We start from the raw sequence: 57,671 nt of genomic DNA, 5'->3' as shown, positions 1-57,671 counted from the left end.
TTTTTCGTCGGACTATCTATTTTATCCAGCTTTTCTTTTAAATGCTCCATAGACTCTGTGCGTTTCTTTTCAAGTAAATGGATAAAAATATCCTCTTTACTTTCAAAGTAGTTATAGACAGAGCCTTTGCTCAGATTAGCGTAACGAACTATATCATCAACTGTTGATGCATAATATCCTTTGGAGGAGAAACATTCGAGTGCTGCTTCCAGCAAATGATCTCTCCTTGCTTTTTTTGCTTCCTCAGAAATTCGCGGCGCCATCTTTTCACCTTCTTTTCCGCACAGATAATAGACTGTTTTTAAACCTGCTAGGCAATTCCCGGAAGATAAACTGTCTATTTAATACGTCAGATTAGTTAATGAACATTTTATAACCTAAATTTGTCGGGTTAAAAGTCTGTTTATTAAAACTGACTGGTTAGTCTTTTTAGATGATATAGTATTCTATGCAGAATGACAAGTGTTTTGCTTGAAAAATATATGAAGGAATTGTGACGGTACAATTTTGAACAAGAAGACAAAAAAACAGGAGCTGTGTATGGCATACAGCTCCCTCAAGGCATGGGTTGTTGTGATGGTTTGAATCAATGACAACGTTGTCTAGATTCTAATATAGTTTATGCAATATAAAAATGGTTGTCTCGTCACTTATATCAATGCAAACATACATTTATTTAATTGTCTCGCCAATTAATTCCCTAATTTCAGTTTGTTTTTCTTCTGCGAATAAGTGGACAATCTTACTGCCGACAATAACACCATCACAATAAGCAGCTAGGTATTTTGCCTGGTCTGGATTAGAAATCCCGAAGCCGGCCAGAACAGGTACAGAGCTCAATTTAGTTAGTTTTTCCAAATAGTTAAGTGTGTTTTCTTCATGCTGTGCACGCTCGCCGGTAGTACCGCTGACAGAAACAGCGTATAAAAAGCCTTCTGACATTCCTGCGATTTTCTTCAGGCGTTCATCTGGACTTGTCATCGCAGCTAACCGGATAAAGGCGATACCATTAGCGGAAAGCTGTGCTGCAATATCTTCTTCCTCTTCCATTGGGATATCCGGGATAATAATGCCGTCTACTCCTGCAGCATCACAGTCTTTAGCAAATTGTTCATAGCCATAGTTCCAGATTGGATTAATATAGGTCATTAAAATAATTGGGATGCTCCGAGATTCTTTTTGCTTACGCACCTCATCCAGGACAAGCTTTAATGTCGTTCCATTCTGTAATGCACGCAGCCCGGCATCCTGAATGACAGGGCCATCTGCCACTGGATCGGAAAAAGGAATGCCCAGTTCAATCGCAGATGCACCACATTCTGCTAAGAAGTTAATGCGTTCATTGATTTGGTCAATGCCGCCGTCACCTGCCATCATATATGGAATGAAAAGAGGCTTTCCGGTTGCTTTTATCTGATTTAATGTATTTTCTAATTTATGCTTTCCCATTGGAATCCTCCTCCAGTTTTGCTTTGACTTGTTCTACATCCTTATCTCCGCGTCCGGACAGACAGATAACCAATGACTGGTCAGAGGACATTTCTCCAGCCAGCTTGCAGGCATAGGCAACTGCATGTGCACTTTCAAGAGCAGGGATAATTCCTTCTAATTTGGCAAGCAGCTGAAAGGCTTCTAATGCTTCTTCATCTGTAATGGAAGGATAGGTAACCCGGCCGGTATCATACAGGTGGCTGTGTTCTGGCCCAATACCAGGATAATCTAATCCGGCAGATATAGAGGCTGCTTCCTGGATCTGACCGGCTTCATCCTGCAGCAAATAAGTAAATGTACCGTGCAGCATCCCGGGAGACCCGCCAGTTAACGTGGCTGCATGTTCATTGGTGTCAACGCCTTTCCCTGCTGCTTCGACACCATATAAGGCAACTTCTTTATCCTCCACAAAAGGATAGAACATTCCCATTGCATTGCTTCCGCCGCCAACACAGGCTACGATAGCATCTGGCAGCTTCCCTTGCTTTTCCAGACTTTGCTGCTTTGTTTCGGAACCAATAACCGATTGAAAATCCCGGACAATGCGGGGGAAGGGATGAGGCCCGACAACAGAGCCGATGATATAATGGGTGTCGTGAACATTATTAACCCAATAGCGTAGAGCCTCGTTCACGGCGTCCTTTAATGTTGCGCTTCCTTGAGAGACACCGACAACCTTTGCTCCTAAAAGCTCCATTCGAAAGACGTTGAGCTTCTGCCTTCTAATATCCTCGTTGCCCATAAAAACGATACACTCTAAACCAAGCAGAGCGCAGACGGTTGCTGTAGCTACACCGTGCTGACCGGCTCCTGTTTCAGCGACAACTTTCTTTTTGCCCATCCGCAAAGTCAGAAGTGCCTGTCCGATGGTGTTATTAATTTTATGAGCCCCGGTATGATTGAGATCCTCCCGTTTTAAATAAATTTTTGGTCCGCTTAAATGCTTGCTTAATTGCTCTGCCTCATAAAACGGGGTCGTTCTGCCAATGTATTCTGTCAGATAGTTATTTAATTCCTCCTGAAAAGAAGGGTCTTTTTTTGCTGCTTCATATGCTTCTTCAAGCTCTAAGACAGCTGGCATAAGTAATTCGGGTATATATCTGCCGCCGAATTTGCCGTATTTTCCTGATTCATCTGGGAATGTGTATGTTTGCATATTATTGATTCCTTTCTACAGTTCTTTTTGCTGCGTGGATAAATGATTTTATTTTATCCAGATCTTTTTTTCCGTTTGTTTCTACACCGCTGGAAACATCCACACCAATCGGGTTCACCTGTTTAATGGCTTCAGCAACATTTTCCGGTGTCAGTCCTCCTGCTAAAATCAGTTTGTCAGAAAAGTCAATTCCATTTAAGATGGACCAGTTGAATGTAGTCCCGTTCCCTCCGTGTGCATGGGGCAGGGGAGGACTATCCATCAGCAGATAAGAAACAGCATCATATTGTGCCGTCTTCTTTAATCCTTCCTCTGTACCGGGAAGTGATTTAATGACCGGATATGTGAGCTGGGAGACGACTTGAGCAGATTCTTCTCCATGCAGCTGTATAAAATCAAGTCCTGCTTCCTGAGCGATTTCTTCTATTTCCTGTACATCTTTATTTACAAAAACACCAACGCTTTTTACATGGTCAGGCAACGTTGCAATAATTTCTCGTGCTTGATTTATAGAGACTTCACGCTTGCTTTTCGCAAAAACAAATCCTAAAAAATCTGCTCCAGCATGGACTGAGACCTGTGCAATTTCAGGAGATGTGATCCCGCAGATTTTAACAAGCATATCAGGAAGCCCCTTTCGCAGAGGAGAGTGGTACCTGCAGTGCCTGCATATCTTTTTCCACATTATCTGAACGCATCAGCGTTTCACCGACCAGAATGGTATTAGCACCGGCGTCTCTTGCCAGCTCTGCATCTTCTTTCGTGCGCATACCGCTTTCAGATATAATGGTAAGTCCCTTTTCATCTATTTGCTGAACAAGCTCTGCGATTGTTTGTAAATCCACTTCAAATGTTTTTAAATTGCGGTTATTAATACCGACGATTTTTGGACTGACTGATAGTGCATCTTTTAATTCATCCGCATTATGGACCTCACATAATACTTCGAGGCCCTGCTCTGTCGCATAGCTGTATAGACGCTGAAATCGTTCAAGCGGCAATGCAGCGAGGATTAACAGAATAATGGATGCCCCTGCATTTTTTGCATCATCGATTTGAATCTCATCAATAATAAAATCTTTGCACAGAACTGGCACGGAAACAGCTTCACTGACAGCCCTGAGATCTTCTAAGGAACCGTGAAAAAAGCTTTCATCCGTCAAAACAGAAATCGCAGCTGCGCCGGATTGTTCATATTGTTTTGCTTGCTCCAGTATATCTACGTCCATTTGAATCGGCCCTTTGGAAGGGGAGGCCCGTTTGATTTCTGAAATAATGGATATATGATCGGCTGCCTGGACTTTTTCATGCAATGAATAAATTGGATTTGTTCGAGTATAATTCCCGTCTACCTGTAATTTCCGCTGGGCGATCTCCTGTTTTTTCTTATCAATTATTTTTTCTAAAAAAGTCATTTAAACCACCTCACGTTTTATTTCCTGACTGTATTGAACTAATGCATTCAATCTTGCTTTTGCATTTCCGGAGAATACACTGTCTTTAGCAACTTCGACTCCATCTTTAATTGAATCGACATTCCCGGTGGCAAATAAAGCGATTGCTGCATTAAACAGAACTGTATCCAGGTATGCTCCAGGCTCCCCATTTAATACAGAGAGCAGAATTTTTGCATTGACCTTGGCATCGCCGCCTTCAATTTTCTGATTGTCATATACGGATAAACCAACTTCTTCTGGATGGAGAGATCCATCTTTTAATTCGTTGTCTTCCAGTAAAATAAATTTATTCTCACCCTGAAGAGAGGCTTCATCCATACCGCCTGCACCATGAATGACCAGTGCCCGTTTTCTGCCAAGCGTTTTTAAAGATTTTGCCACAATTGGCAATGCTTCATTGGAATAAACGCCTATCAGCTGTGAGCTTAAAGCAACAGGATTAGTTAAAGGACCCACTAAATTGAAAATGGTCGGTGTACGAAGCTTCTGACGTACGCCGGCAATTTGTTTCAGGGTTGGATGAACATGCTGTGCGAATAAAAAGGCAATTTGATTCTCCTTCAGCATATATTTGAGCTGTGATTTTGTCAGATTCAGAGAGACTCCCAGTTCTTCTAATACATCTGCACTCCCGGTCTGGCTGGAAATACGGCGGTTTCCATGCTTAGCAACAGTAATACCGGCACCTGCTAAAACAAATGCTGAACAAGTACTGATATTAAAGCTGTTAGAACGATCTCCGCCTGTTCCGCAGTTATCCATTGCTGGAATTCCCAATTCAAATTGGAAAGGGGAGCTGGTATGAATCACTTCCGCCAGACCGGCCAGCTCTTCAGCTGTCGGCTGCTTCATTTTTAAAGCAACTAAGATGGCAGCAAGCTCAGTATCTGAAACATCCTCCTGGAAACAGGCATTAAATAATGCCTTTGTTTCTTCAAATGATAAGTTATTTCCTTCGAGTAATTGACTAAAATGCGGTTTCATTGGGTTACTTCCTCCTTCTGCTTTATCACTTTCTCAACAAAATGAGAAATAATTCGTTTTCCATCCAGTGTTCCGATTGATTCAGGATGGAATTGCAATCCATAAACTGGGTACACTTGATGTGTTACACCCATAATTTCATCATCATCTAAAGCAGTTGCTGTAATACGTAGTTCAGATGGTACCGAGATTTGCTCCGCGGCAAGAGAGTGATAACGCATCACCTCAACTGGATTAGAGAGATCTTGGAACAGTCCAGAGCCATCATGCTGAATCAGCGATGTTTTTCCGTGCTTAATGGTAGAGGCCTGAATAACTCTTCCGCCCAGAGCTTCCATGATCACTTGATGGCCTAAGCAGATTCCAAGTATCGGCAGCTGTTTATAAAAGGACTGCACGATATCAATACAGTTTCCGGCATCCTTTGGAGAACCTGGTCCAGGTGAAATAATAATAGCTTCGGGCTCTAATGATTGGATTGTTTCCAGAGTGACTTCATCATTACGGATTACTTCAACATGTACGCCACATTCGGAAACATATTGATACAGGTTATATGTGAAAGAATCATAATTATCAATTAATAGAATCAAGTTCAGGCACCTCCATAAAAGATCTTCCTTTGTTAATGGTTTCCATATATTCATTGAACGGAACGGAGTCATATACGATACCGGCTCCAGATTGAAAATAAGCTTTGTTCCCCTTCATAACGATGGAGCGGATGGCAAGTGCAATATGCACATCATGTTCAAAGTTAATAAAGCCGATTCCACCGCCGTAAGGACCGCGTTTTATTGTTTCCAGGTCATTAATGATTTGCATCGCCCGAATTTTCGGTGCTCCTGATACTGTTCCAGCGGGGAGACAAGAGATAAGAGCATCAATCCCTGAATAATCGGAACGTAATTCCCCTGTAACCTCTGAAACAATATGCATCACATGCTGATAACGCTCAATTGTCATATAGACTGGAATTTCGATACTGCCTACCTCGCAAACGCGGCCTAAATCATTTCTGCTTAAATCAACAAGCATCCGATGCTCTGCCCGTTCTTTTTCATCGGCAAGCAGCTCTTCAGCGAGTGCCTGATCTTCCAGTTCGTTCTGTCCCCGTTTTCTTGTTCCTGCAATAGGATTGGTGACAACACGGCTTCCATTTGTTTCTATCAAACTTTCCGGGGAAGCACCGAGTACGGTATAGTCCAGAAAGTCAATATAGAACATATATGGGGAAGCGTTATATCTCCGTAATTGCTCGTAGAAGGAAAGTCCGAACTCTCTTTCATTTTCAATCTCTCTTGAAAAACGCTGGGATAAAACAACCTGAAAAATTTCACCTTTTTGTAAGTAATCCTTGGCAATCTGTACGTTCTCTTCGAATTTTCTCTGGTCTGTTTCCGGAGTGAAAGCATATTTTTGTGGTTCAGGAAGTACAGTATATTTGGCCCGCTCCACATATTGCTTCAGTTTTTGAATACGCTGCGCACGTTTTTCTTCTGCATCGCCGTTCCGGTCGATAGCGATAAAATGCAATTTATTTTCTTCATGGTCGAAAATAATCGTATCCTCAAAAAGCATCAAATGAATATCCGGCATATCCCGATCATCAAATGGAGATGGACCAATATCTTCAAAAGATTGAATGGTATCATAGCCGATATACCCGACTGCTCCGCCATAGAAGGGGAGGGGAAGAGATAATTTAATTTTCGGCATAATCTCCTGTAAGAAATGCAGCGCGTGCTGGTGTACAACAAGCGGTTCTACATGAGAATCGCTGATAAGCATAGTTTCTTTCCCACATCCGATAATTTCCTGATAAGGATGAAGACCAATAAAGGAATAGCGCCCTTTTTCTTCATGTGGAAAGCTGCTTTCCAGCAGGTATTTTTTTGCTTTTGGCAAGACTTGAAAAACTTGAATGGGAATTAATCCATCTATAGAACAGGTTTGATGTGTTATATGTGCAGTCATGATTATCTCTCCTTTATGTTTGAAGATTCTGTGATTAATATTTTGAAATAAAAAAAGCCCTCTATAAACACAGCTATGTGCTTATAGAGGACGATGGAGCCGCGGTGCCACCTCTGTTTAGAAAGAATACTCTTTCTATCTTTATTAGGTACTGAAAAAATTCAGATACCCTATCCGTATAACGTCGGAAATACGTTTTTTCCTACTCAGGTACAGATGCACCATTTAAGAAAAACACTCTGAAGTCCATTCAATAATCCCTGCATACTGATATTCCACCCAGTTATCAGCTCTCTGTTATGCAGTGCAGATTATTTACTACTCTTCATCATCGCTTATCATATAGGAGGTTCAAAAAGTCCAATAAAAATGACGCTGCTAGAAAAGAATCTTCTACTAAGAACGCCCACGTCGTGTGGGCAACGTAGAAGTTATCAAAGCTCGTTAGCTTGCTTTTCCGTGGCGCCATGTATCTAAAAATATACATTCCGCTACTCAAAACGGCGCTTCCTCGAACTTCTCGGTCTTTTTCATCGTACTTTTTGAACATTTATTTTTCCTGAAATCAAAAAGGCCCCTCATCCATATATAAAAAGGACGAGGGACCGTGGTACCACCTTTATTAGCTGACATGCAGCTCACTCTAAAAGAAGATTACTATCTTCTAAGTTTCCATAACGGGAAACCATTCCGCCAAAGCCTACTCCGATTATGTTTCGGTTTGGAGCTCCGAAGTCCATTCATTACAAGGATACTCACTGATTCACAGCGGCCATCAGCTCTCTTGAGAGTTCACCTGTAATTACTATTCTTCATCAACGCCACATCATTTAATTATTGAAATTAATACTAAACGAAGAGACGGGCACTTGTCAATAGATTTATAGAAAAAAATAAAATTATCTGATTTTATTATCTTTAAGTGTGTGTTCAGAAAGTCCGATAAATAGGATCAAGAAGTTCAAGGCGACGAGCTTTTTCCAAACGGAGCGTATGCTTTATAATACGTGAGTATTGGAAAAAGCTCGTCAACGTAGAAATTCGCCGTGTCATTTTTATTGGACTTTTTGAACATCCTCTTCAAATACTTCAAATTTATCTGCCAAAGGAATACGTTCTTTCTCCTCAGGTGTTTCATCAAAATAACCCATATGAATAAAAGCGGCGATTTTCTCATTGTCCTTCACATGGAGAATCTCTTTTACTTTCTCATCATAGATATGTGGATTCGTTTTCCAAACGATACCAAGCTTCTCTTCCCATGCCAATAGCCAAAAATTCTGAATCATGGCGGAGACAGCACCAAAGTTTTCATCCCATTGCTTTGGTATATCGGAAGTCTCCATGATGACAACAAGAATGGCATTTGGCTCATTTAAGTAATTTTCACGATTTTCTTGTCTTTCTTCAGGATATGTAGCAGCAACTTTTTTAGCAAAACCGGGAAGGTGATCTTTATCAACAAATACAAAGCGCCATGGCTGCCTCATCCCATGAGTGGGAGCCCAGATGGATTCCTCCAATAATTGCATCACAGTTTCTCTCGTTACTTTCTTATCATTGTATCCTTTTTTGATGGCGCGACGTTCGCGAATTAATTTTGCAAGCTCTGTTCGACTCATAAAATAAACCCCTATACAATTTAATTGATAACTATTATCAATTAAATTGTAACGAATTTATAAAATCTTTGCAAATGGATTTTAAAATTAAAATGACAAATCATAAAATATTATCTCGAAGGCAGGAGAATGTATTTTCTAATCTCCTTTTTTTCGATTTCGCCGTTTTTGCAAAAAAGAAAGTAAAGGGTCAACAAATAAGAAGAGAAGAAGCATATACATGATTGCTAATTCAGGAATTTCCATTACATATAAAGGATTCAGAGATCTAAAAGTGGGCATTTCATATCTATTCAAATAATCAATCCCTAAGGAAACGCCAGTTAGAATGATGAACATGAACAAACAAATACCAATGATTTTCACTTTATTACACTCTCCAATCAATATTTAAATATCTTTCCGTTAATATAGGCACTCTATTCTTTTTTTCTGTTTTTGATAAAGGCGATGATAAGCAGCAAAACAGGAAGAATAATTTGAAAAGGGAGCTGTGCATAGAGCGGAAATATCTTTAACCCTTCTTCAATATGCTCAGAGTAATTACTCGCAATAACCATGGATAAAAATAAAACTGTCATCCCCATCGGATAAGCCAGCTTAGAGGGTTTTTTAATATCAAACAAACTGGAAGCACCGATGACAGCACAGTATGTATATACTGTAACTTTAAAGAACCCCCCAATTACCAGAGCAAGAATAAAGATAACGTCCAGACGTTGTAAAAATCCGCCGACTTGAATAGACTGAATGGTTGTTAATAAGGGAAAAAGGGAGCGTTCAATAAGAGGTACACCGAGAACACTTATATTCAAAACCGTGGTGAAAGCGAGAGCGGCGCCGGTTATACTGATTGCCGCTACACCTGTTTTTCCCATTTTTTTTGCTTGATTTAAATAGGGGAAAATCATTGTAAATACGATGATTTCGCCAAAGGGAACATACAGAGTTTCTGTAAAGACAGTATTTAATACTTTTGATGAATCTTCAAAGGCCGGTCTTAAATTGGAGACATCAATCAAACCTGAGATAGCAATAAGGAGAAACAGAAAGAATGCAAGCATAATCATGATGACAAAAAGCATTTCCCCTGTTCTGGCAACTACTTCAATGCCTTTAAACACAGTGTAAATAACCACAAGGATCATCATAGCGCACGCAACGAATAGAGGGGTTTCCGGAAAGGCAAAAGACAGCAGCATAACACCAAATTCCCGCAATACTCTCGCAGCACAGTATAAAAAGAAGAGAATATATAAGAATGCCAGGATTCTTCCTAAAAACTTCCCAATCAGTTTCTCTGTATAGTCCGTCAGCAAGAGTGAAGGATAATACAGGTAAAGCGCCCGATAAATAAAAAATAAGAAGATGCTTACCACCGCCGCAATCAGAATTACTAACCAGCTGTCACGCCCCGCTTTCATTCCAAGAGGAATCAGCAGCGAATTGCTTAGCTGAAATAAAATCATAAGGATAAACAATTGACTTGTGCTGATTTTTGCCTTTTCCATACACGAATTCCCTCCTTTTTAGTCGCTTTTCTTGTTCAAATCAAAAAGATACGGGTTGTTTCTCATCCCTGTACGGCGAATAAAGGCTTCCACTGTCACATCGACATCCAATGCAGGAAAATAAACATCCTGCCATTCCTGCTCAAGTTTCTTCCAATTATCTGGTTCAGATTGATGCAGCTTTTCTCCGAAGCCAAAGATATCGGTTTTGGTTTTCTGTGCTTCCTGGATTGTTGCTTCTGCTTCATCCTTAATTTTCTCCTGCAATACTTTCTCAATCCGTAACAATACATGCGGGTCGGTCACATTAACTGGCACCTCTATCGCGCGAAGATCTCCTTCTGCACGAATTTTCACTGAAATTACTGGCTTACCGCCTTTTGTTTTTGCTTCTACATTTGTTTTTTGGCGTATGACTTTATAGGAGATGGCTTCTTTTTGTCCCTCCCAATCAATATCTACAGGTGCCTGCTGGATTTGGTCTAATACCCATAACGTTCCTTCACTCTTTTCGCCCTCAATCCAGTTTACCAGCTTCCCTTCTTTAAAAACGCCAATACCATTTACTTCAATTGTTGCTGCCCCTTCCGATGATTGAAGCTGTTCCATGGTTTTTGCTTTCTCGATATCTCCTGATACAATGAATCCGCTTACTAGCGGCTCTTTTCCTGTTGAAACAGCAGCCTTGATGAATTTCTGCAGATTGGTAGCTATATTTTCTCCGTACAGTTTTTCAGTGAAGTCTAAAGACTTAATTGCTTTTTCTGCAGGGACCTGATCAATAGCCGTTAAAACCTGAACGAAATCACCTGCTTTGATATCCCGGCTGATCACTATATTTGTTGTTGTCCGAAATTCAAGGCCGCGCTCCATTGCATCTAAAATAGAGGAAAGTCCCTCTTCCCTGGCAAGCTCTTCACTGATAACCAACAGGCTGGTATGTGCAAAATAGAGATCTCTTGAAACCTTTGTGGATGCATTATCAGCTACTTCCAGCGGATTTCCTCCTGTTGCAGTATAAGTGGCAATGCTTGGCTTTTGCCCGGATGCTCCCCCTTGAAGCGCCCCGGGCACGTTCATTGGATTGATTAATTGAAAAGTGCCGACATACGTACCGTCTTCCTTTTTATCAAGCGCATAGGCTGAGACAATTGCTAATTCTTTTAATTCGATACTGCTCCAGCACCCGGAAAGGAAAGGGAGACAGACTGCCACGAAAAAAGAAATTATCCATTTACGATTCATTTTTATCTCCTTCTTTCGTATCCGCTCTGACCATTCGCCGTTTTAAAGGCGGCAGAGGTTTTTGGTTCTTACCTTGGCGAACTGGATTTTGGGGATGAAGGGATTCTGGTCTTTCATTGAATGACCAGATTGGACCGCGAATAATGGTATCCTTTAAGCTTTTCCATTCCAATGGTGCCAATGGGGTCAGATAAGGAATCCCAAATGAACGCAAGCTGGCGAGATGGACAATCAGCATAATTAAGCCAAGGATGATACCGTAAAATCCGGCAATCGCTGCGCTTAGCATAAAAGCAAAGCGTAGCAGACGGGCAGAAATAGCGATGTCATAATTGGGAGTGGCCAGACTGGCAATCGCTGTAGTTGCAACGACAATAACCATTGCCGGAGAGACAATCCCGGCCTGAATAACCCCTTGCCCAATGACAAGCGCCCCAACAATCGAGATGGTCGCGCTGATTTTATTCGGCATCCTTAAACCGGCTTCCCGCAAAATCTCAAAAGTGACTTCCATAATCAGCGCTTCTACAATCGCTGGAAAAGGTACGGATTCGGTCTGTGAAGCAATAATAACGAGCAGGTCTGTTGGGATCATTTCCTGATGAAAGGTTGTAACTGCCACGTAAAAAGCAGGACCAATCAAAGAAATCAAAAACATGAAAACGCGCAGCATCCGAATCAAAGTACTAATCGGGAAGCGCACGTAATAGTCTTCCGGCGTTTGGAAGAATTGAATCATGACAGCAGGAACAATTAACACATGAGGAGTTCCGCTGACAAAAATAGCCACCCTGCCTTCCAGTAAATTGCCGGCAACCGCATCAGGCCGTTCAGTATGAGTGATTGTTGGAAACAGCCCGGAACTCTCATCTTCAATTACCTGTTCAATATAACCTGAATCCAGAATGGCATCGAGATTCACCCGTGCCAAGCGTTGGCGGACTTCTTTCACTATGTCGGTATCGACTATGCCATTGATATACATAATGGAAAGGTCTGTGTTCGTCTGTTTTCCGAGATTCATGGATTCTACCCATAAATTCGGATTTTTAATAATTCGGCGCACGAGTGCAGTATTAGTGTTAATGGATTCGGTAAACCCTTCTTTAGATCCGCGTAATGTTATTTCAGAATCAGACTGTTCAACGAGGCGTCTTTCTCCGCCTCGGGTACTTGCAATCAGTGCTTCATTTTTTCCATCTGCGAGAATAACGGTGTCCCCGGAAAGCAGAGCCAAGAATAAGGAATCCCAATCTTTCAGGGTTTCCAAGCTGCTGACGGCAACAACTTTTTCGGAAAAAACCTTGAAAAGATCTTTTTCCTCCAGTTTTTCTTGAACACTATCCTCCATGGATTGCACCAAAAATTCATTAATCGTTGGATTGTCTACCAGCCCGTCTACATGAACAATAGCAGTAGACACCTCGGGATCATGACTAAAAGTAAGCATGCGGATAATGATATCTGGACTATTTCCAGTTTTTTGTTTGATGATATTCAGATTTTCGGTAATCGAAGTGCCAATGCTTTTTTGTTCAACTTTTTCTAAATCTTTCCTTTGCTCTTTAGGTTTCATTTTTTTTAGAAATTTACGATAGGACATAACATCGGACACCTCGTTGTTTTGATTATCCCTAATTTGTTCAGAAAATAACTTTTTATGCACAATCTGGACTTTGTGATGTGGAAGAAAGTTACTTTTTTAGTTGGCTTGTTGAAAAGCCGAAAATACTTTGGAAGCTGTAATAAGTTTCAGCCAGACAGTATAATTTGATAAAATCCCTATAAGAGTGAAACCTTATAGGGAGAATTTTAGTATTAAATAATACCTTATCATTTGAATCTGTATGTAAGACAAACGTATTTAGATTTAAATAAAAGCAGTATATCAAAGGAGGTAAATCATGAAACAATTATATATAAAGCAAAAGGTATTCAGCTTCAATGAAAAGTTTACAGTGAAGGATCAACAGGAAAAAGATGTCTACTTTGTGGCAGGCAGCTTTATGCGAATTCCAAAGACGTTCTCTATTAAGGACGCAAGAGAGGAGGAAGTAGCACACATAACGAAAAAAACATTCAGCTTTTTGCCGAAGTTTTTTGTGGAGGTAAATGGGCAGGAAGTGTTAGCGATTAAGAAGGGAATTTCCTTCTTTAAAGCACGCTATTCAATTGATGCGGCAGGTATTGAGGTACGTGGTAACTGGTGGGATATGCGCTTTCAGGTGTATCAGCATGGCGAACTCGTCGGAGAAGTAAGTAAGGAGTGGTTTACCTGGGGAGACAGCTACAAGGTGCAGGTAGTGAATGAAGAGATGGAAACCACCATTATTGCACTTGTTGTCGCTATTGATTGTGTGAAGGCTGACGAGAAAGGGGCGGCTTCAGCAACAACGTTCACGAATTAAGCTGTGGATTTAATTCAATACATGAAATAAGCTCTCATCCGACTGATGATTATCATAGGGGATGGGAGCTTATAAAATATCCACTTATAGCTTAATATTTGTATGTTCTTCCTGCCTGATAAAGCTGACAACCGCATTTAGTGCTTCATCAAGATCATTGGCATGGATATGAATTTGTTTGTCCCCCGGATAATGATGGAGAGTGTGCTCATATCTTGGATCGTAATAATATTCCAGTAAAAGTGCTATAGCGGACGAGAAATTACCCTGCTCTATGTCATCGGCAATTTGTTTAGCTACAGGTGTGTGAATATGCTTTTGAATTCTTTGAAAAGCTTCTATTACTTGCGCTTGATGTTCTTCAGGATTGTACTCACGCAATATATTTTGAATTCTTTTTTCCAAAGGCAAATGGATAAACAGCTGCATGCTTGCTTCTTTTTCTTCATGTAAAAATAAAGGCAGTGTTGCCTTGCCAATACGCTTACTTTCTCCTTCGAGCAGAATAAAAGGCATTTGATTATAGCGTTCCATTTCCTGAACCAGTAAAGATTCAAAGGTTTTTTGATTATTCGGATTCAATCCGATTTGACCGAATATAGAGCCCCGATGCTTTGCCAACCCTTCTAAATCAAGGACAGGATAACCCAGTTGTTTTAACCGGTGTAACAAAATAGTTTTACCAGAGCCTGTATAGCCATTTAGCACGTACATTTTTGGAGAGAACTGCTTCTGCTCTAATTTGTTTACCACCCATTTTCTGTATGAGCGGATACCGCCATTCAATCTGGAAATCTGCTGTCCCATTAAATCGACTACTGTTGCCGCAGTTTTACTCCGCATCCCGCCGCGCCAGCAGTAGACAACCTTTTCTTTTCCAAGTGATTGAAACTCGGCAATAAACTGCGGCAGCTTTGCAGAAAAAATCTCTAGCCCTTTCTCCTTCGCCGCTTCTGGACTGATTTGTTTATAAATGGTGCCTACCTCTGCACGCTCTTCATTATTAAAGACAGGAATGTTTATGCTTCCCGGAATATGGAATTCAGCAAATTCCTGTGGAGAACGCACATCAACTAATGCAATGGAGCCTTCCTTTTGCCTCTTCAATAAATCATGTAACTCAATATCCTGAAACATATCTTCACGTCCTAACAAACGAATTATTCTTCCACAGTTATATGACCATTATTCCCATCTGCGACGCTGCCAATAATTGCAGCTTCAATGTTTTTATCACGAAGATCTGCAAGTAATTTTTCAGCATCTGCTTGTTTTACAGCTGCTAATAAACCTCCTGAGGTTACCGCATCACATAATATCCATTGATCAATTTGATTCAGCGGTTCCGCAAAAGTAACATCTTCTTTTAAGTAATTAAAATTATTCTTCGTACCGCCTGGTACAGCTCCGTTTTCAGCAAGCTCCTTCACTCTTGGCAAAACAGGCACCTGTTGATTCGAAATCCGGATTTCGGCATTGCTTCCTTTTGCCATTTCAGAGGCATGTCCAAGTAAACCAAATCCGGTAACATCCGTACAGGCATGTACTTCATAGTTATCCATCGTTTCTGCAGCCGTTTTATTCAGCGTCGCCATTACCTGTGTGACACGTTCTATTTCTGCTTCGTTTACCAGGCCTCTTTTAATAGATGTGGTCAGAATTCCAACGCCGATTGGTTTGGTTAAAATAAGAACATCACCTGGCTGTGCACCACTGTTTGTGCGAATTTTATCTGGATGGATTGTTCCGGTAACAGACAATCCAAATTTGGGTTCTTTATCATCGATGGAATGACCGCCGACCAAGGCTACGCCAGCTTCTTTCAGCTTGCTGTCTGCACCTTCTAAGATGCGGGAAAGAATCTGTTTATCTAAATCAGCAATTGGAAAAGCGACAATATTTAAAGCTGTAATCGGCTTTCCTCCCATTGCGTAGACATCACTGATTGCATTGGCAGCAGCAATTTGCCCAAAGGAGTAAGGGTCATCTACAATCGGTGTGAAGAAGTCGAGTGTCTGAACAATCGCCGTGTCATCATTTAATTTATAGACACCTGCATCATCACTGGTATCCAGACCAACTAATAAATTAGGGTTATCTGTTGCAGGAGAAAGGGACTGTAAAACCTGTCGTAAATCTGCCGGCCCGATTTTACAGCCGCATCCACCTTTGGAGGATAAAGCGGTTAGTTTAATAGACTCATTATTATTCATATGATCAACCCTTCTTAATTTAATTTTCAATATCAATTTTAACATATCTCCCGGAGAGGAAAGCCTTGTGGAGATTCTATATAAGTTTTACAGTATAAGAAAATACGCTGGAATGTACAAATATTCCACCGCATTTTCTCCATAAATCTATTTATCAAATTGCTCTATATACTCTTCGAAAGTAATGCCTTTTTCAGTTACATATTTTGCCGCTTTTTCGCCTACATAACGAACATGCCAAGGCTCATATTGATACCCGGTGATATCTTCTTTGCCTTCAGGGAATCGGATAATAAAACCAAATTCCGGTGCATTTTCAGCAAGCCATTTACCTTCCTCTGTTTCACCAAACTCTGTTACTAATTCTAAATTTACTTCTGCACTGGTTACATCCATAGCAAGCCCGGTCTGATGCTCGCTTTCCCCGGGACGTGCGCTGAATGTGTTTGCGTAATCCTCACCATGCTGCGAGGCATTGGCTGAAAATACCTCCACTTGCCGGTCATAAGAACGGTATCCGGATTGGGCAAACAATTCCAGCCCGGCATCTTCAGCAGCATCAAATAAATCTTCAAGTGCATGTGCTGCATTTTCGCGCATGTATTTTTTAGGTAAGTCCTCTGTGAAAGGGAATGGCACATCTGGCACCATCAAGTCTTCCGGGATATAATTCTCAGGAAGTGCAAAGCTTTTGTTTACCAATGCTAATTCATCATATGGGTTGCCGACAACTTCTGTCCCAGCTTCTGTAACTTCCGGTTCCTCAGGGGGATGAGCTAAACCCTCTCCAGGTTCAATATTTTTATCTTCCTTAAAATAAGACAGTAATTCTTCTTTCGTTGCTTCATCATAAATGCCTGAAATAGAAGCATTTTCAGATTGTATCTGGAAGTCTGTAACAGCCCAGGTAAGCTCTTCATCGTAAAAATCAGATAGCTCTAAATCATAGCCGATTTGGTTTAAAGCCGCTTTTAACAGCTGTACATTCTCGTCCTGGTCAAACTTCTGCAGATAGGCATCAGGAGGAGTTGTCTCTTCTTTGACATATGATTCTGCTTGCGTGATAAGCTGTTTAAAAGCTTTCGAATCTGTATTTTCTTTAAGGGATTCATGAGATGGACAGGTGATAAGCATTAAGCAGACGGCCGGGAAGATAATCCAGCTAAGTAATTGCATTGAGAAATCTCCTTACTTTAAATAAAGTTTTATAAACTGATAATTTATGTTTTTAACAGTGTTTTGTAGAATAAATTTACCACAGTATGAGTGTTCGTAAACCTCCAGCCAATAGAAGTTTTATTTTATATTTAGTATATGTAATTTTAGCGTAGAAAGAAAGTGAGAAAGAGATAATTTTTAATGGAAAAACCTGATAAAATCAACGAGCTGATTTTATCAGGTTTCTTTGGCAGGGAAAAGTGCATATTATTTTTCAGCTGCAAACAAACGGCTGATTTCCACAATTACTTTCGCTGCTTTTTCCATATTATTTATAGAAATATATTCAAACTTGCCATGGAAGTTCTCGCCTCCAGTAAACAGGTTTGGAGTCGGCAGTCCCATAAACGAGATTTGTGAGCCGTCAGTACCTCCGCGGACAGGCTGGATAACTGGTTCGATATCAAGATTTTTCATCGCTTGACCGGCAATATCCACAATATGCTTTACAGGCTCAATTTTTTCACGCATATTGTAATATTGATCATTCATTTCTAATTGAACTGACTCCTCGCCATATCCGCTTTTTATCTCTTCCACATACTGTGTAAGTGTTTGTTTACGGGCTTCGAACTTATCCCGGTCATGGTCCCGGATGATATAGTATACGGTTGTTTTTTCCACATCTCCTTCTACAGAGATCAGGTGATAGAAGCCTTCGTATTCTTCTGTGTGCTCCGGGGATTCTTCATCAGGAAATTTGCAAATAAATTGTGCAGCCATTTTGCCGGCGTTTACCATTTTATTTTTTGCTGTTCCCGGGTGTACGCTATTTCCATAAAAAGTTACTCTGGCAGCTGCCGCGTTAAAGCTTTCAAACTGCAGCTCGCCTAATGGTCCGCCGTCTACGGTATAGGCATAGTCACAGCCAAAGCGTTCTACATCAAATTTATGCGGACCGCGGCCGATTTCTTCATCTGGTGTAAAAGCAACACGAATTTTTCCGTGCTTGATTTCCGGATGATTTATCAAGTATTCCACTGCAGTCATAATTTCAGCAATACCCGCCTTGTCATCTGCACCAAGCAAAGTTGTTCCATCCGTAACCATCAATTGATGTCCTAGATAATTTGAAAGCTCTGGAAATTTATCCGGGGAAAGAATTACTTGTAAAGCTTCATTCAATACAATGTCCCCGCCTTCATAATTGATTACTTTTGGCGATACGCCTTTTCCGGTAAAGTCTGTTGCGGTATCGACATGTGCCAGGAATCCGATCGCTGGAATATCCTTATCTGTGTTAGCCGGAAGCGTAGCCATTAAATAACCATTTTCATCATAGGATACTTCTTCCAGTCCAACCTCCTTCAGTTCCTTTTCCAACAGTTTAATTAAATCCCATTGTCCCGGTGTAGAAGGCGTTGTTTCCGAGTTCATGTCCGATTGGGTATCTATTTTTGCATAGGTTTCCAGACGTTTGATTAGTTTTTCCTTCATTAAAAAGACTCCTTCTAAGTAAATTTTATTTCGTTAAAGTAGTTTTGACGTGAAAATGAATGCAATGCTCATTCCACGTTTCTTTGTATAGTTTACCATAGTCTAAATAAAAATCTGTATTGGAATATTTTTTAATGATTTCAAAAATTCCCTTATTTATAGATCATTGGATTGCCTGTTTTCAAAAGCTTTAATTCTTTCCTTTTCTTTTGTCACCTTCTCCTCTGCAAAACCACTAAATTCTTTTATATCCTGGTTTGCTAAGAATCTTGTATAGACTACTTTTTCTTTTCCTTTGATAATAAGAGGCGGTAAATTATTTTTTAAAAGCAAATAAGTCATCATTAATCGGTCTATCCGCCCATTTCCATCAGCAAAGGGATGAATACGTTCGAATTCAATATGACTCTCACAAATCACTGTAATCATTTCTTTTTGCGTCTTGGCTAATTCAAGCCTGAAATTTGTATTATCGACCCATTGCTTCATCAATAAAGGAGTATCAGCAGGGGAAGCTGTATCAAAATCAACGGCTAAAATAGCATTATATTGTGATTTAAACTTCCCTTTTCATGATGAAGTTTATCCATCAATATTTCATGCATCTTTAGCAATGTATCAATTGAAAATTTTTCTTCAAGTATATTGGCAGACAGTACATATTCCATAGCATATTGGTGGTTATCAATTTCATAAAATTCTCTTAATGAAACATTATTAGGGATAACGCTGTGTACAATGATAGATACTGTTTCTGGTAATGTAATGGTGTTATTTTCTATTGCATTGGAATAATGAGACATTCTTACAAGCAGATCTGCTATATATTTGTCAGGTAACATCAATGGAATAGCCCCTTCGTATATCAAATAAAGCATATTTTCAAAAACAGCTAAAGCATAACTCAACTTATAAAGGAAATTTAAAAAATCCTCACATGATAAGTGTCGAAGTAATGAGATTCTTGCTTTTAACTTGGCTTTCTTTGAATACGTACTTATCCGATTTCTGTTAAAATAAACAAGAAATGATATGATTAGTAAAAATAGAATTTGGGAGGGTATGATTTTGAAAAACATCATTAGCGTAGAAAGATTGAAGCATCGCTTAACGCAAAATAATATTGTTATTGTTGATGTGCGGTTTGATTTAATGGATGATGATGCTGGACGGAAGGCTTATTTACGAGGCCATTTACCCGGTGCTGTCTATATGGATCTAAATAGAGATTTGTCTGGCAAGGCGGGGAAGCATGGCGGAAATCACCCTTTACCCGAATGGGAGCTGTTTGCACATAAACTTGGGAAACTAGGTATCTCAAACGATACAACGGTTGTGGTATATGACCAGGGAAACGATATGTTTGCACCGCGTTTTTGGTGGCTGCTTGACTACTTAGGTCACGAGAAGGTGTATATTCTGGACGGCGGTTTAGACCGCTGGGTAGAAGAGGGGGGAGAGCTTACCACAGAAGTTCCGAATCTTCAGCCTAAAACCTTTCAGAGAAATGAGAAGAAAAATCGCTATGTTGATATGGAAGAAGTAAAGGAGAAGCTGACCTCTCCTGGGACAACAGTTATTGATTCGAGGGCAAGCGCCAGATATTTAGGAGATGAAGAGCCGATGTATTCCCGCGCGGGTCATATTCCAGGAGCAGTGAACTATTTTTGGAAGGGTGTTTTAAAAGAAGATGGCACCTGGAAAAATGAGAAGCAGCTGCAGGAGCATTTTTCTCAGTTGAATAAAGACGATGAGATTATTGTTTCCTGCGGGTCTGGTGTTTCGGCATGTCCGAATATCCTTGCGCTGGATAGTGTCGGATTTACTAATGTGAAGCTGTATCCAGGCAGCTTCAGTGACTGGATTTCTTATGAAAAAAATGAAGTAACTGTTGGTGAAGAGGATGAGTGAGGAACGCTGTGCCTGGGTGAGTGAGGAGCCTATTTATATTGCTTATCATGATGAAGAATGGGGAACTCCGGTCTTCGGCGACGACCGCTATCTATTTGAAATGCTGACCCTGGAAGGTGCGCAGGCGGGATTAAGCTGGATTACAATTCTAAAACGCCGGGAAAATTACCGCCGGGCTTTTGATAACTTTGAAGTAGATGTGATCGCTGCTTATTCAGATGAGAAAGTAGAAGCATTGATGCAGGATGAGGGAATTATCCGCAACAGACGAAAAATTGAATCTGTAATAAAAAATGCGAAGGCGTTCCAACAGGTTCAGGAAGAGTATGGCTCGTTCGATCAATATATATGGGGATTCGTCGATAGAAAGCCTATTGTAAATCAGTGGAAAAAGCATGAAGATGTGCCTGCTCAGACAGACTTGTCAAAGCAAATAAGCAAGGATTTGAAAAAGAGAGGGTTTTCCTTTGTCGGGCCGGTAATCTGTTACTCATTTATGCAGGCAACCGGCATGGTAAATGACCATACGACAAATTGTTTTTTAAGTGGTAAAAAATAATTTCACAGCTTGCGGATTTTCCATGCAATGAGGATATTCTTTAATAGTACTAAGCACTTTTCTTTGTTTTGTCTGTCTATTATTGTAAAATCAAAATGAATTACTTGAAAAAGACACAATCTAATAGTACCAAACAGAAATAAAATTACTTGCAGGAGGAGATTTGAGAATATGAAATACGTGACACTTAATAATGGAATGGAAATGCCGCAGCTTGGTTTTGGAGTCTGGAAAGTAGAAAATCAAGAAGCGATTCCTGCTGTGGAGCATGCGTTAAAGTCTGGTTACCGTTCGATCGATACAGCGAAGGTTTATGGAAATGAAGAAGGCGTTGGACAAGCAATTGCAAATAGCGGTGTAGCACGTGAAGAAATCTTCCTTACAACCAAAGTATGGAATGCAGACCATGGTTATGATGAAACCTTAAAAGCATTTGATGCAAGCTTAAAAAGACTTGGAACTGATTATGTAGATTTATATCTGATTCACTGGCCGACTCCAGAATATGACCAGTATATTGATACGTACAAAGCTTTGGAGAAAATATACAAGGATGGCAAGGCAAAAGCTATAGGTGTATGCAACTTTGAAGTGGAGCATTTACAACGCTTATTAGACGAATGTGAAGTTGTTCCTGCTGTGAACCAGGTGGAATGCCACCCATATCTTCAGCAAAAAGAATTGCGTGCATTTTGTAAAGAAAAAGGCATTCATGTAGAAGCTTACAGCCCGCTTATGAACGGCAGAGATGTTTTGGAGGATGAAGCTCTTAAGCAAATTGCTGAAGCAAAAGGGAAAACAATTGCGCAAGTGATTCTTCGCTGGCACCTGCAATCGGATTTGATTGTGATACCAAAATCAGTAACACCTTCTCGGATTGAAGAAAATCTGGACGTATTTGATTTTGAGTTAAGTGAAGAAGAACTGAAAACAATTGACGGTCTGGATCGCAATGTCCGAAGCGGAACACATCCAAATGAAATGAACAAACGCTAATCTCGAACGTTATATCTTAAAGAGTAAGAAAGTATAAAATGTTGAGGATAGCCGCTCCAACGGTTTTCATGGGGTGAGTAATCGCAACCCCAGAAATACACTACGCTTCTCGTAGGCCCCGAGCTTATCTCCTCGAAAAAAAGTGCTCTTCTTTCGAGGAGGCTGAGGCGTTGCCCGCGGAAAGCGACTTCCCGTAGCGGACATCTCCTTGGCAAGAACACCTTCTCGCTAAGTAAAAGCGAGAAGGTGTTTTCTAATCATTTGAAAAAACGCTTTACAGCCTGTTCAAACTCTTTAAAATAAGGAGGAATTTCATGAGGGGATAAGTGAGCATACATTTGTTTAGCGATTTCTTCATTATACCATTTTTGCTGACTATATCCGGCATTGAAGTTCTTCCAAATGTCATCACCAATCTCTTTATGCTCTTTCTCCAGTTCTAAGAGGTTATCCAGTTTATCCGCAATAATCAGATATTTCACTTCTTTTGGAGCATTCTTCAAATGGTCCACAGTTGCCTTTTTCCTCTCCCACCAGGATTTTGATTTATCCTCTGTATGTGAAGCAACAAGGTCCGCGACCTCTTTCCCAAATTGCTGTTCAATATCTTCAATACTGACTTTGGTATCCTCTACAACATCATGTAAATATCCTGCGCTGATTAAAGCATCTGAACAGCCTTCCTTTTCTAAGCGTTCTCCAACACGAATAGGGTGGGTGATGTATGGCTCGCTTGAATTTTTACGTACTTGCCCTTGATGAGCTTTTGTGGCAAAAGCTTTTGCGTGGTTTCTTTTCATTATTTCCTCCCAAAAACATAAATAAGTAGTATTATTATAACAGAAAACACGTGTATAATCTGAATATTATATGATAAAGTGCCTGAAATAAGAGCTGTTTAGAAATCTTTATATTTATTTTGTCAATATGCTGGACTAACGTCATTTATCTTTCATTTATTTCACGAAACAAGTACACTAGATATAATACTAAATTGAGATAAGCGAGGGACATTTATGGAAAAAGGAATTAACCAACGTAAAACAGAACATATCCGTCTTTGCCTTGAGGGAGAGGTAGAAGGTGTTAATAAATCAACTGGGCTGGAAGGAATTCATTTTCTCCATAATGCTTTGCCGGAGATTGACTTTGCCGAAATTTCACTTGCAACGTCATTCTTAAACAAAGCTTTACAGGCGCCATTTCTTGTCAGTTCCATGACAGGCGGTTCAGAGCTGGCGACAACCATCAATCAAAATTTAGCTTTGGCTGCGGAACAAAAAGGATGGGCTTTAGCAATCGGTTCAACAAGGGCGTTTCTAGAAAGTGATCAGCATAAAGAATCCTTCCTTATCCGTCAACAGGCTCCAACTGTGCCGTTAATTGTGAATATTGGAGCTGTTCAATTAAATTATGGCTACGGAGCAGAAGAATGTCAGCGTATTATAGATAAAACGGAGGCTGATTCTATTGTACTGCATTTAAATTCATTGCAGGAAGCAGTACAGGATGGCGGCGATTTAAATTTTAAAGATTTACTGCCAAAGATTGAACAGGTCTGTAAGCAGGTAAATGCACCGGTCGGCGTGAAAGAAGTTGGCTTTGGAATTGATGGAGAGGCAGCGGAAAGGCTTTATGATGCAGGAATATCCTATATCGATGTTGCCGGAGCCGGAGGAACATCTTGGAGTCAGGTTGAGAAGTTACGTTCTAAGGACCCATTGAAGAAAGCAGCTGCAGAAGCATTTAATAACTGGGGGAATCCAACGAAGGATTGTCTGGTGTCTGTACGCAGCCAGCTTCCTGATGCTCCGCTTGTTGCTAGCGGCGGTATGAAAACAGGGGTAGATGCTGCAAAGGCAATTACAATTGGTGCAGATGTCATCGGTTATGCAAGACATCTGCTTCAGGCAGCGACAGAATCAGCAGAAGCCGTTGTTCAAACAATGGAGCAATTGGAGTTAGAGCTGAAGATGACTATGTTCGGCATTGGAGCTGTCAATCTTGATGAATTGAAAAATACGAAGCGTGTCTCCATTAATGGAAGATCGCTATTAGATACGTAAAGAAGCGTGGGAGTAATCCCGCGTTTTTTTTATAATAGGAAAGTATATAGAAATTGCTTAAGAGTAACCGCTCCAACGGGTTTCATGGGGTGATTAACCGTAACCCTAGAAATACACTACGCTTTCCGTGGGTCCCGAGCTCATCTCCTCGAAAAAAAGAAGAGCACTTTTTACCTGCGGAGGCATATAGGACGTATGTCAGTTCGGTGCCTGAGACAGGACGTCGCGAACTTAACCGAACTTCCTTTCGTGTTGCGCATTCCCACAGGAGTCTCCGTGTATTTCTTTTGGGACTGCGATTACTCGTCCCATCGAAAACCGTCGCAGTGGACATCTTCTTGGAAAGAACACCAGTATTTTAAAGGCCAAGTGATTTTCTTGGTTTTTCTCATGAGTAAAGATGTTTTATGTAATTAGAAACGGGAAAACTCCATATAAAAAGGAGGAGTTCTTAATGGTCTGGACAATGAATGATTATCCAAGCTCCATGAAAAAACTTGAAAAACCTGTTCGTAAAAAAGCAATTGATATTGCTAATTCTATGCTTGATGACGGCTATCAGGAAGGAAGGGCTATTCCAATAGCTATTGAGCAGGCAAAAGAATGGTATGAAAATGCTGATAAAGAAGAGGTTCGCAGCTATGAAAAAAGCGGAAAGCCAACAAAACGCTCTAAAGAGGGGAAAGAAAAAACAAATAACCCGGAACGTCTGGAAGAGGGAGAAGTGGTCTATAGCCATGATGAAGGATGGGCTATAGCGTCTACAGGCTCCAGTCAGGCAAGTCAAATATTTAATACCAAAGATGAGGCTGTGAAAAGAGCTGCGGAAATCGCCAAAAACAAAGGGACATCCTTGACCATTTACCGGGCAGATGGGGCGATAGAAGATAAAAGAAATTATTGATGTTCTTTCATTATTACCCTGCTGTTTTGAGTGTGAATATACTCATTGACGAGAATGAATGCAGATTACTTTGTTCCCAGGTTTCCTTGTGCTAAAATAAGTGAGGAAATTGAGGTGAACATAAATGAAAGTTGAAATTTGGTCTGACTTTGTATGCCCATTTTGTTATATTGGAAAACGCCGGTTTGAACATGCTTTGAAGAAATTTTTACATCGTGATCAAGTAGCAGTGCAGTTTAGAAGCTATCAGCTTGACCCGACTGCGCAGCATATCCCGGATAAAAACTTTACTGAGACATTTTCTGAGCTGAAGGGTATTCCTTTAGAGCAGGTATCTGTAATGAATAAACAGGTAGCCGATCAAGCTGAAGAAGTTGGTTTAACTTACCATTTTGATACGATGAAGTATAGTAATACCTTTGACGCGCATCGAATTGCTAAGCTGGCTGCTGAAAATAATAAAGAAGCTGAACTGACAGAGCGTTTATTTCAGGCTTATTTCACAGATTCTGAGCTGCTGAGTGATAAAAATACACTGGTCCGCTTAGCAGAAGAAACTGGTTTGAATAAAGAGAATGCAGAAAATGTATTAGACAGCTGTAAATTTCGTAATAAAGTTAATGAAGATATAGATTTAGCAAAACAGCTTGGTGTCCAGGGAGTTCCGTTCTTCGTATTTAATGAAAAATACGCTGTTTCCGGTGCACAGCCGGAAAAGACTTTTACACAAGTACTTGAAAAAGTTTGGCAAGAGGAGCAGGAAAAGCCTGTTTTGCAATCATTAAACCCAAATGAGAATAAAACATCCTATTGTACTGGTGATGGATGTGAGAATAAATAAAGAAGAAACTATTATAAACACCCTTGTAAATTAAAGGGAACTTTCCTTTAATTAGTACCAACGACTATGAATATAACAAAAAATTGAACGAAGATCAGAAAAAACTGCCAATAGGGGCAGTTTTTTTTGTTATTCTCTAATTAATATTAATCTTCCATTGACGATGGCTGAAAATTTGATATACTAGGTATTGGTATCTAATTGATAATGAATATCATTATTATTTAGAATGATTGGAATTTGATAATGATTATTATCTGGATGAAGTTTGAATGAATTTTAAAAATAAGGAAGTTTGTTGAATTCATGCAGAGAAAGGCTTTGCATATATGGAAGATTTGGCATCTGGTTACATACTAATGCTTTTTCACTTACTTCTATTTTTTAGTTAATACTTAAAGAAAGTAGGGGCTGCGAGATGATCGAAATTAAAGGATTGACAAAGAGGTTTGGAAGTAAACCTATTATAAAAGATGTATCGGTTCAAATTAAGCCTAACAAAATTACGTCGTTTATTGGACCAAATGGTGCAGGGAAATCAACGTTGCTTTCCATGGTAAGCCGACTGCTTGATGCAGATACTGGAGATGTATTACTTGATAAAAATAATATAAAGAATATGAAATCTAATGAATTTGCCAAGCGTATTGCCATTTTAAGACAATCCAACTTTTTTAACGTAAAATTAACGATTCGGCAATTGGTATCGTTTGGCCGTTATCCTTACTCAAAAGGCCGTCTAAATGCTGAGGATAATCGGATTGTCGATCAGGCAATTGAATATCTGAACTTAACAGATATCCAGCATAAGTTCTTAGATGAGCTGTCCGGAGGTCAAAAGCAACGGGCATTTATTTCTATGGTTATTGCCCAAGACACAGAATATATATTACTGGATGAGCCATTAAATAATCTGGATATGAAGCATTCTGTACAAATCATGAAAATATTACGCAAGCTTGTTGATGAGCTGGGTAAAACAGTTGTAATTGTATTGCATGATATTAACTTTGCTTCTGTTTATTCGGATTACATTGTAGCTTTAAAAGATGGACAGCTAATAAAAGATGGTCCAACACACGAAATTATTAATTCAGAGGCTTTAAACGAAGTCTATGATATGCATATTCCAGTCCATATGCAAAACGGCTGCCGTTTTTGTGTATACTTTGATTCGCATATAAGTTAAATACAGCCAATCGTTCGGGGCATCTAAACGCCAACAAGTCGAGCAGATAGTTGTTTTCTTATAAATACGCAGACTGACATGGTTTCTCAATAAACACCTGGGAACTCATCTTCTTTGTGGCAGTTAACTGGCAATGATTAATCTAACTCATGCGTGCTTCTTTCATAGGGAGCACGCATGTCTATGATGTGAGGCACGTATTTTCCTAATCTGCTCATGATAAAACAAAAATAAGAAACGTTTGAATTGGTGATTTTTGTATTATATATAAATTTCAAAATACTGTTGACAACGCTTCTCAATTTGATATACTTTAAACAGACTAATTGAGATTGATTATCATTATCAAAAAATATGTGATAGCAAAAATAGAAATAATAATTATTATTTAAATCATGCGCTAAAATATAATGCAGAGTATTAATTTGATCAATTAAATAGTCTAATCATTAATAAAACATACATAAAGGAAGAGGTAGGAGAATGAGAAAATCAAAGTTTTTTAAGTCAACGTTTATTATAGCAATATTCGCAATCTTTGCATTGACACTGGCAGCTTGTTCAAATTCAAGTGATGAAAATGAAAATGCTGATGATCAGACAAGCGATTCTGCTGAAACAGATGAAGGAGCAGAGGATTCTGCCGAAGATGCAACTGTAGAAATTACGGATGCTCATGGAACTGTTACAGTACCGGTAAACCCGGAGAATGTAGTTTCTTTAGATAGTAGAACTTTTCAAACGTTATCTGACTGGGGCATTGAATTATCTGCTGCTCCAAGGGATTTAATACCTGAAAATATACCGTATGCAACTGATGAATCAATTGAAAACATAGGAAACCACCGTGAACCAAACCTTGAAATTATCGCAGCGGTAGACCCTGAGCTTGTCATTGTCGGTCAAAGATTTGGTAATTATTATGAAGATATAAAAGAATTAGTGCCAAATGCAGCTGTTATTGATCTTAACTTTGATGTTTCCGAAGAAGCTGACACACCTGGAGAAAATTTAGAAAATGGATTTAAGGACGTTACTAACTCTCTTGGACAAATTTTTGATAAAAATGAGGAAGCTGAACAATTGACAGCTGATTTTGATCAAGCGATTGAAGATGCTAAATCAGCTTATAATGGAACAGATACAATAATGAGTGTTATCGTATCTGGTGGAGACATTAATTTTGCAGCTCCTCATTCCGGTCGTGTTTGGGGCCCACTGTATGATATCTTTGATTGGACGCCGTCATTAGAAATTGATCAGTCTTCTTCAGACCACCAGGGTGATGATATTTCTGTTGAAGCTATTGCAGAAACGGATCCGGATTGGATTTTCGTAATGGATCGTGATGCTGCTGTATCATCTGAAGAGGAGGCAACCCCTGCTCAAGATGTAATTGATAATGCACCTGCTCTTCAAAACACAACTGCTGTTACTGAAGGACAGATAGTTTATGCACCAGCAGACACCTATACAAATGAATCCATACAAACATTTACTAAATTATTTGAAGACCTTGCAAATACTTTAGCTGAATAGTATAGAGGAGTATAACTATAGTGCTAAAAAATACAATACAAAAAATGTTCGGGGCTGGGAGTTCTCAGCCCCTGCATTCTAATCATCAAAAAATATGGACAAAGCCTTTTATATTAGCAGTCATCATTGTTATTATTCTAGGTGTTATTTCCATGCTTGTAGGAGTTTACGACATACGTGGACGAGAAGATGGAATGGATATGTTTTTCATTACTCGTATTCCAAGGACAGCTGCACTAATGCTTACCGGAGCCGCAATGGCGATGTCCGGGCTCGTCATGCAGCTTATTACACAGAATCGTTTAGTTGAACCTACCACAACAGGAACGATTGAATGGGCAGGCTTGGGATTAGTTGTTGTTTATTTATTATCTCCTGCGCCAACTTTATTCCAAAGAATGACCGGAGCAATCATTTTTTCCTTTATAGGAACGATGGTTTTCTTTTTGTTTTTAAGAAGAGTGAAGCTTCGATCGTCTTTAATTGTCCCGATTATCGGGATCATGCTTGGAGCGGTTATTTCTGCAGTTTCCACGTTTGTTGGGCTTGTTTTTCAAATGTCGCAAAGTGTTGAAACTTGGTTTGTAGGCTCTTTTGCATCGATTCAGGTCGGAAGATATGAATATCTATGGCTGATTGTTGCCATTACTTTTCTCATTTTTATCTACGCTAATAGACTGACATTAGCTGGACTAGGGGAGGAAGTTACAAAAAGTCTTGGCGTGAGTTATAATCAGATCGTTCTTATTGGTACTGCGCTTATTGCTGTCGCAGTTGGTATTGTTGCGGCTGTGATTGGAAACTTGCCGTTTTTAGGTTTGATTGTCCCAAATATTGTTTCCATGTTTAGAGGAGATGATCTCAGGAGTAATCTGCCTTGGGTTTGTGTGTCCGGAATGGCTGCCTTGACCGCTGCTGATATCATATCCCGGACAGTTATTATGCCATTTGAGGTACCTGTTTCTTTAATACTTGGAACAGTGGGGGCAGTCGTATTTATTGTTATTTTGTTAAGAAGAAGGAGGCTAGGATAACAAATTGGAATATACTAATGAAAAAAAAGTCAAAATGGATTCCAGCCTTCCTAATAAAGATAAACCTTCTAAAGCTTTCCGTTCCAAAAAGGAGGAAAGACGTTATTGGATATTATTGATAACGCTGATTGGTTTGGGTATTCTTTCTTCATATGGACTTTTAGTTTATAATAATCCAGTTCCAGTAGACTCCCCATCCTTTATCCCAGTTGCTAAAAGAAGAATGGTGGCTATTGTTTCCATGATTATTGCCGCAGTATGTCAAAGCTTGGCGACGGTTGCTTTCCAATCGGTTACAAATAATCGGGTTATAACTCCTTCGCTTTTAGGGTTTGAAGCACTTTATTCCACGATTCATACGAGCACCATGTTTTTCTTTGGTGCCACTGCGTTTATAGGTTATATGGGTACTGGATCATTTTTATTTCAAGTGGCTATTATGGTCGCGATGTGTTTAATCCTTTATGGATGGTTACTTTCTGGAAAGTATGGAAATTTACAGCTTATGCTTTTAGTTGGAATCATTATCGGAACGGGACTAAGATCTTTGTCAACTTTTATGAGAAAACTGCTTGCACCTTCTGAGTTTGATATTTTACAGGCAAAGCTGTTTGGATCTGTCAATAATGCAGATGTAGAATATTTTCCTATTGCAATTCCAATAGTAATCGTTGTAGCATTCCTCCTCTTTGCTTATGCGAAGAAATTAAATGTATTGTCACTCGGGAAAGAGATTTCCAGTTCTTTAGGGGTTAATCATAAGTTTAGTATCATTTATGTTCTTGTATTAGTTTCTATTTTGATGTCAATATCAACAGCTTTAGTTGGTCCGCTGACTTTCTTTGGCTTTTTGGTTGCAACGTTGAGTTATCAGCTGGCGCGAACCTATGATCACAGATATATTTTTCCAATGGCTCTTGCTATCGGATTCTTGATACTAACGGGTGCATATTTTATTATGAACCATATTTTTAACGCTCAAGGCGTCGTTTCAATTATTATTGAAATCGTTGGTGGAGTAACATTCTTAATTATAATCTTAAAGAGGAAGACTTTATGATAATTCAAGTTTATCAATATTTTTATATCCTCAAAACTGTTAAAAGTCATGTGTGATTGCTTTCAACAGTTTTGAGGATATTTTTTGTTTTCTGTCTTATGAAATTAACAACATGGAGCCCTTATCTCCCTAAAGTAAAAGAAAATACCTCGAAAGAACCGTTTAAATAATTAATGGAGCTTCAAAGGATGTATTTCATAATTTAATTTTAAGTCATGAGTTTTTTGTTTATGAAAGTGGGGAAGGATATATGGAAGGTCATGTTATCTGTTAAAAATAAATTGCTCGAAAACTTGAAACAAGATAACCATGTATGATTGAATGGAACATGACAAATTTTTAAAGTGAGGGATGTTTAAATGAAGAAATTTACATTAACGATAATGATGATTATAACCATGCTATTAGCAGCATGTGGAAACGATGATAACAATGCAGAAAAAAAGGAAGGAGATCAGCAGCAAGAAAACGCTGGAGAACAACAAGAAGGCGCCCCAGAGCAACAAGAGCAGGCAACACCGGAATTTGAAGATGATGAGTTTCTTGACGAAAAAGAACCTGTTGTTTCTGTAAATGGAGAAGAAGTTCAAGGGGATGCTTATAATAGAGCCTATCCTTTGGTTAAATCAGTAATGTTCCAATCAGGACAAGATGTAGAAGATACAGAGGCATTGCAGGATGAGACAATTCAATTCCTGGTAGAGCAGGAGCTTATTATGCAGGAAGCAACTGAAGCTGGTGTGGAAGTGACAGATGAAGAAGTTCAAACAGAGTTAGATGCAATGAAAGAAGCGGGTGAAGAACAATTTCAAACCACGCTCGATCAATTACATTTAAGCGAAGAACAGTATGCAGAACAATTAGAGTTTGACCTTGCAACCGCAAAATATATGGAAAATGAATTTGATATGGAAGTGACAGATGAAGAAGTTGAAGAGATGTATGATCAAATGGCAGAGCAGGCTGGTGATCAAGAGATAGGAGAGCTGAATGACGAAACCAGAGCTCAGCTTGAAGGAATGATTGTACAGAATAAACAACGGGAGCAATATGCAGAAAAAGTAAATGAACTGAAAGAATCTGCAGAAATTGAAGAGTTAATTTAATTAGAAGATGCAAAAAATCCAGTCATGCTAGCATGACTGGATTTTTTTAGCATCATTTTAATGGTTTATAAAAAGCTGTTAATTGCATCTACTAAGCTGTAAATACCAAGAAATGCTACTACAGCAGTAACCAACCATCCGATAATATTTAACCAGAGGGCATTAACGTACTTACCCATTGTATTTTTCTTATTAACAACAATCATAATCAAAATTGCAATAAGCGGCAGGATTAAACCATTTAATGCTTGTGCGATAAGCAGCACTTCCAGTGGTTCAAATCCAAGTCCTGAAGTGATGATACCGAAAATAATGACTAAAGCAAAGACGATTTTATATTTTTTATTGGAGAAGCCGCCTTCCCATCTCATAAAGCTGCTGACAGTAACAGCTGCTCCCATTGGGGAGGCGATAGCTGAAGAAAAACCGGCAGCGAATAAACCAACACTGACAAATATTGGGGCTAAATCTCCCATTAAAGGCTGTAATGGAGCTGCAAGCTCAACGATACTTGTCACCTCAGTGCCATGAATTAATGCACCAGCTGTGATTAGAATCGCAGCTGTAATAATACCACCGACAGTAATGGAAACAATAGTATCCCAACGCACTGCTTTTAAGTCATTAACGCTGTTCCATTTTTCTCCAACTGTTGAAGCGTGAATGAAGAAGTTATAAGGAACAACAGTAGTCCCGATTAAAGCAATAACGACTAGTATGGAGCCTTGTGGGATTGTCGGAATAAAAGCTCCTTTTAATACACCAAGAACGTCTGAAGTAGCCACAAACATCGTTGTGATAAAGGTAAGACTCATAATACCGATAAAGACAATCATCAGTTTTTCCATGAATTTGTAGCCGCCGGCGATACCGAGAATCAGGATAATTACACCAACAATTGGTGCTACATAGTTTTCAGGAATTCCAGTTAAATACGAAACACCTAGGGACGTCCCGATTAAATCACCACTTATGTATGCAGCACATCCTACACAGACAGCTATTAAAACAATCCATACTGTTGCAAATTTCAGAATTTGATTTTGAAATAGTTCCCTGATATTTTCTCCTAATCCCTGCTTTGTTACTATTCCTATTCTTGCAACCATCTCCTGTAGGATAATCGTGGCTACAATGGCAAAGATAACGGACCATAATAAAGCAAACCCAAATCCTGCTCCCGCCCGTGTTGCAGTTGTTACAGTACCTGGTCCGATAAAAGAAGCGGTAATGATTGCACCCGGTCCGATGGCTTTAAACTTTTCAACAAATTTTGACTGAGCCAAGTAAACTCCTCCTTTGTTTGTAATTAATAAGGAGAGTTCCCTTATTATTTATTCAGTAAACCGGAAAGTATAAAGCTTTCCGGTTTACTGAAATCCAACGTTTTTCGAGGGCAAGTAATTGCAGCCCCGGTTAAAGTATGTCTTTAAAAGCATAGAAAACGCCAAGTTTTCTATGCATGTCCGCCATGAACATGTCCTGCCAGCACATACAACACTGCTGTGGATACAAAGTGTGATGAATTTTGATTGAAATCCTGCTGAGGATACACTTCCACAAAATCCATTCCACAGAGTCCTCGTTTACCGAATTCATAAATCATTGTAAGAAGCTCATAGGAAGTCAATCCATTGCCGTCAACCGGTCCGCCTGGATTGAATGCAAAATCAAGTACATCACTGCAAATAGTCAGATAGACAACATCTACATCTTTAGAAGCCATTTCGTATATTTCATTAGCATATTTCTTTAAATCTTTTTGCTCCCGGATGTCATTAATCGTTATTGTTACAGCACCGGCATCTTTAGCATGCTTTCCTGTTTCCGGCTTGTTTCTCGGGCCTTTAATACCAGTGTGAATTAAGCTTTCATTACGTACTCCTTCTGTTTCATATAAGCGCATAAAAGGAGTACTTCTTGCAAACTTATCTCCATCATGATGCGGCATATTGTCATAGTGAGAATCAAGATGAATAATACCGACTTTCTTACCGATATTAGTCAGACCTTTGACAATAGGGTAAGTCACACCATGGTCTCCGCCAAGTCCTACAAGAAATTTCCCGCTCTTCCACAAGTTTTCTGCAAACTCTTCAATTCGGTTCATTGTTTCCGGAACATCATGAGGGACGATGCTGACATCACCGACATCACCTAAGCTTAAATGATCCTCTACATTAATATGGTTTAATTCCGGCAGATATGTGCTGTATCTGGCAGAAGCCAGTCTAATTTGTTTCGGACCAAGCTCACAGCCTGTATAATCCCCCCATGTACAAGCACCTTCCCATGGCACGCCATAAATTAATACATCTGTATCATAGTCCTTTGTACTTGTCAGATTTTTTGCGCCAAGTAGCGGCGGTGTATTACCGTAAATATTTGAGTTCATTATGATCCTCCTCATCTAGTATGTTTACGAACTCTTCCTAGTGGAATTCTCAGATAAATAATCTTCTTTATGATTCATTCATTATCCACCATGAAATCTTGTTTATTTCTGCTTTCCTGTAAGAGAATCTATTCTATAATTCAATTACATAAAAATCAGAAAAAAGATAATTCTGTTTTTGGCAGAAAAATCTTCTATAGCTAACTCCTAAATAATAATTGAAATAATAGATTCATGTCAAGAAATCTAACATAATAAATCGGCTGATTTTAAATTATATGAGATAGAGTAGTTACAGAGTGAAAGTGTAGATATGTTCTAATTTTATACTGCTAAAACCGGGACTTTTTCATTGATTTAGTAGTATGACTGTATTCAAAAAGTGAGTATGGTCATAGTTTTATTATAGTTATTGCGAAAATTTATACAACTTTTTTATGAATTTTTTCTATATAAAAGTAGTGTTTCGTATAGAAAGCTGTTAGAAAATTAATATCTAACAGCTTTCTGCTAATCTATTTAGTTGGATCAGATAAATTACTTTTTAATAATTCTATCGATTGCATCTAGAAGCTTACTCATCTGTTCTTGCGTTCCAATTGAAATCCGCACATAGTTTTCCAGCTTTGGCTGATTAAAATAACGGATAAGGAAGCCTTCCTGCTTCAATTGAGTAAAGAGTTTCTCTGCCTCCATATCAGAGGGAGAAGCAAGGACAAAATTGGTTTGAGAAGGGAGAACATAGAAATTCCTTTTCTCCAATTCCTGACGAAAATACTCTCTTACTGCAATAATTTCCTGCTTTGTTTTTTCAAAATAAGCTGTATCCTTAAACGCCTCTATTGCTCCAACGATAGCTAACCGATCCATCGTATAGGAGTTAAAGGAATCCTTTGCCCGGTTTAACCCTTCAATCAGATCTGGATGACCCAAGGCTAGTCCGACACGTAATCCGGCAAGGGAACGGGATTTGGATAAGGTTTGTACAACAAGCAGATTTGGATAGCTGTCAATCAGCGAAACAGCGGAAGCTTCTGCAAAATCGACATAAGCTTCATCAATAATAACCACTTGATCCGGATTATTTTTTAAGATTTCTTCAATTGCCTCTATCTTTACATAAAGGCTGCTTGGGGCGTTTGGGTTAGGAAAAATAACTCCGCCTTCAGATTGAAAGAAGGCTTCGACAGGCAGACTGAAATCGTCCTCTAAAGCAACTTCTTCCACATCCAGCTGATAAAGCTTTGCAAAAGCCGGGTAGAAGCTATAGGTGATATCTGGATATTTTATTGTTTTTCCAGGTTCAAAAAATGTCATAAAACTGAAGGCAAGCACTTCATCAGATCCGTTACCGACAAAGACCTGCTCCTTTTTCAAGCTAAAGAAGCTGCCGATTTCCTCTCTAAGCTCATCCACGGTAGGGGAAGGATAAAGCTGTAATTTTACAGACTCTTCTTGAATAGCTTTCAGCACTTTAGGAGATGGCGGAAAGGGATTCTCATTTGTATTTAATTTGATAATGGCAGGGTCATCTAATTGTTCTCCAGGAACATAAGGCTCCAGCTGTTTAATTAATGGATTCCAGAATTTACTCACGATGCTGTCCCTCTTTTTCAATATGACGCTCATTTAGTATTTGTTTAATGTCTTTGGTAGTAACACCTTGGTTTTCCATTAAGACAAGCGAGTGATATAATAAATCAGCTAATTCATTTGTTAATTCCTCTTTATCATTGTTTTTTGCGCCGATAACTACCTCTGTTGATTCTTCACCGATTTTTTTCAGTATTTTATCCAGCCCTTTATTGAACAGGTAAGTAGTATAAGCACCTTCCTGCGGATTTTCTTTGCGGTCTTTAATCTTGCCGGTAAGCTCATGAATCATAGAGAATAAAGGCTTCTCGTTTTCTAATAATGTATTTTCGAAGCAGGTGGTTGTACCTTTATGGCAGGCTGGACCTAATGGCTGAACCTGGACTACTAAAGCATCCTGATCACAATCAACCTTTATTTTTTTTACCAGCTGTTTATTACCGGAGGTTTCTCCTTTATTCCACAGTTCCTTGCGGCTGCGGGAATAAAACCATGTTTCACCGGTTTCTAATGTTTTTACTAAAGAAACCTCATTCATGTAGGCTAAGGTCAGCACTTCTCCAGTTGTATAGTCTTGAATGATAGCCGGGATCAGTCCATTTTCATCATACTTTATTGAAATTTCCATTATGCTCTCCTCCTCATTGGAATTCCTTGTGAGGATAAATATTCTTTTAATTCCGGAATTGGAATCTCCTCGTAATGAAAGACGGATGCGGCGAGTGCTGCATCAATTCCTTCTGTGAAAACTTTTGAAAAATGTTCATATTTACCTGCACCACCGCTGGCGATAACAGGGATATTTACTGCATCTGCAATTTTCTTTGTCAATTCAATTTGATAGCCGTTTTTCTCACCATCAGAATCCATGGCATTTACAACAAGCTCGCCCGCTCCAAGTGCTTCTCCTTGTTTTGCCCATTCAATTGCATCCATTCCGGTGTCTTTTCTTCCGCCATTAATAAATACATGAAAGTCGCCATCTGCTGTTTTTTTTGCATCAATCGAAAGAACAATGCATTGACTCCCGAACTTGTCGGAGGATTCTTTAATTAATTCTGGACGCTGTACGGCAGCACTATTCACGGATACTTTATCGGCGCCTGCGTGAAGAACACTGTGAATATCTTCTATTGTGCGAATACCGCCGCCGACCATAAATGGTATTGCGATTTCACGGGCAACCTGTTCTACGACATCTAAGAAGATATTCCGTTCTTCATTGGAGGCTGTAATATCATAAAATACAAGCTCATCTGCACCTTCCCGGTTATAGCGTGCAGCCAATTCGACCGGATTAGCAACATCTTTGATATCTTGAAATTTCTTTCCTTTTACAACACGTCCCTTATCCACATCAAGGCAGGGGATAATTCGTTTAGCGAGCATGATTATCCTCCTTTACAACATCCTCCAGCTGGATGGTTCCGTCATACAGCGCTTTTCCAATAATAGCTCCATAAAGGCCGAGCGACTGAAGATTAACAACATCCTCTTTACGGGAAACACCGCCAGAGGCAATAATATTCATACTGGTAGCTTTCTGCATTGCTTTTAATTCTTCGAGATTTGGTCCGCGCAGCATGCCATCCTTTAAAATATCTGTATATACAATCGTTTCTAAACCGGCTTCCTCTAATTTCTTAGCAAGGTCAGCTGCTTTTGTATCGCTGTTTTTTGTCCAGCCATCAGTTGCAACATAGCCATTACGCGCATCGAGAGACACAGCAATCTTATCACCGTATAACCTGATTGCTTCTGTAAGCATATCCCAATCTGTGATGGCTGAGGTACCGAGGATAACCCTTGCAGCACCGCCTTTTACATATTCTTTAATAATATCCAAAGAACGGATGCCGCCACCGACTTCTACAGGGATTGATAAAGCTTGAATGGTTTCTAAAATGACTTCTTTATTTTTGGCATCACCAGTTTTAGCACCGTCTAAATCAACCATATGAAGGAAAGCCCCGCCAGCCTCCTGCCATTTTTTTGCTGTTTCTACAGGGGAGTTGTTATAAGTAGTCTGCTGATTATAATCCCCTTGTTTTAAACGTACACAGTTTCCGTCCTTTACATCAATTGCTGGAAAAATAATCATGAAATCGACTCCTCATAATTTTTCAATAATGCAATCCCGACATCACCGCTTTTTTCCGGATGAAATTGCATGCCTGTTATATTTTTATTCTGTACAATAGCTGGTACGCGTCCACCATAATCTGCGCTTGCAACAAGTGTATTCTCCTCCAGACCATCCACTGCATAGGAGTGGACAAAATAAACATATGGTTCATCACCAAGATTATTTAACAAGGCACGGGCCTGATCTGCCTGCTGGAGAATATTCCAGCCCATATGTGGGACCTTTACTTTGTCAGAAATACGTTTAGCAGAACCGGACAGGAGACCAAGGCCATGGCAGCCTCCATTTTCTTCACTGTATTCATAGAAAAGCTGCATGCCGAGACAGATTCCTAAAATCGGTTTGCCATTTGCAGCTTCATCTTTCAGAATAGTATCCAGCTGATAGCGTTGTAATGCTTCCATCGCATCCTTGAAGGCGCCGACACCGGGAAGAATAATGGAATCGGCCTGATTAATTTCTTCCGGATCCATTGTCAGCTTGGAGGTTTTCCCTAATTTATCTAATGCAAACTGCAGGCTTTTGATATTTCCTGCACCGTAATCAATAATGGCAATCATATGCTAGGCTCCTTAAAAAAAGATAGATAAGCGTTATTACAGACTCCCTTTGGTAGAAGGTACGCCTTTCATTGTTGGATCGATGGATACTGCCTCGCGGATTGCACGTCCCAATCCTTTGAACATCGATTCAATCATATGATGTGTATTTGACCCATACAAAACCTCGACGTGAAGTGTTACCTTTGCATGGCTGGTAAAACCGATTAGAAATTCTTCAACTAATTCCGTATCAAAACTCCCTACTTTATCCTTCAGACCGTCTACCCGGTAAACTAAAAAGGAACGGCCGCTGATATCGATAGAAACAGAAGAGAGAGACTCATCCATCGGTGTTGTTGCTGTAGCATAGCGTTTAATGCTTTCTTTTGTTCCTAATGCTTCATTAAATGCCTGGCCAAGCACAATACCGATATCCTCAACAGTATGGTGCTGATCCACCTCTAAATCTCCATCACATTCAACTTGCAAATCCAGTCCACCATGTTTGGTGAAGAGAGTAAGCATATGGTCTAAAAAGCCGACCCCTGTTTTTAATTCAGATTTTCCTTCTCCATCTAAGTTAAGAGCAAGAGATATGCTCGTTTCTTTCGTTTGCCGTTTTTTTTCAGCTTGACGCATAGTTATTCTCCTTTCGAATTCGAATAGCATTCGCGTGAGCTGTAAGACCTTCCGCGTCTGCAATGGTAATAATCGTATCTGCATAATCAAGCAGCCGTTCTTTTGAATAATGAATAGTGCTTGATTTTTTCATGAAATCATATACACCAAGCGGGGAAGAAAAACGTGCTGTCCCGTTTGTTGGCAAGGTATGGTTAGGGCCTGCAAAATAGTCTCCCAAAGGCTCACTGGAATATGGTCCGATAAAAATAGCTCCAGCATGCTTTACTTTTTGAACCTGCTCCTCGGCTCCTTCTCCCATTAATTGCAAATGCTCCGGAGCAATGGAGTTAATTAGCTCAATAGCCTGTTCCTCGTCATCACAGATAATAATTTTTCCATTTGCCTGAATGGATTCACGGATGATTTCCTCACGCTCCAGTAATGGAATTTGCCGCTCAATCTCTTTTTGCACTTCTTCTGCATAATCAGCATCTGTAGTCACACATATCGAAGTGGCATCTTCAGCATGCTCTGCCTGTGATAATAAATCAGCGGCAACATAGGAAGGAGGGACGGTGTTATCAGCGAAGGCACAAATTTCACTCGGACCAGCAATCATATCAATTGCTACATCGCCGAACACCCATTTCTTCGCACGGGCGACAAAGGCATTCCCTGGTCCGACAATCTTATCCACTTTAGGCAGGCTCTCTGTTCCATAGGCTAAAGCAGCCACAGCTTGGGCCCCGCCGATTTTGTAAACACCGGTAGCGCCTGCAATTTTTGCGGCTGTAAGAACGACGGGGTCCAGGCTTCCATCCGGACGGGGAGGGGTTGTAATGACAACCTGGTCTACACCGGCAACCACAGCTGGAATAACATCCATTAATACAGTTGAAGGATAGCTGGCTTTTCCTCCAGGTACATAGACACCGACACGATTGAGCGGTGTAATTTTTTGTCCCAGCTGAATACCTGGCTGCGGGCTGAATTGAAAGCCTTCTTCTTTTGTTTTTTTCTGATATTGCCGAATATTCTCGGCTGCAGCTGTTAATGCTTTAAAAAGTTTCGGTTGCCCTGTTTTTATACTATTAAAGGCATTATTCCATTCTTTCTCTGAAACAGAGAGAGAGGTAATAGCAGCCTTATCAAATTTTTTAGTATACGCAAGTGCTGCTTCATCACCGCGTTCCTGTACGGCACGGATGATTTCTAAAACCTGCTCATCTAAATTTTGCTGCATCATCTGTGTTGCTTTTGCTGTATTTGTTACATTTTGTTGATACGTTTCATAATCGAGAATTTGCATTTTTCTCACTCACAACCTGTTCCAATTTTTTTAGTACATCTTGAATTTCCTTTGAACGTGTGACAAAGCTTGCTTTATTCACAATAAATTTCGTGCTGATCGTCTCGATATCTGCTAATATTTCCAATCCATTTTCGTGCAGCGTATTTCCTGTCTCGACAATATCAACGATATAATCTGCGAGACCAATCAATGGCGCCAGCTCAACGGAGCCATTGAGATGCACGGTTTCAATCGTCTGATTGCGTTTATCAAAAAAATTTTTAGCGATATTCGGATATTTGGTGCCAATCGTCAAAGATTGATTATCAGGAAGAGAGACACCTTTTTTTCCAGCGACAGAGAATTTACATTTTCCAATCCCTAAATCAAGAATTTCGTAAACGTCCGCCTCTGTTTCTATTATATTATCTCTGCCGACAATACCGATATCGGCAGCACCTTTTTCTACATAAATAGGGACATCCATCCCTTTTAAAAATATTAATCGCAGAGTCTTGTCTTTATTGAAAAAAACAAGTTTACGTGTTTTTTCATGAAAATCTTCGAAATGGATTCCTGCTGCTTCTAATAAATCAATGGATTGCTTAGCAGGACGTCCTTTTGCTAAAGCGATCGTTACGGGCTGCATCATTCAACGTCCTTTCTTAAATACCAATCTAGTAATTCCTGTTCGGTTTTAAATTCTCTTTGTTCTTTTTGTTTACTATATACTAATTTTTCAGTATTTACGAATATTCCCGGTGAATCAGAGAGTTGCTCATCCTCTTTAGCAGTTCTGACAATGACCGTATAATTTGCCGTTCTTAACGCTTCTGCAAGCTGAAATGCTCGCTGGCGTTCAGAAGCTTCATAATGAAGCTCAATAATCTCTTCTTCTGTAAAAACACCGGAGAGTAAGTCAACCAGTAAATTCACCTCAAAGGCAAATCCGATGGCAGGCATTTCCCGGTAAAAGGATCGGCTTAAATAATCATAGCGTCCTCCCATCATAATTGGCTGTCCCAAACCTTCTGCGAATCCCTGAAATATAATCCCTGAATAATAATTCATATGGTTAATCAGTCCAAGGTTAATTGAAATGTAGGAATCAACCTGATAGTCTTTAAGAAGCTGATAAACTTTAGACAAATAGTCCAGCTCTTCACGCATGCGTTCTGTTGAGATAATATTCTCTGCTTCATCGATAACAAGACTTGCATCGCCGTAGAGCATAGGAATTTTTCGAAGCTTTTCGATTAAAGAAGCGTCCAAGTCCAAGTCTTTTAAAAAAGGAACAATTTCAGAGATATTTTTGGATTGAATATATTGATCCAGCTGTTTTTGCTGCATAGCGTTAAGATTGGCTTCACGTAATAATTCTTTATAAAAGGTTGCATGGCCGATTTCTATTTTAAAGGAAGGAATGGCTAATTCTTTTAAACTTGTAACAGCTAATGCAATCAGTTCCGCATCTGCTTCAGGTGTGCGCTCTCCGAACAGCTCGACACCTGCCTGAGTACGGGAACGTTCTTCTAAAGTAGAACGAAAAATATCGAGCACATAAGACAGACGGCCGGATGTCACCTTTTCCTGCAGGTGGGTATAGTGCCTGGCGATTGGAATGGTTGCATCTGGACGCAGAACAAGCACTTTTCCAGAGGGATCAATCAGCTTTAGCATGTCAGCTGTATTAACGGTTCCCTGGACATCATTATATAAATCATAATCTTCAAAAACAGGTGTCTCTACCTGCTGATAGCCGAATTTTGTGAACCGATTGGTTAATTTATGGATAACATGACGTTTTTTAGCGTATTGTTTCGGGTAGAACATGGAATGAAGCAATTGTTTATTTCTCATAAAATTCTCCTTCTATTTTTAGAGGATGTTCAAAAAGTCCAATAAAGATCACTCAGCGAATTTCTGCGTTGACGTGCTTTTTCCGATACTCACGTATTATAAAGCATACGCTCCGTTCGTAAAAAGCACGTCGCCTTGAACTTCTTGGTCCTATTTATCGCCCTTTTTGAACACATACTTTTAACGCTTTATTAATTTAATGCTTTATCTAATTAAAGTTATCTAGTATTATAATAATGTTCAGAAAAAAAGTCAATGAAAGGAGTTAAACTTTTATGTATGATTTTCATATGCACTCAAGCTTCTCGGCAGATTGTGAAGCACCAATGGAGGATATGATTCAGGAAGCGATTAAAAAAGGGCTTAAAGAAATTGCATTTACCGAGCATTTAGATGTAGACTATCCGGATGAGGAATGGGATTTCAGTTTTGATCCGGAAGCTTATCAAAAAAAATTAGAAGGTTTACGGGAGAAATATCAAGATAAAATTGAAATACGTAAAGGGATTGAAGTGGGCGTACAGCCGCATGTGCTTAAGGAGACATCCGAATTTATTGACCGGGTAAAGCCGGAATTTATCATTTGTTCTATGCATGCAACGAATGGACAGGATTTACATTCTGGTGAATTTTTTGAGGATAGAACCATAGATGAAGCATACCGTGTTTATTTTGAAGAATACTATGCGTGCTTAAAGAATTTTAAAAATTATCATATTCTTGGACATCTTGATTTAGTCAGCAGATACGCGTCTGGAGGACTGGAGCATTTGCCAACGGATATTATAGAAGAAATATTAAAATTAGTTATCTCGGAAGGCAAAGGAATTGAGTTAAATACATCCGGCTATAAATACGGCATGGATGCTCCGTTGCCAAGTAAAAATATATTGCGCTTATATCGTGAACTTGGCGGAGAGATAATCACGCTTGGTTCTGACGCACACCGTCCGGGAGAAATTGCTGCTCATTTTAAGGAAGCAAAAGATATATTAACAGAGTGCGGTTTTTCTTATATATGCAGTATGAATGGAGAAGAGATTCACCATCATTCCATTAAATAATGCCTCTTCTTCAGCATATTTCTATTTTATAAAAGTTTTTTGCAGATGTGTTACGATAATATTAGGAAGAAAATATGAATTAGGGAGGAATAGTAATGAGTTTTAATATTTTAGTAGCTTATGACGGATCCGACCTTAGCAGAAAAGCAGTAGAAGAAGCAAAAAAACAGGTTAAGCTTGCGGAGGACGCCGTCCTGCATATTGTAACCGTTATTTCGAATGGCGGGCCAACTGTAAATGTAGCTCTTGCCCGCAGTTTTATGAACGATTTGGCCGAAGAGGCCCGCCCTGCTATTGAAAGCATTCGTGAGGAGTTAGAAGGAGCAGGGGTTGCGTGTAAAACAGATATTCTGATGGATTATACCTTCCGTAATCCAGCTTCACAATTAATTGATTATGCGAAAGAAAATGAAATAGGATTGATTGTTCTGGGCAGCCGGGGGCTGGGAGGAGTAGGAAGATTCTTCCTGGGAAGTGTCAGCAGTCAAATTGTTCATCAGGCAGAGTGTAAAGTGTTGGTTGTTAAATAATAGGAGGAAAAAGAAAATCTAAAGCTGACTTTGATAGTTGACCAGGGCTGCTTTAGATTTTCTTTTTCTATATAATAAATTAAAAATCCCTTTTTTGAAATGAGATAATAGCTATAAGAGATGTAATTACTAACCAAAGTAATAATAGACCGATACTTGTGAAAGTTCCCAATGCTTCAAAGGATCCCTCAGCAGCAGTCCCGGATAAACTGTGTATTGCTGACTGAGGCATGATAGGCAGCAGTACTTTTTGAACGGTATCTGAAAACATATTGATAAGCGCCGGAAATGCTATAACAATGATGGAGAAAGCAATGCCTCCCCCGCTGCTCTTGAAAAAAATAGTCGCAGCAACGGTAAGCAGGCAATAAAACACCGGCATCACCATGATGCCCAGAACAAATTGTCTGATATCAGCATTTGCAAGATTTGCAGCATCCATATTATTCATCATTAGAATGACTTGGCTGCTTAAATAAATGAGAGCAATAAGCAGGACACTCAGTACAATAGACAGGAAGAAAAAGGTTATATATTTTCCCATAAAAAACTTTTTTCGATCTGGACAGACAGTCAAAGAGGAATAAATCGTTTCTGCAGTAAATTCTCTGGATATAGACAATCCTGTAAAAATAATCAGCAGAATACTGGCTAAATCAATTCCCAACATATTTGCTGAAACTACCTCAAGGACCGATAAATCTGTGATGGCTCTACCTTGTGTAACATGTGTAGTTACGGAAAAAATAAATCCTGCTACTAAACTGATTCCAATTGTAAAAAGTAAATATACTCTTGAAAAGCGGAGAAAGAAAATTTTTTTATGTTCTGCTTGAATAACATTTTTCATTTTAATTCCCTTCCTTCCACAGGAGTAGTGCCGGTCGATACGTAATCCATTTTACCTTCTGTTAATTCTACAAATAATTCTTCTAAGGAAGGCTGTACTTTGGTTAATTCGTATAAAGCCAAATTCTTTTCCTTTGCCAGCAACCCGATTTGTTTCATCTCCAAATGATGAACATGCAATTCTTTATTTTTATTTTGTTTAATATCCGCACCTTTTTCTGTTAGCAGGGATATTAATTCTTCATTATTTTCACATCTTACTTTGACATAAGCGCCGAGGCTTGTTTCTGCCAGTTCAGCTACTGTCATATCTGCAATTAAATTTCCTTGAGCAAGAATAATCATTCTGTCTGCTATCATTTGCATCTCACTCATCAGATGACTGGATATCAGTACTGCTTTTCCATTCTGTGCCAGCTTTTTTGTTAATTCACGTAACCAATGAATGCCATCTACGTCCAATCCATTAAAAGGTTCGTCAAGGATAACTGTTTCCGGATTGCCTAAAAGAGCAGTTGCTATACCTAAGCGTTGTTTCATTCCTAAGGAGAAAGTGTTGACTTGCTTGTGCTTTACATTTTCCAATCCTGTTTCGATTAGCATTTTTTCTGTTTGTTTTTCAGGAATACCACTTGCTGCGGCGATTAATTCTAAATGCTGTTTCGCCGTTAATTTTGGGTTTACAGCATCCCCGTTGATTAAGGCCCCTACTTTGGAAATAGGCTGCTTTAGATCTTTATAGCTCTGTCCATCAATTGTTACACTGCCCTCACTCGGATTCGTTAATCCTAAAATCATTTTCATCGTTGTTGATTTGCCTGCGCCATTAGGACCTAAAAAGCCTGTTACAACACCGGGGTGAATAATGAGCGATAATTGATTTACAGAGATTTTATCCTTGAAGGTTTTCGTTAAGTTTTTTATTTCAATCATTTTTATTCCTCCAAACATCAGATTTGCCAGAGGATAAATAGTAGTCTACAGACTTATCGATAAAGGAATCTGTAAATTCCATCAGCCGATAATCCTCCTCCGGCCATTGTTCCCGGTTTTTATAGGAATTCTTATGAGCTGAGAGTAAATCCTGGTTTCCTTCTGAAATACTTACAACCATCTCTATCCATTTTTTTGCAAAAGCTTGCCCTTGCTTACTATCCGGTTCAATATCGTTTAGTATGTGAGCAACAGCTTCTAATATAAGTGCTTTCCAATCCCAATATATTTCTAAAACCTCTTCCCAATTCTGATAATGCTCCATAAAGGTATTTTCTGCTTTTTTATCAAATGCAACATCTTTATATTGATAAATAGTATCCTTGTTTAAAGAGATAATTAATTGCACGAGGTTCCCTAAAGGAAGTGAATCATTTTCATTCATTCCAGCGAGGCTTGTTTCAATCAAAGCAATATTACTTTTGATATCATGCAGCTTATAGTAGAATATCTCCCTTTGTTTTTCCAATACGTTAATAAGCTGCTTTGCTGTTGTGGTTTCTTCCAGCAGCTTGGAAATATCTTTAATTTTTAACCCTAAAGACTTGTAAAACAAAACCTGCTGCAGTCTTGTTAAGTCTGACTCCTTGAAATATCTTCTTCCATTTTCTTCATCTTTTTCCAGTGGAACTAAATTGATATTATCGTAATATTGTAACGTCCGGACGGTGACACCGGTAAGCTTGGAGATTTCACCGATTGAAAATCTGCTTTCTTTTTCCACGATAGCACCTCCTTATTATCATTAAATCACATTACGTTACGTCGTCATCAATACCTTGAATAAAATTCTTAAAAAATAAATCCTCCTTAGCATGTAATAAAGCTTATAAATCTATTAGAAACAAATTTGTATTTTTAAAAAGGTAAAAAATCTCTTGACCATTAATAGGCACCTATGTATAATTTAAATCGTAATCATTACGAAACGTAATCATTACGTATAATGAAAGGAGCATCTATATGAAGAAGTTTTGGCAATTAGGAATTATTTTAGGTTTAATTAGTTTTCTATTTATAGCCGGCTGTCAATCGGGAAATGACGAAGCAGCCAGCCAGGAGGAAGGAACAGATAGCCAAGAAGAGGCAGAAGGGAATCATGAAGAAGAAGAGCATGATCACGATCATGGTGATGAAGCTGTTTCCTTTGATGATGTACCAGAAAATATACAAATTGAAGGTTTATCCGACCATTACCATACAGGCGATGTCTTTAAGTTAGAAGCAGTAACGGAAGAGGACTTGGATCATTGGCATTGGTACATACGTGATTCTTCTGAAGAGGAATGGACTGTGGTAGAAGATCAATTTGAGGACTCTTATATTGGTGACGCAGAAGTAGATGGGCAGGAGGTTATAGCAGTTCTTTACAGTGATGATCACGAGGCTGTTGCTAAGTCTCCTGTAACAGAAATTACAATCGATGACCATGAGCATGGTCATCATCACCATCATGGAGATGATGAGGAGAGCCAGCAAATCTATGAAGGATATTTTGAAGACGAACAGGTAGAAGATCGTCCATTGGCTGATTGGGAAGGTGATTGGCAATCCATCTATCCATATTTAGAAGATGGTTCTTTAGATGAAGTATTCGAGCATAAAGCAGAAGAAAGTGATGATATGACAGCGGATGAATATAAAGATTACTATACAACTGGCTATGAAACAGATATAGAGCGTATCGTCATTGATGGAGACGAAATTACTTTTTACCAAAATGGCGAAGAGCATACAGGAACGTATGCTTATGACAGCTATGAAATTCTTGAATATGAAGCTGGAAACCGCGGTGTCCGTTATATTTTCGAATTAGAAGGAGAAGCGGATGAAAATCTGCCGGGATATATTCAATTTAGTGACCATGGAATTGCTCCTGGTGAATCATGGCATTTCCATTTGTATATGGGAGATGATAATGACGCCTTATTAGAAGAAATGGATAACTGGCCGACATATTATCCATCTGATTTAGATACCGATGAGATTGTTCATGAACTAATTGCTCATTAATGATTAATAGCAAATAGAATGCTGTTTATAAAAGCAGATTCTATTTGCTTTTTTATTGCACTATAAAAAAGAAGTGAAATTGCAGCGTGAGTTTTGGTGAAAAGAGGGGTTCCAGCTCTGGTAAATCTGTATCTTTTAAGGCTTGACCTGCCAATTTTTCTTCATCGGAAAAGATGTCTTAACAGGATAAGGATGTTATAATAGCTATGTATTTTTGTTAATAATGCAAACATAGATTTACAAAAGAAATTGAGGGAAGTAAATACATGAGAAAGAAGATAGCAGGTATTGTTTTGAGTATAGTAATTGTGATTGGTGCTGCTTCAGGTTTTTATTTCTATCAGCAGAATCAAACGCAGGCAGAAGAATATACTGGGGCACCGACTATTTTTATACATGGCTATAAAGGAACGGAAAATTCGTTTGGATATATGCTTGACCGCTTTGAAAATACGTACCAGTGGGGTAATAAAGGTTTTATTTACTATGTTCAAAAAGATGGGAATATAATTGATTATAATTTAAATAAGGGAAGATACGCACCGACGTTTGTACAGATTGTTCTGGAAGACAACCGTGCAAGCTTTCAGAACAGTACAGAATGGATTGCAAATGTGCTCCTGCACTTAAAGGAAAACTATCGTGTAGAGGAGGTTAATCTGGTTGGCCATTCTATGGGCGGCATTCTGGCAGTGAAATATACGATGGAGTATCCGCTGAATGGTTATCCAACAGTAAATAAGCTTGTTGCAATTGGCAGTCCGTTTGATGGTATTTATAATGAAGGTTATTTTGAATTACATCAGGATGAAGCTGCAGACGATTTAAAACCCGATTCCCGCGCTTTAAATGTACTGCGGGAGAATATGTTTCCGGCAGATGTTAATGTGTACAGCATAGCCAGTACAGGAGATACTGTTGCAGTGCCGGAAAGTGTAAAGACTTTAAGGAATATAATACCGGAACAAAATTATAAAGAGACAATCATTGATGATCCGCAGCTGACACACAGTGCTATGCATGAAAGCCCACAAATTGATAAATTGATTTATAGCTTTTTGTGGCAAGATTAATTGGATTCAACTACAATAGTATAGGATTCATCAAAAATAGATTACTCCAGCCTTATTGAAAGTTAAAGCTGGAGAGACTGGGATGTCTGCTTTTAAACAGTGGCAGAAAAAAGAATAACAATGCCAAATGTATATATATCATTTGGCAAATTAAAGGAATGATAGCATGAATAAATACCATCATCTCTACGATCAATTAATTCAACATACAAATAAAGATAATGTATTAATCAATGAGCCGATAAGAGAACATACGTATACAAAATTAGGCGGGGCTGCAGATTTTTATATCACGCCATCGTCTTATGAAGAAGTACAGGCAATTATCCGCTTTGCCAACCAGGAAAATGTACCATTTACAATGCTTGGAAATGGTTCTAATTTAATCGTGAAGGATGGCGGAATCCGGGGAATTGTTATGAACCTTCAACAGCTGGCGTCCATTTGGCGAGAAGGGGATAAGGTCATCTCTCAAAGTGGTGCAAGAATTATTGATGCTTCCCGTTTTGCTTTGAAGGAAGAACTTACGGGACTAGAGTTTGCATGCGGGATTCCGGGTTCTGTCGGGGGAGCTCTGTATATGAATGCAGGCGCATACGGCGGAGAAATTAAAGATGCGCTGGAAAGCACAGTAGTTGTAACGAAAGATGGAGAGCTGCTGTCATTAACTGCGGATCAGCTGGATCTCAGCTATCGCACAAGTAATATCCCGGACAACGGCTATATTGTTTTAGAAGCAACCTTTGCTCTAAAACCCGGAAGCAAGGAAGAAATTAAAGAAGTAATGGATGATCTTACATATAAGAGAGAATCCAAGCAGCCATTGGAATATCCATCTTGCGGCAGTGTATTTAAGAGGCCGCCCGGTTTTTTTGCCGGCAAGCTGATTCAAGACAGTAATCTTCAAGGACAGCAAATTGGTGGAGCGGAAGTTTCTACAAAACATGCTGGTTTTATTGTCAATAAAAATAATGCAACAGCGTCAGAATATATTTCATTAATTCAATTTGTCCAGGCGACAGTGAAAGAGAAATTTGATGTACAGTTAGAACGTGAAGTGCGCATTATTGGCGAGGATATGGAGAAATAAAATTGTAGAGCAGGCTCCGGGCATGAAAGGTAAGATACGGAACTTTGTAATATAAAAGAAAGATTGACATTCAGAGTCTACATTCTTATAATATGAAGTGTTAATTTTAACCAATAGGCAGAGGTTCTTAGCGTTAACCCTCTATAAAAAACTAAGGACAACTTGTAATTATCAAGCTGTGTTCCTTGGGAGCATGGCTTTTTTGTTTATCTTAAAATATCAAAAGGAGGTGAGCAGCATGGCAGGAAGAAGTGAAAAGGATCTGCAAGGAATTGAATTGCTGGGAAATAAAGAAACGAAATATGCGTTTGATTATACACCAGAGATTTTAGAGGTGTTTGATAATCAGCATCCGAACCGGGATTATTTTGTGAAATTAAACTGTCCGGAATTTACAACACTTTGTCCAATGACAAATCAGCCTGATTTTGGAACAATTTATATCAGCTATATTCCAGATATTAAAATGGTAGAGAGTAAATCTTTAAAATTATATTTATTCAGTTTCCGAAACCATGGTGATTTCCATGAGGACTGTGTCAATATCATTATGAATGATTTAATTGAACTGATGGATCCCCGTTATATTGAAGTGAGAGGAAAATTTATGCCACGCGGAGGAATCTCCATTGATCCATATTGTAATTATGGAAAAACGGGAACGAAATTTGAAAAGATGGCAGAAGACCGGTTAATGCAGCATGATATGTATCCGGAAACTGTAGATAATCGATAGAGGGAAACGTTAGGTCCTTGAACCTTTGGAGAGAAGGGAACAGGATAATGTATATTTACTTAAATGCTGTCTTTGTTGGGCTGTTATTGTTGTCCAATGTTTTGTCGGTCAAATTATTTCAAATGGGAAGCTTTGTGTTGCCGGCTGCAGCGATTGTTTATGTGATTACGTATTTAATGATGGATGTTATTGGCGAGGTTTATGGAAAAAAGGCTGCGAGAAAAACGATTCAAGCCGGATTTTTCACACAGATTATTGCTATGATATTTATTTATATTGCGATTCAGCTTCCACCGGCAGCGGATTTTCAATCACAGGCTGCTTTTGAAGAAATTTTTAATGGGAGTTTCCGCGTGATTTTAGCCAGTCTGGTTTCTTATTTTGTCAGCCAGAACTTAGGTGTTACAATTTTTCATGGATTAAAGCATCGTCATGGCAGGAAAAAGCTATGGCTGCGTAATAGTTTATCAACGATGACCAGCCAGCTCATTGATACGATATTATTTATTACAATTGCTTTTTGGGGGATTGTCCCGACAACAGTTTTACTTGGAATGATTGTATCACAATATATATGGAAGTTTATTGTTGCAGTGATGGACACACCATTTGCGTATCTGCTGGTCCGCTTAGCTAGAAAGCATGAGGAGAAAAACCAGGCGGAGTTATTGGAGGCTTCTTAAACAGGAGAATCTGATAGATTAATTCTTGTATTGATTATAAATACATTGAAAAGACCAGCCAGAGCAAAAAATATCTGGCTGGTCTTTTATAAGCAATGTTCAGCAGTATAATTCTCTTCATTTATCCTCTAAAACGCTGCAGGAACGATTGTACGCGGGGATTCTCGGAATGCTCAATAACTTCACTTGCAGTTCCCTGCTCCGCGATAACCCCTTCATCTAAGAAGAGTACTTTATCTGCTATATCCAGGGCAAAGTCCATTTCATGTGTGACAAGAATCATTGCCATATCATCGTTTTCTGCAATATCACGAATGACATTTAAAACTTCCCCCACAAGCTCAGGGTCAAGTGCTGAGGTAACCTCATCAAACAGCATAATTTTTGGGCGCATAACAAGCGCACGGGCCATAGCTACACGCTGCTTCTGTCCTCCTGAGAGCTGACTGGGATAGTTATCCAGCTTATCTCCAAGTCCTACACGTTCAAGCATTTCTATGGAACGTTTTTTCACATCACTTTTTTCTTCATTTTTCACATGAACAGGCGCTGTCATACAATTTTCTAAAATAGTCATATGTGGAAACAGATTGAAATGCTGAAATACCATTCCAATATCTCCGCGAATAGAGCGTAAATGATTTTCATTTGCGTGAATCCATTTCCCGTTCTTCTCCATTTTCCACAGATTACGGCCATCCACGATAATATCGCCCGCTGTTGGCTGCTCCAATGTCATCAGCAGACGGATAATGGTTGTTTTTCCAGAACCGCTTGGGCCAATGACAGCTACTTTTTCAGCCGGGTATATATCTAAATCAATTCCTTTCAGCACTTCTACATCGCCGAAGGATTTATGAACATCTTTATAGGTAACGATTGGTTCAGCCATTATTGCATTGCTCCTTTGTCTTTCATGATTTGATTTTTATCGAATCTTTTGTTGAAACGATTCTCTAACTTCTTAATCAGCACTGCAGAAGGGTAGCTTAGTACTAAGAAAATGATTCCTACAATGGTTAACGGTTCAAGGTAGGACCAGTTTTCCGCACCATATGATCTGGCAAGCAGCATAATACCTGCTACCCCGATGGTAGATGCCAGAGGAACCTCTTTAAACATAATAATAAAGTAATTTCCAAGCATTGGAATGGTCGGCGGGATTGCTTGCGGAAGAATAATCCTTCGCCATTTATCCCATGTAGAAATATTCAGTGCAGTAGAAGCCTCCCATTGTCCCTTATCCACATTTTCAATTCCAGAGCGATAAATTTCACCAATATACGTACTAAAGTGTATACCAAGTCCCAACACGGCACAAGCGAATGGGTGAAGTGATATTCCAATATAAGGTATCACCGGTAAGGCGTAATAGATAAAAAATAATTGAACAAGTGGAGGCGTAGAGCGTATAAATTCCATGGTCCAAGTGACAATGAAATGAATAAAACGATTTGGGACGCGGCGTAAGAATGTCCACAAAAAACCAAAAATTAAGGCAAAAAGGTAGCTGGCAAACGTCAGTCCAATCGTAATCCCAAGCCCTTGTAATACCACTGGTAACGCATCGAAAAATGTATCCCAGCTCCAATAATTCAGGTTCATCAGCTAGCTACCCCCTTTTTAGCAATTTTTTCAGCCTTCCTGGTAAGGAAAATTAACGGAAGGGCTAATATGAAATAGAATATAAGTGCAGTTAGATAAATCAATGGTGATAAAGATAAGCTGGTGCTTCGCATTACATCTCCATAATATAAAATATCCGTTAATCCAATTAAAGAGACAAGAGAGGTCCCTTTTAAAATTTGAATGGTATAGTTACCGAATTCAGGAAGCATCATACGTACTGCCTGTGGGAAAATAATAAGGCGCATCCTTTGAAAAGAAGACATATTTAACGCAGTTGCAGCTTCATACTGTCCTTGAGATACAGATAAAATGGAGCTGCGGACGACTTCTGAAAGATATGCGCCATAGTTTAGGCCAATTGCAATGACACCAATCCACCAATTTGAACCCAGATTAATCCCAAATAGCATCGGAACTGCATAATACAGCCAGAATAGCTGAACAATCAACGATGTCCCCCGAAATACCTCTACATAAAATCCAGTCAATTTTCGTAATATAAAATTATTGGAAAGCCGGCATAGTCCTGCTATAAATGACATAGCATATGCAAACAGTGCAGAAGCAAATAAAATAGATACAGTTATTTGAATACCACGCCATAATTGCGGGGCAACCTCTAATATTGCACTAATGGTAAATACCTCCTTAATAATTATTGTGTGTGCATTTTTACTGGGATTTTATTACTCGCCAAAACAAAGATAGGGCGCTCCTTAGTGAAGGAACCGCCCTATGGAGTCTGAAAATATCTGTTTCATCTACTTTCAAGATTAATATTCACCCTGACATACTTGCTCCGTTGTTACAGAGCCGGCTTCAACAAAATTGCTTTCTGGATGAAATCCGTTTTGTTCCAATAATTCAGCAACAGTACCGTCTTCTTTTAACTCTTCTAATTTTTCGTTATATGCATCACGAAGCTCTTCATTTTCCAGGCTGAATGCAGCTGCACCATAGCTTGGTACACCGTCTATTTCTGGCTGTTCAAAACTTTCAACAATTTCTAAATCCTCTGTGTCAGCAGATTCAAAAGCCATTCGAACGGTCATTTCCGTACCAGTTGTTGCATCAGCACGTCCTGCTTGTATAGCAGAGAAGGTTGCAGGAATATCAGATGCAGTGATGATTTGGTCATCGGCAACTCCTTCTGATTTTAAAAATTCAATTTCTGTAGCTCCTTCCATAACAACTACTGTTATATCCGGATTATCTGCAATATCTTTGTAGCTTTCAATAGATAATGGATTACCTGCTTCCACAACAAGTCCTTCGCCATATACCATTTCCGGCTCACCGAAAAGTGCATTTTCACAGCGGTCCGGTTGGATAGCCATACCAGCAGTAACAACATCAAACTGTCCTGCCTGTACTCCTGGAATCAGCTCACTGAAGTCAGATAATTTACCTTCTACATTATCAACACCAAGCTCAGCAAAAACTGCTGTGGCAATATCGACGGCCGCTCCTTTTAATTCACCATCTTCTTCATAAGCATAAGGTGATTCATTTGCAAAACCGACTTCGACCGTACCAGAATCCTGAATGCTTTCTAAACTATTATCTGAACCGCCGCAAGCAGCCAGCAGCAATAGAAATAAAGCAAGACCAATAAGTATTATTTTGTTCCTCAACTAAATGCTCCCCCTTAAAAAATAATAGATAATAAAAAATGTTGATTAACATTGTCGCTATTCTCTAAAAAAAGAATATTACATGAAATCAACATGAGTTAACAAATATGTTACAGAGAAAGAAAAATATTCTCAAACTGTATATTTCAGCAAAAATATGCTTTATATGCTGTTTAATGGAATGATTGGGAAATAACTTAAAAATACCAATATATCCGGTAGTATAGTTGCTTATTCTCTATATAACTCAGGAATAACATTTTTGAGGAAGGATAGAAATTTATTGAAAAGGTATGTATAGTTTAATAGGATAGAAGATAAGAAGGGATAATGGAGGTATATCATGGGGTCTTATATCGCAGTAATTGCTGTTTCAGTCATTGTGGTTGCAATGGTTATTATTTTATCTTTAGTTACTTTATCAAAAGGATACGGCTATAAGCATAAAATAGATCCGCTTCCTGATGAAGAGGAGGAAAAGGATAACGACAGGGATAATGAGAATTAGAAAGAAGAAAAGAAATAAATTTGTTTAGGAGAAAATCATGAAGAAAATTGGATTATTTATAGTATTAGGATGTGCTGCTGGTGTGTTATTTGCTTTCTGCTCGCATCTTCCTGCCAATCAGGTAATTTATGTAGCAATGGATGGAGACGATCAAAATGAAGGCACACTGGAAAACCCATTTCGAACAATTGCTAAAGCAAGTTCTGAAGCTGAGGCAGGAACAACAGTATTTATTCGTGAAGGAACGTATGAGGAGCCGCTGATTGTTCAGCACACCGGTACGAAGCAGAAGCCAATCACTTTTCAGTCGTATGAAGAGGAAGAAGTTACCCTTGATGGCGGCAATATGGATTCTGCAGATGGAGACCGAGCGCTTGTTGTTCTGGAGGATAAGAATTATATAAACATAGAAGGATTAACGATAGAAAATGTAACGACGGATTTGATGGATGAAACAGTAATGGGTATTTTTATTACTGGCTCCAGCAGTCATATTACAGTGGAGGACAATACTGTTAAAGGAATAAAAACCTTGCATGAGGAAGGGAACGGTCATGGAATTGCCGCATATGGAACAGGTTCCATGAAGGATATAAATATCGTACATAACCTTGTTGAGGATTTAAAGCTGGGTGCCAGTGAATCGATTGTATTAAATGGCGATATTGATGGATTTACAGTAGAAGAAAATATGGTACGGTTCAGTGATAATATCGGAATTGATCTGATAGGATACGAAGGAATTGCCGATAATCCTGACGCTGATTATGTTCGGAACGGTAAGGTGCAAAATAATACGGTGCACCATATATCCTCTTTTGCTAATCCGGCGTATGGCGAGGAGTATAATGCAGCGGCTATTTATGTAGATGGAGGGAAAGATATTCTTATTGATAAGAATGAGTTGTATGAGAATGATATTGGAATTGAAGCTACATCAGAACATGCCGGGAAATATGCTGAGGATATTCAAATAACAGATAACCTGGTTTCACATAATTATTATACCGGAATATCTATCGGCGGATATGATGAAGAAAGAGGCGGTACCCGTGATACGTTGATTTCGGGAAATACTCTCTTTCGAAATGACACAAAAGAGTTAGATGGCGGACAGCTTCTGCTGCAGTATAATGTGTATGATAATGAGATAAAAGAAAATAAATTTACTGCCAGTGCATCACGCATTTTTATTGCCAATTTCTTTCAAGAAAATAAGAACAACCTTCTGACTGAGAATATCTATTATAAAGAACATGAACAAGAGGGAATCTGGATTTGGAAGGATGAGTGGTATACTTCTTTTTCTGTATTTATTGAGGCTTACGGAAGTGATGAAACTTCGCAATATATTTATGAGGATGAAGAAGAATAGAGTAAGGAAATTTCAAAAAGAATTACTGTTTTTAATGGATGTAATTGAGATTCAGTAAGGGACGTTGTTATGTTAAAAAATATTTTTTCAAAAAGTAAGCTATTGGCAGCATGTATTACTTCTTTCAATATGGGATTTGTATTTACTATGATAACTGAATCTGCAAGCAAGGAAATTAATACAGCATTCTTTACAGTTGCTTCGGAAGTTTTATTATTTTCTTTTTTGTTTTCTCTTTGGTATATAGCTCCAATTGTTTTTCTTGCAGGGATTCCAGCTTCTGCCGGAATTGATAAAATAACATCCGGGATTATGAATACAGAAGCTGGGAATACTTTGAGAGCCGTCCTGCATGTTTTAGCGGGAATAGTAATTGCTTTATTGGCATATTTCGTATTAGGTGGAGTTTTCCCTGATTTTAATAACAGAGAAATGATAATTAATTTTATATTCTTGTCTGCTTATCCGAGTGTCTTTTTTTGGCTGATAGACACATTGGCAAATAAAAAGAATACGAAAGCATAAAGGATAAACGTTGTTGGACGAAGAAAATGTTGACCTATTGTGTTCAAGATATGAAAAGTGAGATCATCAAACGATGGTCTTTTTTCTTTGGGCGTAATTTTAGAGTACTTAGGCATGATAGAGATTGAACTAGTATAATGATTAAAGCTCGAATTCCAAACGATTTTTTTAGAAATATTACAATTCGACTAACATTTTCTTATAATCTTAAAGAGAAGTTTTAACCCGGCTAAAAAGGGAAAAGCCTTATAAGAAAAGGGAGGTTTCCAATAATGGCACGAAATAAATACTTTGTAACAGTTGATACGGAAGAAATTAGCGAGGTTTCGCTGCCTGACAACGGTATTGAGTATGAGATATATGCAACACCAGAAGAGGTAAAAGAAATTGAAGTTCTGTTTGCGAGAAAAGATAAAAATGCTAAGGATGCAGTGAAATTCGTAGGGAAACCATTTGATGAACGGCCTGTCGATGCAAAACGGGATAGCTATGAGGAGTATCTGATTGCCATTTATCGTAAATTGTACGAGCTAGGGACTGATGAAACAAGGAAAGGAATAAAGGAACTTAAATTGTTTTAATAGCTGCTGGATACTT

61 protein-coding genes, 1 riboswitch and 2 other annotated features (1 of these 64 cut by a window edge) are annotated in these 57,671 nt (G+C 39.1%); of the genes, 23 read left to right on the top strand and 38 right to left on the bottom strand.

From position 1 onward, the window contains the following. The 13 genes from OSO01_RS14985 to OSO01_RS14930 all read right to left on the bottom strand — a co-directional run. Positions 1–263, bottom strand: the start of a protein-coding gene (locus OSO01_RS14985; RefSeq protein ID WP_147211273.1) for a TetR/AcrR family transcriptional regulator. Its footprint begins 340 nt before the window's first position; 263 of the gene's 603 nt are visible here — the first part of the coding sequence; the start codon lies at positions 261–263; the stop codon falls past the left edge of the window. Positions 264–672: 409 nt separating this feature from the next. Continuing rightward, the gene (gene trpA, locus OSO01_RS14980; RefSeq protein WP_147211272.1) at positions 673–1,449 is read right to left on the bottom strand and encodes a tryptophan synthase subunit alpha; all 777 of its coding nucleotides are present in this window, start codon (positions 1,447–1,449) and stop codon (positions 673–675) included. Beyond that, entirely contained in the window at positions 1,436–2,647 is a 1,212-nt protein-coding gene (gene trpB, locus OSO01_RS14975; protein WP_147211271.1) for a tryptophan synthase subunit beta, read from the bottom strand. The genes trpA and trpB overlap by 14 nt, the downstream gene beginning before the upstream one ends. A gap of 1 nt (position 2,648) precedes the next feature. After that, on the bottom strand, positions 2,649–3,269 hold the full coding sequence (locus OSO01_RS14970) for a phosphoribosylanthranilate isomerase (protein WP_147211270.1): 621 nt from the start codon (positions 3,267–3,269) through the stop codon (positions 2,649–2,651). Between the two features lies 1 nt (position 3,270). Beyond that, complete coding sequence (gene trpC / locus OSO01_RS14965; RefSeq protein ID WP_147211269.1) at positions 3,271–4,062, bottom strand: indole-3-glycerol phosphate synthase TrpC; 792 nt, start codon at positions 4,060–4,062, stop codon at positions 3,271–3,273. Continuing rightward, positions 4,063–5,088: an anthranilate phosphoribosyltransferase gene (trpD, locus tag OSO01_RS14960; protein ID WP_147211268.1), complete on the bottom strand. Its 1,026-nt coding sequence runs from the start codon at positions 5,086–5,088 to the stop codon at positions 4,063–4,065. It abuts the gene before it with no gap. After that, entirely contained in the window at positions 5,085–5,681 is a 597-nt protein-coding gene (locus tag OSO01_RS14955) for an anthranilate synthase component II (protein ID WP_147211267.1), read from the bottom strand. The genes trpD and OSO01_RS14955 overlap by 4 nt, the downstream gene beginning before the upstream one ends. Next, complete coding sequence (gene trpE, locus OSO01_RS14950) at positions 5,665–7,065, bottom strand: anthranilate synthase component I (protein ID WP_147211266.1); 1,401 nt, start codon at positions 7,063–7,065, stop codon at positions 5,665–5,667. The genes OSO01_RS14955 and trpE overlap by 17 nt, the downstream gene beginning before the upstream one ends. Positions 7,066–7,148: 83 nt before the next feature. Next, positions 7,149–7,406 (bottom strand) — a binding site (T-box leader). A 249-nt stretch (positions 7,407–7,655) separates the two neighbouring features. Next, positions 7,656–7,893, bottom strand: a binding site (T-box leader). 227 nt (positions 7,894–8,120) lie between these two features. After that, positions 8,121–8,687 carry a nitroreductase family protein gene (locus tag OSO01_RS14945; RefSeq protein ID WP_147211265.1) on the bottom strand — a complete coding sequence of 189 codons (567 nt, stop codon included), beginning with the start codon at positions 8,685–8,687 and terminating at the stop codon, positions 8,121–8,123. A 138-nt stretch (positions 8,688–8,825) separates the two neighbouring features. Continuing rightward, the gene (locus OSO01_RS24180; RefSeq protein WP_503826205.1) at positions 8,826–9,053 is read right to left on the bottom strand and encodes a YczF family membrane protein; all 228 of its coding nucleotides are present in this window, start codon (positions 9,051–9,053) and stop codon (positions 8,826–8,828) included. Positions 9,054–9,106: 53 nt separating this feature from the next. Then, entirely contained in the window at positions 9,107–10,198 is a 1,092-nt protein-coding gene (locus tag OSO01_RS14940) for a GerAB/ArcD/ProY family transporter (RefSeq protein ID WP_147211264.1), read from the bottom strand. Between the two features lie 18 nt (positions 10,199–10,216). Continuing rightward, positions 10,217–11,443: a Ger(x)C family spore germination protein gene (locus OSO01_RS14935; protein WP_147211263.1), complete on the bottom strand. Its 1,227-nt coding sequence runs from the start codon at positions 11,441–11,443 to the stop codon at positions 10,217–10,219. Further along, complete coding sequence (locus tag OSO01_RS14930) at positions 11,433–13,046, bottom strand: spore germination protein (RefSeq protein WP_147211262.1); 1,614 nt, start codon at positions 13,044–13,046, stop codon at positions 11,433–11,435. The genes OSO01_RS14935 and OSO01_RS14930 overlap by 11 nt, the downstream gene beginning before the upstream one ends. A 301-nt stretch (positions 13,047–13,347) precedes the next feature. On the opposite strand from OSO01_RS14930, the gene OSO01_RS14925 reads away from it, so the two are divergent. Then, complete coding sequence (locus tag OSO01_RS14925) at positions 13,348–13,851, top strand: LURP-one-related/scramblase family protein (RefSeq protein ID WP_147211261.1); 504 nt, start codon at positions 13,348–13,350, stop codon at positions 13,849–13,851. 84 nt (positions 13,852–13,935) lie between these two features. On the opposite strand, the gene mnmH is transcribed toward OSO01_RS14925, so the two are convergent. The 6 genes from mnmH to OSO01_RS14895 all read right to left on the bottom strand — a co-directional run bounded on the left by mnmH (position 13,936) and on the right by OSO01_RS14895 (position 19,564). After that, on the bottom strand, positions 13,936–14,988 hold the full coding sequence (gene mnmH, locus OSO01_RS14920; protein ID WP_147211260.1) for a tRNA 2-selenouridine(34) synthase MnmH: 1,053 nt from the start codon (positions 14,986–14,988) through the stop codon (positions 13,936–13,938). Between the two features lie 23 nt (positions 14,989–15,011). After that, entirely contained in the window at positions 15,012–16,064 is a 1,053-nt protein-coding gene (gene selD / locus OSO01_RS14915) for a selenide, water dikinase SelD (RefSeq protein ID WP_147211259.1), read from the bottom strand. A gap of 147 nt (positions 16,065–16,211) precedes the next feature. Continuing rightward, the gene (locus OSO01_RS14910; protein WP_147211258.1) at positions 16,212–17,240 is read right to left on the bottom strand and encodes a D-alanyl-D-alanine carboxypeptidase family protein; all 1,029 of its coding nucleotides are present in this window, start codon (positions 17,238–17,240) and stop codon (positions 16,212–16,214) included. Positions 17,241–17,489: 249 nt separating this feature from the next. Further along, positions 17,490–18,719 carry a peptidase T gene (gene pepT / locus OSO01_RS14905; protein ID WP_147211257.1) on the bottom strand — a complete coding sequence of 410 codons (1,230 nt, stop codon included), beginning with the start codon at positions 18,717–18,719 and terminating at the stop codon, positions 17,490–17,492. 156 nt (positions 18,720–18,875) lie between these two features. Further along, on the bottom strand, positions 18,876–19,208 hold the full coding sequence (locus OSO01_RS14900; RefSeq protein ID WP_371863304.1) for a Fic family protein: 333 nt from the start codon (positions 19,206–19,208) through the stop codon (positions 18,876–18,878). Positions 19,209–19,252: 44 nt separating this feature from the next. After that, positions 19,253–19,564 carry a Fic family protein gene (locus OSO01_RS14895; RefSeq protein WP_156985665.1) on the bottom strand — a complete coding sequence of 104 codons (312 nt, stop codon included), beginning with the start codon at positions 19,562–19,564 and terminating at the stop codon, positions 19,253–19,255. Between the two features lie 223 nt (positions 19,565–19,787). Between OSO01_RS14895 and OSO01_RS14890 the strand changes: the two genes are divergently transcribed. The 3 genes from OSO01_RS14890 (at position 19,788) to OSO01_RS14880 (ending at position 22,185) form a co-directional block, all read left to right on the top strand. After that, positions 19,788–20,630 carry a sulfurtransferase gene (locus tag OSO01_RS14890; RefSeq protein ID WP_147211254.1) on the top strand — a complete coding sequence of 281 codons (843 nt, stop codon included), beginning with the start codon at positions 19,788–19,790 and terminating at the stop codon, positions 20,628–20,630. Then, entirely contained in the window at positions 20,623–21,189 is a 567-nt protein-coding gene (locus OSO01_RS14885; protein WP_147211253.1) for a DNA-3-methyladenine glycosylase I, read from the top strand. Before OSO01_RS14890 ends, OSO01_RS14885 begins: the two co-directional genes overlap by 8 nt. Before the next feature lie 171 nt (positions 21,190–21,360). Beyond that, a complete protein-coding gene (locus OSO01_RS14880; RefSeq protein WP_147211252.1) occupies positions 21,361–22,185 on the top strand; it encodes an aldo/keto reductase in 825 nt (274 codons plus the stop codon). Between the two features lie 257 nt (positions 22,186–22,442). Here the strand turns inward: OSO01_RS14880 and OSO01_RS14875 are convergent, their stop codons facing one another. Beyond that, positions 22,443–22,985, bottom strand: a complete 543-nt coding sequence (locus OSO01_RS14875; protein ID WP_147211251.1) for an HD domain-containing protein — start codon at positions 22,983–22,985, stop codon at positions 22,443–22,445. Between the two features lie 216 nt (positions 22,986–23,201). Between OSO01_RS14875 and fni the strand changes: the two genes are divergently transcribed. From fni to OSO01_RS14835, 8 genes are all read left to right on the top strand, one after another. Next, positions 23,202–24,251: a type 2 isopentenyl-diphosphate Delta-isomerase gene (fni, locus tag OSO01_RS14870; protein WP_147211250.1), complete on the top strand. Its 1,050-nt coding sequence runs from the start codon at positions 23,202–23,204 to the stop codon at positions 24,249–24,251. Between the two features lie 454 nt (positions 24,252–24,705). Continuing rightward, complete coding sequence (locus OSO01_RS14865; RefSeq protein ID WP_147211249.1) at positions 24,706–25,155, top strand: DUF2188 domain-containing protein; 450 nt, start codon at positions 24,706–24,708, stop codon at positions 25,153–25,155. A gap of 124 nt (positions 25,156–25,279) precedes the next feature. Further along, positions 25,280–25,996 (top strand): DsbA family oxidoreductase, encoded by a 717-nt coding sequence (locus OSO01_RS14860; RefSeq protein WP_147211248.1) that lies wholly within the window; start codon positions 25,280–25,282, stop codon positions 25,994–25,996. 418 nt (positions 25,997–26,414) lie between these two features. Next, positions 26,415–27,185: an iron ABC transporter ATP-binding protein gene (locus tag OSO01_RS14855; protein WP_147211247.1), complete on the top strand. Its 771-nt coding sequence runs from the start codon at positions 26,415–26,417 to the stop codon at positions 27,183–27,185. A 483-nt stretch (positions 27,186–27,668) separates the two neighbouring features. Beyond that, entirely contained in the window at positions 27,669–28,724 is a 1,056-nt protein-coding gene (locus OSO01_RS14850) for a siderophore ABC transporter substrate-binding protein (RefSeq protein ID WP_147211246.1), read from the top strand. Between the two features lie 44 nt (positions 28,725–28,768). Then, positions 28,769–29,758 (top strand): ABC transporter permease, encoded by a 990-nt coding sequence (locus OSO01_RS14845; RefSeq protein ID WP_147211288.1) that lies wholly within the window; start codon positions 28,769–28,771, stop codon positions 29,756–29,758. 34 nt (positions 29,759–29,792) lie between these two features. Next, positions 29,793–30,818 carry an iron chelate uptake ABC transporter family permease subunit gene (locus OSO01_RS14840; protein WP_147211287.1) on the top strand — a complete coding sequence of 342 codons (1,026 nt, stop codon included), beginning with the start codon at positions 29,793–29,795 and terminating at the stop codon, positions 30,816–30,818. A gap of 359 nt (positions 30,819–31,177) precedes the next feature. After that, entirely contained in the window at positions 31,178–31,924 is a 747-nt protein-coding gene (locus OSO01_RS14835; RefSeq protein WP_147211244.1) for a SurA N-terminal domain-containing protein, read from the top strand. 65 nt (positions 31,925–31,989) lie between these two features. On the opposite strand, the gene OSO01_RS14830 is transcribed toward OSO01_RS14835, so the two are convergent. The 11 genes from OSO01_RS14830 to hisZ form a co-directional block, all read right to left on the bottom strand. Continuing rightward, positions 31,990–33,210 (bottom strand): Nramp family divalent metal transporter, encoded by a 1,221-nt coding sequence (locus OSO01_RS14830; RefSeq protein WP_147211242.1) that lies wholly within the window; start codon positions 33,208–33,210, stop codon positions 31,990–31,992. Between the two features lie 170 nt (positions 33,211–33,380). Then, a complete protein-coding gene (locus OSO01_RS14825; RefSeq protein ID WP_147211241.1) occupies positions 33,381–34,319 on the bottom strand; it encodes an agmatinase family protein in 939 nt (312 codons plus the stop codon). 537 nt (positions 34,320–34,856) lie between these two features. Beyond that, positions 34,857–35,915 carry a histidinol-phosphate transaminase gene (hisC, locus tag OSO01_RS14820; protein WP_147211239.1) on the bottom strand — a complete coding sequence of 353 codons (1,059 nt, stop codon included), beginning with the start codon at positions 35,913–35,915 and terminating at the stop codon, positions 34,857–34,859. Further along, on the bottom strand, positions 35,908–36,540 hold the full coding sequence (gene hisIE / locus OSO01_RS14815; protein ID WP_246145178.1) for a bifunctional phosphoribosyl-AMP cyclohydrolase/phosphoribosyl-ATP diphosphatase HisIE: 633 nt from the start codon (positions 36,538–36,540) through the stop codon (positions 35,908–35,910). Before hisIE ends, hisC begins: the two co-directional genes overlap by 8 nt. Further along, entirely contained in the window at positions 36,540–37,301 is a 762-nt protein-coding gene (gene hisF, locus OSO01_RS14810) for an imidazole glycerol phosphate synthase subunit HisF (protein ID WP_147211235.1), read from the bottom strand. Before hisF ends, hisIE begins: the two co-directional genes overlap by 1 nt. After that, positions 37,291–38,013: a 1-(5-phosphoribosyl)-5-[(5-phosphoribosylamino)methylideneamino]imidazole-4-carboxamide isomerase gene (gene hisA / locus OSO01_RS14805; RefSeq protein WP_147211234.1), complete on the bottom strand. Its 723-nt coding sequence runs from the start codon at positions 38,011–38,013 to the stop codon at positions 37,291–37,293. The genes hisF and hisA overlap by 11 nt, the downstream gene beginning before the upstream one ends. Beyond that, positions 38,010–38,618 (bottom strand): imidazole glycerol phosphate synthase subunit HisH, encoded by a 609-nt coding sequence (gene hisH / locus OSO01_RS14800; RefSeq protein ID WP_147211231.1) that lies wholly within the window; start codon positions 38,616–38,618, stop codon positions 38,010–38,012. The genes hisA and hisH overlap by 4 nt, the downstream gene beginning before the upstream one ends. Positions 38,619–38,654: 36 nt before the next feature. Further along, complete coding sequence (gene hisB, locus OSO01_RS14795) at positions 38,655–39,239, bottom strand: imidazoleglycerol-phosphate dehydratase HisB (protein ID WP_147211230.1); 585 nt, start codon at positions 39,237–39,239, stop codon at positions 38,655–38,657. Beyond that, entirely contained in the window at positions 39,226–40,530 is a 1,305-nt protein-coding gene (hisD, locus tag OSO01_RS14790) for a histidinol dehydrogenase (RefSeq protein ID WP_147211229.1), read from the bottom strand. Before hisD ends, hisB begins: the two co-directional genes overlap by 14 nt. Continuing rightward, positions 40,511–41,164: an ATP phosphoribosyltransferase gene (hisG, locus tag OSO01_RS14785; RefSeq protein ID WP_246145177.1), complete on the bottom strand. Its 654-nt coding sequence runs from the start codon at positions 41,162–41,164 to the stop codon at positions 40,511–40,513. The genes hisD and hisG overlap by 20 nt, the downstream gene beginning before the upstream one ends. Further along, the gene (gene hisZ / locus OSO01_RS14780; protein ID WP_147211227.1) at positions 41,161–42,372 is read right to left on the bottom strand and encodes an ATP phosphoribosyltransferase regulatory subunit; all 1,212 of its coding nucleotides are present in this window, start codon (positions 42,370–42,372) and stop codon (positions 41,161–41,163) included. The genes hisG and hisZ overlap by 4 nt, the downstream gene beginning before the upstream one ends. Positions 42,373–42,647: 275 nt before the next feature. On the opposite strand from hisZ, the gene OSO01_RS14775 reads away from it, so the two are divergent. Next, positions 42,648–43,436, top strand: a complete 789-nt coding sequence (locus tag OSO01_RS14775) for a histidinol-phosphatase HisJ family protein (protein WP_147211226.1) — start codon at positions 42,648–42,650, stop codon at positions 43,434–43,436. Positions 43,437–43,531: 95 nt separating this feature from the next. After that, a complete protein-coding gene (locus OSO01_RS14770; RefSeq protein WP_147211224.1) occupies positions 43,532–43,966 on the top strand; it encodes a universal stress protein in 435 nt (144 codons plus the stop codon). Between the two features lie 79 nt (positions 43,967–44,045). Here the strand turns inward: OSO01_RS14770 and OSO01_RS14765 are convergent, their stop codons facing one another. From OSO01_RS14765 to OSO01_RS14755, 3 genes are read right to left on the bottom strand one after another with little or no spacing between them, the layout of a single operon-like run. Beyond that, positions 44,046–44,816 (bottom strand): DUF2705 family protein, encoded by a 771-nt coding sequence (locus OSO01_RS14765; RefSeq protein ID WP_147211223.1) that lies wholly within the window; start codon positions 44,814–44,816, stop codon positions 44,046–44,048. Then, a complete protein-coding gene (locus tag OSO01_RS14760; protein ID WP_147211221.1) occupies positions 44,813–45,748 on the bottom strand; it encodes an ABC transporter ATP-binding protein in 936 nt (311 codons plus the stop codon). The genes OSO01_RS14765 and OSO01_RS14760 overlap by 4 nt, the downstream gene beginning before the upstream one ends. Beyond that, the gene (locus tag OSO01_RS14755) at positions 45,741–46,532 is read right to left on the bottom strand and encodes a MerR family transcriptional regulator (RefSeq protein WP_186813671.1); all 792 of its coding nucleotides are present in this window, start codon (positions 46,530–46,532) and stop codon (positions 45,741–45,743) included. The genes OSO01_RS14760 and OSO01_RS14755 overlap by 8 nt, the downstream gene beginning before the upstream one ends. 239 nt (positions 46,533–46,771) lie before the next feature. Between OSO01_RS14755 and OSO01_RS14750 the strand changes: the two genes are divergently transcribed. The 5 genes from OSO01_RS14750 (at position 46,772) to OSO01_RS14730 (ending at position 51,403) form a co-directional block, all read left to right on the top strand. Beyond that, the gene (locus OSO01_RS14750) at positions 46,772–47,821 is read left to right on the top strand and encodes a metal-binding protein ZinT (protein WP_147211218.1); all 1,050 of its coding nucleotides are present in this window, start codon (positions 46,772–46,774) and stop codon (positions 47,819–47,821) included. A 266-nt stretch (positions 47,822–48,087) separates the two neighbouring features. Further along, on the top strand, positions 48,088–48,894 hold the full coding sequence (locus tag OSO01_RS14745; RefSeq protein ID WP_147211216.1) for an alpha/beta fold hydrolase: 807 nt from the start codon (positions 48,088–48,090) through the stop codon (positions 48,892–48,894). 166 nt (positions 48,895–49,060) lie between these two features. Next, entirely contained in the window at positions 49,061–49,984 is a 924-nt protein-coding gene (gene murB / locus OSO01_RS14740) for a UDP-N-acetylmuramate dehydrogenase (RefSeq protein ID WP_147211214.1), read from the top strand. A 114-nt stretch (positions 49,985–50,098) separates the two neighbouring features. Beyond that, positions 50,099–50,145: riboswitch (PreQ1 riboswitch) on the top strand. Between the two features lie 77 nt (positions 50,146–50,222). Continuing rightward, positions 50,223–50,720, top strand: coding sequence for a preQ(1) synthase (gene queF, locus OSO01_RS14735; protein ID WP_147211213.1), 498 nt, complete (start codon positions 50,223–50,225; stop codon positions 50,718–50,720). Positions 50,721–50,767: 47 nt separating this feature from the next. Continuing rightward, positions 50,768–51,403 carry a queuosine precursor transporter gene (locus OSO01_RS14730; RefSeq protein WP_147211211.1) on the top strand — a complete coding sequence of 212 codons (636 nt, stop codon included), beginning with the start codon at positions 50,768–50,770 and terminating at the stop codon, positions 51,401–51,403. A 121-nt stretch (positions 51,404–51,524) separates the two neighbouring features. Here OSO01_RS14730 and ehuA read toward each other — a convergent pair whose 3' ends face one another. The 4 genes from ehuA to ehuB form a co-directional block, all read right to left on the bottom strand. After that, positions 51,525–52,295: an ectoine/hydroxyectoine ABC transporter ATP-binding protein EhuA gene (gene ehuA, locus OSO01_RS14725; protein ID WP_147211210.1), complete on the bottom strand. Its 771-nt coding sequence runs from the start codon at positions 52,293–52,295 to the stop codon at positions 51,525–51,527. Then, positions 52,295–53,008, bottom strand: a complete 714-nt coding sequence (gene ehuD / locus OSO01_RS14720) for an ectoine/hydroxyectoine ABC transporter permease subunit EhuD (protein WP_147211208.1) — start codon at positions 53,006–53,008, stop codon at positions 52,295–52,297. The genes ehuA and ehuD overlap by 1 nt, the downstream gene beginning before the upstream one ends. After that, on the bottom strand, positions 53,008–53,667 hold the full coding sequence (locus tag OSO01_RS14715) for an amino acid ABC transporter permease (RefSeq protein ID WP_147211206.1): 660 nt from the start codon (positions 53,665–53,667) through the stop codon (positions 53,008–53,010). Before OSO01_RS14715 ends, ehuD begins: the two co-directional genes overlap by 1 nt. A gap of 138 nt (positions 53,668–53,805) precedes the next feature. Further along, positions 53,806–54,666, bottom strand: a complete 861-nt coding sequence (gene ehuB, locus OSO01_RS14710; protein ID WP_147211205.1) for an ectoine/hydroxyectoine ABC transporter substrate-binding protein EhuB — start codon at positions 54,664–54,666, stop codon at positions 53,806–53,808. A gap of 343 nt (positions 54,667–55,009) precedes the next feature. On the opposite strand from ehuB, the gene ytzI reads away from it, so the two are divergent. The 4 genes from ytzI to OSO01_RS14690 all read left to right on the top strand — a co-directional run bounded on the left by ytzI (position 55,010) and on the right by OSO01_RS14690 (position 57,655). Continuing rightward, the gene (gene ytzI, locus OSO01_RS14705) at positions 55,010–55,174 is read left to right on the top strand and encodes a YtzI protein (RefSeq protein ID WP_147211203.1); all 165 of its coding nucleotides are present in this window, start codon (positions 55,010–55,012) and stop codon (positions 55,172–55,174) included. A 37-nt stretch (positions 55,175–55,211) separates the two neighbouring features. Then, positions 55,212–56,549, top strand: coding sequence for a right-handed parallel beta-helix repeat-containing protein (locus OSO01_RS14700; protein WP_147211202.1), 1,338 nt, complete (start codon positions 55,212–55,214; stop codon positions 56,547–56,549). A gap of 69 nt (positions 56,550–56,618) precedes the next feature. Further along, positions 56,619–57,074, top strand: a complete 456-nt coding sequence (locus OSO01_RS14695; RefSeq protein WP_147211200.1) for a hypothetical protein — start codon at positions 56,619–56,621, stop codon at positions 57,072–57,074. A 272-nt stretch (positions 57,075–57,346) separates the two neighbouring features. Then, complete coding sequence (locus tag OSO01_RS14690) at positions 57,347–57,655, top strand: hypothetical protein (RefSeq protein ID WP_147211199.1); 309 nt, start codon at positions 57,347–57,349, stop codon at positions 57,653–57,655. Positions 57,656–57,671 lie beyond the last annotated feature (16 nt).

Source organism: Oceanobacillus sojae (assembly GCF_007991515.1).
GTDB lineage: Bacteria > Bacillota > Bacilli > Bacillales > Amphibacillaceae > Oceanobacillus > Oceanobacillus sojae.
This window is presented reverse-complemented; position numbering and strand designations above follow the sequence as displayed.

Coding starts and splice junctions, on each gene's coding strand:
- trpA (WP_147211272.1), bottom strand. CDS start 1,449: ATGGGAAAGCATAAATTAGAAAATACATTAAATCAGATAAAAGCAACC.
- trpB (WP_147211271.1), bottom strand. CDS start 2,647: ATGCAAACATACACATTCCCAGATGAATCAGGAAAATACGGCAAATTC.
- OSO01_RS14970 (WP_147211270.1), bottom strand. CDS start 3,269: ATGCTTGTTAAAATCTGCGGGATCACATCTCCTGAAATTGCACAGGTC.
- trpC (WP_147211269.1), bottom strand. CDS start 4,062: ATGACTTTTTTAGAAAAAATAATTGATAAGAAAAAACAGGAGATCGCC.
- trpD (WP_147211268.1), bottom strand. CDS start 5,088: ATGAAACCGCATTTTAGTCAATTACTCGAAGGAAATAACTTATCATTT.
- trpE (WP_147211266.1), bottom strand. CDS start 7,065: ATGACTGCACATATAACACATCAAACCTGTTCTATAGATGGATTAATT.
- OSO01_RS14945 (WP_147211265.1), bottom strand. CDS start 8,687: ATGAGTCGAACAGAGCTTGCAAAATTAATTCGCGAACGTCGCGCCATC.
- OSO01_RS14940 (WP_147211264.1), bottom strand. CDS start 10,198: ATGGAAAAGGCAAAAATCAGCACAAGTCAATTGTTTATCCTTATGATT.
- OSO01_RS14935 (WP_147211263.1), bottom strand. CDS start 11,443: ATGAATCGTAAATGGATAATTTCTTTTTTCGTGGCAGTCTGTCTCCCT.
- OSO01_RS14930 (WP_147211262.1), bottom strand. CDS start 13,046: ATGTCCTATCGTAAATTTCTAAAAAAAATGAAACCTAAAGAGCAAAGG.
- OSO01_RS14925 (WP_147211261.1), top strand. CDS start 13,348: ATGAAACAATTATATATAAAGCAAAAGGTATTCAGCTTCAATGAAAAG.
- mnmH (WP_147211260.1), bottom strand. CDS start 14,988: ATGTTTCAGGATATTGAGTTACATGATTTATTGAAGAGGCAAAAGGAA.
- selD (WP_147211259.1), bottom strand. CDS start 16,064: ATGAATAATAATGAGTCTATTAAACTAACCGCTTTATCCTCCAAAGGT.
- OSO01_RS14910 (WP_147211258.1), bottom strand. CDS start 17,240: ATGCAATTACTTAGCTGGATTATCTTCCCGGCCGTCTGCTTAATGCTT.
- pepT (WP_147211257.1), bottom strand. CDS start 18,719: ATGAAGGAAAAACTAATCAAACGTCTGGAAACCTATGCAAAAATAGAT.
- OSO01_RS14900 (WP_371863304.1), bottom strand. CDS start 19,208: ATGAAGCAATGGGTCGATAATACAAATTTCAGGCTTGAATTAGCCAAG.
- OSO01_RS14885 (WP_147211253.1), top strand. CDS start 20,623: ATGAGTGAGGAACGCTGTGCCTGGGTGAGTGAGGAGCCTATTTATATT.
- OSO01_RS14880 (WP_147211252.1), top strand. CDS start 21,361: ATGAAATACGTGACACTTAATAATGGAATGGAAATGCCGCAGCTTGGT.
- OSO01_RS14875 (WP_147211251.1), bottom strand. CDS start 22,985: ATGAAAAGAAACCACGCAAAAGCTTTTGCCACAAAAGCTCATCAAGGG.
- fni (WP_147211250.1), top strand. CDS start 23,202: ATGGAAAAAGGAATTAACCAACGTAAAACAGAACATATCCGTCTTTGC.
- OSO01_RS14865 (WP_147211249.1), top strand. CDS start 24,706: ATGGTCTGGACAATGAATGATTATCCAAGCTCCATGAAAAAACTTGAA.
- OSO01_RS14860 (WP_147211248.1), top strand. CDS start 25,280: ATGAAAGTTGAAATTTGGTCTGACTTTGTATGCCCATTTTGTTATATT.
- OSO01_RS14855 (WP_147211247.1), top strand. CDS start 26,415: ATGATCGAAATTAAAGGATTGACAAAGAGGTTTGGAAGTAAACCTATT.
- OSO01_RS14850 (WP_147211246.1), top strand. CDS start 27,669: ATGAGAAAATCAAAGTTTTTTAAGTCAACGTTTATTATAGCAATATTC.
- OSO01_RS14845 (WP_147211288.1), top strand. CDS start 28,769: ATGTTCGGGGCTGGGAGTTCTCAGCCCCTGCATTCTAATCATCAAAAA.
- OSO01_RS14840 (WP_147211287.1), top strand. CDS start 29,793: ATGGATTCCAGCCTTCCTAATAAAGATAAACCTTCTAAAGCTTTCCGT.
- OSO01_RS14835 (WP_147211244.1), top strand. CDS start 31,178: ATGAAGAAATTTACATTAACGATAATGATGATTATAACCATGCTATTA.
- OSO01_RS14825 (WP_147211241.1), bottom strand. CDS start 34,319: ATGAACTCAAATATTTACGGTAATACACCGCCGCTACTTGGCGCAAAA.
- hisIE (WP_246145178.1), bottom strand. CDS start 36,540: ATGGAAATTTCAATAAAGTATGATGAAAATGGACTGATCCCGGCTATC.
- hisF (WP_147211235.1), bottom strand. CDS start 37,301: ATGCTCGCTAAACGAATTATCCCCTGCCTTGATGTGGATAAGGGACGT.
- hisA (WP_147211234.1), bottom strand. CDS start 38,013: ATGATTATTTTTCCAGCAATTGATGTAAAGGACGGAAACTGTGTACGT.
- hisH (WP_147211231.1), bottom strand. CDS start 38,618: ATGATTGCCATTATTGATTACGGTGCAGGAAATATCAAAAGCCTGCAG.
- hisB (WP_147211230.1), bottom strand. CDS start 39,239: ATGCGTCAAGCTGAAAAAAAACGGCAAACGAAAGAAACGAGCATATCT.
- hisD (WP_147211229.1), bottom strand. CDS start 40,530: ATGCAAATTCTCGATTATGAAACGTATCAACAAAATGTAACAAATACA.
- hisG (WP_246145177.1), bottom strand. CDS start 41,164: ATGATGCAGCCCGTAACGATCGCTTTAGCAAAAGGACGTCCTGCTAAG.
- hisZ (WP_147211227.1), bottom strand. CDS start 42,372: ATGAGAAATAAACAATTGCTTCATTCCATGTTCTACCCGAAACAATAC.
- OSO01_RS14775 (WP_147211226.1), top strand. CDS start 42,648: ATGTATGATTTTCATATGCACTCAAGCTTCTCGGCAGATTGTGAAGCA.
- OSO01_RS14770 (WP_147211224.1), top strand. CDS start 43,532: ATGAGTTTTAATATTTTAGTAGCTTATGACGGATCCGACCTTAGCAGA.
- OSO01_RS14765 (WP_147211223.1), bottom strand. CDS start 44,816: ATGAAAAATGTTATTCAAGCAGAACATAAAAAAATTTTCTTTCTCCGC.
- OSO01_RS14760 (WP_147211221.1), bottom strand. CDS start 45,748: ATGATTGAAATAAAAAACTTAACGAAAACCTTCAAGGATAAAATCTCT.
- OSO01_RS14750 (WP_147211218.1), top strand. CDS start 46,772: ATGAAGAAGTTTTGGCAATTAGGAATTATTTTAGGTTTAATTAGTTTT.
- OSO01_RS14745 (WP_147211216.1), top strand. CDS start 48,088: ATGAGAAAGAAGATAGCAGGTATTGTTTTGAGTATAGTAATTGTGATT.
- murB (WP_147211214.1), top strand. CDS start 49,061: ATGAATAAATACCATCATCTCTACGATCAATTAATTCAACATACAAAT.
- queF (WP_147211213.1), top strand. CDS start 50,223: ATGGCAGGAAGAAGTGAAAAGGATCTGCAAGGAATTGAATTGCTGGGA.
- OSO01_RS14730 (WP_147211211.1), top strand. CDS start 50,768: ATGTATATTTACTTAAATGCTGTCTTTGTTGGGCTGTTATTGTTGTCC.
- ehuA (WP_147211210.1), bottom strand. CDS start 52,295: ATGGCTGAACCAATCGTTACCTATAAAGATGTTCATAAATCCTTCGGC.
- ehuD (WP_147211208.1), bottom strand. CDS start 53,008: ATGAACCTGAATTATTGGAGCTGGGATACATTTTTCGATGCGTTACCA.
- ytzI (WP_147211203.1), top strand. CDS start 55,010: ATGGGGTCTTATATCGCAGTAATTGCTGTTTCAGTCATTGTGGTTGCA.
- OSO01_RS14700 (WP_147211202.1), top strand. CDS start 55,212: ATGAAGAAAATTGGATTATTTATAGTATTAGGATGTGCTGCTGGTGTG.
- OSO01_RS14695 (WP_147211200.1), top strand. CDS start 56,619: ATGTTAAAAAATATTTTTTCAAAAAGTAAGCTATTGGCAGCATGTATT.
- OSO01_RS14690 (WP_147211199.1), top strand. CDS start 57,347: ATGGCACGAAATAAATACTTTGTAACAGTTGATACGGAAGAAATTAGC.